This window comes from Komagataeibacter sp. SM21, assembly GCF_041402665.1.
GTDB lineage: Bacteria > Pseudomonadota > Alphaproteobacteria > Acetobacterales > Acetobacteraceae > Komagataeibacter > Komagataeibacter saccharivorans.
Genome location: NZ_JBGLOV010000020.1, coordinates 1 through 41,718, shown reverse-complemented (window position 1 = coordinate 41,718; position 41,718 = coordinate 1). Strand labels below are relative to the sequence as shown.

Below are 41,718 nucleotides of genomic sequence, written 5' to 3'. Positions count from 1 at the left end.
TCAGCCGGGCAAGCCGCTCTTCAACGTCAAAAAATCCCGCCTGCTTCATGATCCATACTCCAATCAACGCAAGGAAAATGGAATCACAGAGCAGACCTCAATACCAGAGGGTTTTTCGAACCCTCCATCTGGCATTCAATGAGCTATCTGGCAGGCTTTCAAAGCCCATTCGGGCATAAAAAGGCGCATTCCAGGGAAGTTCTCGAAAAGTCGTAAGAGTCACGCTCTCCATCTGGTGCCCTTTTGCCCAGATGCAGGCAGTGTGGAGCAGGGCTTTTCCAATTCCACGACCCTGTTCCTTCCTGAAAACCGACATCTCAAGAATATGAAGATCCTTTTCGCAAATGCGGGCGCTAAGGAAGCCTGTCGGATGATCCTTTTCGTCTGTGGCAACCCAGCATGTTCCAGCCCTTATGCACGCAAGATGTGTTTCTTCTGGCAGGACAGCATCATCAGCGATCCAGCTTAATGGTGGTATCTGCCGGAAAATTTGTGCGGCTGATCTTTCAATGCCTGGAAGGAAAGAGGCATCTTCAGCACATGCAGTGCGAATGACAAAAGCCACCTGTTTTTTCCTTTTGTGAGGAAACATTATCTCCCATCCTGCTCAGGCAGGTCCAGGGACATGGGCCAGTTGGCAAGCCCCTCGCGTCGATTGACCTCGATAAAGGAAGGTCTTTGCGTTACGCGCTCGATATAGGCACTGAGGTTGGGCCATGTTGTGGCCGGACGAGGCATGTTGCGTGCCCATCGCATCAGCATGATGGCCAGAAAATCTGCTGTACTGAGCCGGTCGCCGACAAGATGGGACTGGCTGGATGATAGTCGCCTGTCGAGCTGATCCCACGCGGTTTCGATCCTTCGACGCGCAAGAGAACGGACAGCATCCGCCCCGATCGGTTCCCCATCCGTATCGGCATAAAACCAGTCGCGCATCGCAGGAAGCAGTGTGTTGGCAAGCTGGATCATGATTTCAAGCCAGGTTGCCCTGTCCGCAGAACCGGGAGCCGGCATCAATGCCGCCTCGGGATGGCGTTCGGCCAGAAGCATCAGCAGCGCGGCCGACTCACCATGCGCACTACCATCCACGACAAGGGTTGGCACCCGACCCGCCGGGTTTAGACGACGATATGCGGCGGTCTGCTGCCCGCCCGATGTAAGATCGACCAGAACCGTTTCGAACGGTGCACCGATCTCTATGAGCATCCAATGCACCGCCATGCTCGCCGTGCCTGGAGAATAGTATAGTCTGTATGACACCGTGCTCTATCCTTTACCCAATGTAACAGGGGAGGGCGCTGAGGGTCATTTGCTTACCGGAAATACGCGAACGGTTTTGAATTCCCCACACCCGAGAGGGGCCTTCATCGGAGACGATAAAGACACCTCGGCATTATTCCTTAAAGCGGATATGGTAATTGACAATGGATTGATGGCGTCCGGCCCGGCTTGTCGTTTCATGGTCATATGATAGCGTACGGCCTGTCCTAAAATTTCAGGAAAGCAGGATAATGGAGAACAGGCAGGCGCTTTCCGTGAAAGAAAAGATGGCCTACGGGTGTGGTGATGCTGCCTCCAACATGATGTGGGGCATGACGTCATCCTATCTGATGTATTATTATACAGATATATACGGTCTGCCGCTGATTGCCGTATCGTGGATACTGCTGGTGGCGCGTGTTGTTGATGCCTTCTGCGATCCCGTTATCGGCTATGTTGTTGACCGTCTGGGCGGCCTGATCGTGCCGCGCCTGATCCGGGTCCTTGCCATTCCTTTTGGCATAACAGGCTTCGTGTGTTTTCTGGCCCTGCCGCTTTCGCCTGGGGGAAAGGTCCTGTGGGCGGGAGTGACCTATATTGTATTCGGTGCGATCTATTCATGCATCAACACGCCCTATGGTGCACTGGCCGTCATGATCAGCCGCTCCGCCACGCAGCGGGTTGGCCTGAATGCATTCCGCATGATGGGCTGTCAGGCCGGATCGCTGCTTGTGGCGCTGCTGACCATTCCCGCCATCACCTGGCTGGGTGGCGGCGAAAGTGCGGCGCAGCACCGGTATGGCATGGCCGTCTACGCGCTGGCGCTGTCGGTTCTGTGCAGTGTTTTATGGCTGTGCGTGGCGCGCGGCTGCACCGTGCGGCACCCGCCTGCGCCCGTGCGACAGGGCCTGACGGTAACGCTGCGCCATCTATGTGGAAACCGGCAGTGGGTGCTGAGCAACCTGCTCGCATTCTTCTATTTCGTGGGACACGCGGCCCTGTTCGGCTTTGCCCTGTATTATTCCAGGGTCGTTCTTGGCGGCACGGAGCAACTGGGTGCCAATATCATTACCTTCATCACCGTCCTGCTGTTTGCGGCCGTGCCTGCGTGCCTTCCGCTTGCCAGACGTCTGGGGACCGTCCGCAGCGGGATCATATGCCTGATCGCACAGGGAGCAGCCTATCTGGCAATGGCTGTGGCGGGTGCGTCCATGACAGGTTTTTTCCTGTCCGTAGCACTTCTGGCACTGGCTCAGGGCGTGATGTCCCCGCTGTATTACACCCTGCTGGCACAGGCTGTGGATGATGGTGATCCACGTACGTCGACCGGATCAGCGGGGCTGGCATATTCGATCAATACATGGGTTACGAAACTGGCGATGGGCCTGACCGGCTTCGTTCTGGCGCAGTTCCTGTCACAGGGTCATTACGTTGAGAATGGAGTGACGCAGCCACCGGAACTGTCAGCGTGGATTACGGCGGGCTTTGTGTGGCTGCCGCTGGGGGCGGTGTGTATGCAGGTCTTCTGCCTTCTGGCATGGCCTGCCAAGGATTGAACATCCTGCCCGCGCTGTAATCGGATGGGCAAGGCATCTTGCCAGATTTCCGATGTCTCCCCCTGCGATTGCATACGCAGGGGGAGACATACAGCATATTACGGCATGCTGATCGCCTGACGGCCGGTCTATGCCGGAATATGTACCAGTTTCTTGTTGATGAATTCTTCTATGCCCAGCGAAGACAGTTCGCGGCCATAGCCCGAGTTCTTCACGCCACCAAATGGCAGGCCGGGCGCAGTCCAGGTCGAGCGGTTGATGAAGACCATGCCCGTTTCAATCTGCGCGGCCACACGCCTGCCGCGTTCGATATCGGTCGTGATGACGGACCCGCCAAGACCGTATGGAGAATCATTGGCCAGGTCGATGGCCGACTGTTCATCCGGCACCCGGAAAATCATGGCTACGGGTGCGAAGAATTCCTGATGGAAGGCCGGATTGTCCCTGTTGATATTATCAAGGATGGTCGCCTGCAGGAAATAGCCGGGTCGGTCAATGCGCCTGCCGCCGGTCACCACATGCGCACCGTGCGCCACGGCGGCTTCGATCTGGCCCAGCACCAGTTTCAGCGCGCTTCCCGCTTCCGCCGCCACGGCCTTGCCTGCGCGTTCACTGCCGGTCAGCGCCACACCGCGCACGCGCGGGTCGGCCACGACGGTTGCCGACTGTTCATTAGTAATGAATACGTTTGAATATGTCCCCTCGGGCGCACCTGCATCGGCAAACAGTTCCTCAAACATGACCGCACATTGCGGCACGCCGGGAGCATGCTTAACGATCAGTACATTGCCCGCCATAAGGTTCGGCCCGGCAACGCGGGCAAGCTGGTAATACGGGAAATTCCACGGTTCGATACAGAATACGATGCCAATGGGCTGGCTGAGGACCGTGGCCTTGCCATCATCCACTTTCAGGTCAATGGGAGCGAGGAATTTCTCAGCATTGTCGGCATAATAATCAAGGATATCGGCGCTCAGATCCACTTCGGCCTGTGCCTCGCGGAACAGCTTGCCCATTTCCACGGTAATGGGGGTTGCGAAGGCATCGCGGTTATGGCGCATGATTTCAGCGGCTTTATGCAGGATCGCGGCACGCTGGGCATAGGTTTTGCGACGCCAGTTGTTTTTGTAGGTATTGTCTGCCTTGGCGACAATACTGGCAAGTTGGGCATCCGAATGCAGGTCGAATGTCTTGAGTGTTTCTTCCGTATACGGATTTATGGACTGGTACAGCATGGTGAACAGTGGCCTCCCATTTATTTTGTCAGCCAGCTATCAGCCACCCCGACGTTCAGGGCATGATCGGCCCGCAGGCATGTGATGGTGTATCGGGATGGTGGGCTATCGGCTGTGTTTGTCTATATACGGATATATATAGACAATGACGCATGACAAAGGGATTCCCGCTCAAGATCGCGTGAAAACTCCTTTTCTGACAGTCTGTTATGCGCTGCTTTCCGGGCTTGTGCCTCACCGGGATCGCCATTGCGACGTAGCCGGGACCATTGATACTGCCTGTGCGCGACGTCACGCAGGGCGGTCTGACCATCACACACGGCATGAAGCTTTGAGTTCAGTCCGCCTTTTGTGCGTCCGATATGGCCGGGAAAAGCCCCTTTTCAAGCAGGGACGCCGCTGTCCTGTGCGCTTTGAGGTGTGTCGCATCAATCATCAGATGCGTCGAACGACCAGCCTGTTCTGTCAGCGTGACGAAGATCCGGTCAAAAGGCACCCAGACGGCTCCACCGGATAAAACGATTATATAAGGTCTTGCGAGGGTCGTATTCTTTCGGGGTATCTTTCCACTGAAGGCCGTTACGGATCACATAAACGATCCCGCTCAGAACCCGCCGGTCATTCACGCGCGACACGCCATGCGCCAGAGGAAAATACGGCGCAATCTCCTCCATCTGGCTCACGGATAGCAAGAACATATCACTCGCAGGCCCGTCCCTCCCGTATGCCTGTGGATCACGGAACACAGCTCAATTCAACAAAATCAATAGGTCCTGATCCCGACGTTTTCCGCATTGATCAGCAGCCACTCATACCAACTGTATTATTCTGGCAACACATTGTGACTATATCCACTCATGCATATGTCTGGGTATGGATATATATAGACAAGCCTGTCTCCGGGATGAAAAAAGAGCGCGTCTTATGTTCTTTGTTCATATCTCGGATGCACCAGATCTATGCAGCGTCGTTTCCATACCTTTTTCATCACTGGCACATCTGGTGCCTTTCTGCTGACCACTACGGCGCTGGCCGCACCGTCCGTTTCCGCGCAGTTGGACAAGACTGGCAAGCCCGTTGCCGTAAAGACGACATCCGGTGGTACATCGGCCACCGGGGCGCAGGCTACTAAAACACCGCCTGCCGGAACATCGTCTACAGCCGCTCCCATCGCCGGGATACTGGATGGTTCCAATGGCGAAACGGTAACCGTCTATGGCCACCATGCGGCAGACGGTACTGGTGCCAAATATATGAACAAGACCGTGTATCTGGGGCCGCTGGGCAACCGTGATACGCTGGATACGCCGTATTCCGTCATGGGCGTCACGCATGACGTGGTGGTGAACCAGCAACTGCGTAACATCAATGATATGGCGCAGTACCTGCCGTCAGTGCAGCTGGAAATCCGCGGTGACCCCAATACGTCACGCCCGCAGTCCCGTGGGTTTGAGGCCGATGTGATCTCCAATTCCCGCCTTGATGGGCTGAACGTGGTTTCCACCACGCCTTATCCGGCGGAATGGGTTGATAACCTTCAGGTTCTCAATGGTCTGGCCGGGGCGATGTATGGACCCGAAAACCCGGCGGGTGTCTTTGAATACACACTCAAGCGCCCGACCAACCGGCGTACCGAACGGCTTTCGGTTGGCGTGGATTCCATCGGTACGCCTACGGTCAATGGCGATATTTCAGGCCGGATCGGTCGCAATGGCTGGTTTGGCTACCGCCTGAACATGCTGCACGCCAATGGTTCAGCTTATGCGCCCGGAAGCTGGATACGGCGTGAGATGGTCAGCGCCGATTTCGATATCCATATCGATTCCAAGACGGTTATCGAACTCGACGCCAGCCATTATACATATGACGAACGTGGCATGGCCCCCGGCTTTGGCATTTCCGCTGGCACGGCTGCCAATCCCACCGGCATTGGCGGGCAACTGCCCGAAGCCCCGGATCTGGGTCGGCGCATGGCGCCTGACTGGAGCGGGTACAATATGGAAACCAATACCTTCCTGGCGAAGATCAAGCACCAGATCAACAAGGACTGGAGCTTTACGCTGGGCGGACTGTATCAGGACGCCATGCGCCAGTCCTTCGGGATCAGCGATACGTTGAGCGCAACCCAAGGGTATGAAGGTTTCTACAGCTCAAAAGCTACCGCTACCACCACGGCGGATGATTTCCGCGTTGGCAGTAACATGGCGTATTTCAACGGTCGGGTTCATACCGGTCCCCTTACGCATGATCTTGTTATCGGCACCAATGGCTACATGATGGGCAATTATAATCCCACAACTGCGCTGACACCGGCGCAGAGCCTTGGAACATACAATATGTATGGGGCAGCGCCCACCAACGGTACGCAGCCTTATTACAGTGGCCGTTATAAATCGAGCAGCATTACCAGCCAGTCCTTTATCGTGGGTGACACGATGCGGATCAACAAGCACTGGTCGGTCATGGGTACGCTGGCATGGAGCTGGATCGACCAGAAGGGCGCGCTCAACGCCACGAGCCCGCTCAAGAGAACCTTCCAGGCCAACGCGACGTTCAGCCCGACCGCCAGCATCATGTACAAGCCTACCCAGAACCAGACCCTGTATTTCACATATGGGCGGTCGGCTGAAGCAGGCCCGGTCACACCAAACAGCAAATACTATACCAACACCAACATTGCGCTGCCTGTTGCCCATTCGGAAGAATACGAAGTCGGCTATAAACTGCGGTATCAGAAAATGCAGTTCAACGTGGCCGGGTTCCGCATGACCTCGCCTTACGCAATGTATATTCCGGCGGCGAATGGCACCTGTTCAGGCGGCACGACCTGCCAGACCTATGAATATGGCGGAACGCAGCGCAACTATGGTGTGGAAGCCCAGATTTCGGGCGAGGTTCTGCCCAACCTGTCCGTTCTGGCCGGCATGACCTGGCTGGATGCGGAACTGGTCAACAGCAGGACTGCCGCCTACAACAACAAGGAAATTGTGGGGGCAGCGCCGTTGCAGGCCAACCTGCTTCTGGATTATCGCCTTCCGGCATCAATGGGCACCTTCGCCTCGGGCTGGGCGTTCAATGCCAGTGTTCATTACATGGGCAATCGTGCGGCGAACATCACCAACACGTTGCATACCGGTTCTTACACCACGCTGGATCTGGGTACGCGCTACGCCTTCCACGTTGCCAGGTTCCCGTGGGTTGCACGCTTTGGCGTAAGCAACGCCACGAACGAACGCTACTGGGCATCTGTCTATACCGGTGCGCCCAGCGGCACGTCCGGCGCGGCCTCGACCCTGTATGCGGGACTGCCGCGCGTCTATCACTTCACGCTCTCGCTAGAGTTCTGATTTGATTATGGGGGGAGGGATGACAGGCGGAAGGTCTGTCAATCTGTTGGATTGAAGGACGCAGCGTAATTCACAGGCACTCGTGGAAGATGTGTCTGTGAATGAATGTGTTTTGGATGTTTAAGAGCCAGATGGAAGGGCATACGGTATTTTCGTCTGGCTCGCGGAGTGCTGCACCGGCCCCCCAACCGGAACAGTGGCGGGGTGTACGGTGCTGGCATCTCAGGTGCCGCTCGATACCATCTCCCAGTTCAGACCAAAGCGGCCAAGATATTTGCGCAAGCGGTCAGCGTCGTTCTGGCTGGTCTTTTCCTTCCGCGAGAGGGCAAACAGTCGCCGCCCTGCCGCGGATAGCGATGATGACTCCCGGCACGCCCGTACCACAGCAGCGAGTTGCGCCCGGTCGAACTCGTCCACATTGGTCGGGTCGGGCAGTACTTCAGCCAGTAATGCCATGTCACCATCCCGTCGCATCGCAGCCCACTGTTGCGTCAGCGCCAGGATTTCCGCCTCGACCATAGGCAGGGTTATGCGCCCACGTTCCGCAAGGGTGCAGAGCCTGCGGGCTGAAGCCGACAGATCCCGGTAATTGCCCGACCATGGCATGGCCGGGTCACGGGCAAAGCGCAGATAGCGTGCCCTGGCATCCACATTGAAGCCGATCTTGCACCCCAGACTTCGCTCTGCTTTTTCCAGTTCATATGCCAGTTCGACTTCCATATCCTCCCGCCGTTCACGTAGCGGTGGAAGATGGAATACCCATAACGCCAGTCGCGCCAGCAGATCAGGGCGCAAGATACCCTGCTGCGACAGTATGGACAGATCCCGGCTGGTTGTGGCGATCAGATGAAAACGGCAGCTCTGCGCGGTATCAGACCCCACCGGATAGTAACTGCCGCGTTCCAGCGCATCGAGCAGAAGTGCCTGCTCGGCGTGGGGTAGCAGATCAATGTCATCAAGGAACAGCACTCCACCCTCTGCCTCGCTCAGGAAGCCTGCCCGCTCGGTGCCCGCAAGCCCCACGACGTTGCGCCGCTGGCCAAACAGGGCGGCCATGGCGTGCTGCCCCTGCAGTCCGGCGCAGTTTACATGGACCAGACGCCCCTTTACCCGGCGGCGCTGCAGTTTCAGTTCATGGATGCGCTGCGCCAGCGTGGTCTTGCCAACGCCAGCTTCCCCCACCAGCAGGATCGGTTCATCCGAACGGGTCACGACCTGCTCCAGTCGTTCTATTACGTTATGGAAGGCGGCATTTCTGGTCGGGATACCGCCACGCAGCATGTAGGAATGCTCACGCGCCGCCGTCTCGAAGCGGCGTTGCAGTGCATTGTAGCGGGCGAGATCAAGATCAATGATGTCAATCGTGCCGTCGGGTGCAGCCTTTCCCTCTGGTGGGCCACTCTGCAGCAGGCGGGCGGGGATGTGACGGCTTTCCGTCAGCAGAAACCAGCAGATCTGGGCGACATGCGTGCCTGTTGTCAGGTGGACGTAATAGTGCTCCCGATCCTCGTCAAAGCCGTAGGATTCCGCAAAATCATACAGCTTTCCGTAAACTTCCTGAAAATCCCATGGATTTTTCAGTTCCATGTCCACCAGCCGCACCTCGGTTCGCGGTGATAGTGCCGTGATATCGCGCGCCACCTTTTCGGCCAATCGCAGATTAAGGTGGTCATGGAGCAGTTCCAGCCGATCAACAGGAAAATCGGGGTGGGCACAGATCTGCACCGACGGTCGCCACGAGCGGCGACGCCCCTGGTCAAGGATGGTACCGAGGAAGCCAATGACAACATTACGCATGGATTTATATAATATGATAAAAGGATATAAATCCATATAATACTGGCCGATGAAGCCGTGACGAAACGCGCATAATTGTGTTTTATAACAACGACTTATAATGAAATGTCGTTTTTCTTTTTCTTCACGTTCGCATCCGGCAGAAAGGGGGGGTAACGAAGAAAGGAACAGAGTCATGGCAAACCGGTCCGTGTTTGCATCGCTGCGGGACATGTTCATGCCGCGGACCAATGCGCGTAATGCGGCAGGTGCGCCCGCCTATGATCTCGTTCCGGCGCACAGGCTCGCCCAGCTTGCCATGACAGGGACCTTTGGTGGGGGCTTTTATCAGGACGCACAGGAACAGATGCGCATTCTGGTTGAACTTGCCGAAACAGTAAGCCCGGATTTCCTTGCCCGCGCGGCCATCCATGTTCGGGAAAGGGGACATATGAAGGATACGCCGGCCCTGCTGCTGGCTGTTCTGTCCAGACGCGACCCGGTGCTGTTTACCCGTGCGTTCCCGAAGGTGGTGCGATCCGGCCGGATGCTGCGTACCTTTGTGCAGATCATGCGTTCCGGTCAGACCGGGCGTAAATCCCTGGGGTCCCGTCCCAAGGCCATGGTGCGGGACTGGCTGAATGATGCCACTGACGAGCAGCTTCTGGCGGCCTCGGTAGGGAACGCTCCGTCATTGGCCGATATCATCCGTATGGTCCATCCACGTCCGGGTAACCCGCAACGTGAGGCCTTCTACGCATGGCTGATTGGCAAACCTGCCGATCCATCAGCTCTGCCTTCCGTGGTGCAGGATCTGCTGGCCTTCCGTTCCGGCATATCAGATCGGGTGCCCGCCGTGCCGTTCCAGTTGCTGGACAGCCTGACGCTCTCGTCCCGGCAGTGGGGCACGGTTGCCCTTACGGCTTCATGGCAGACCCTGCGGCAGGGGCTGAACATGCTGACCCGTAACGGTGCCTTTGACGATCCGACGGTCGTGGACCATGTGGCGGCGGTGTTGCGCGATCCCGAACGGATCAGGACGGCGAAAGCCATGCCCTATCAGTTGCTCGCTACCTTTCAGGCACTCGGGCCGGAGGTGCCTGCGGCCCTGAGGGAGGCCCTGCATGACACGATGGAACGCGCGGTAGGCAATGTACCCCATCTGGGCGGGCGTGTGGTGATATGCCCTGATGTATCAGTTTCCATGCGCGCGCCCGTTACGGGTTACAGGCGTGGTGCCACTACGGCGGTGCAGTGCATTGATGTCGCGGCTCTCGTAGCGGCGGCGATCAAGCGCGGCAACCCTTCCGCCCGTATCCTGCCCTTTGATGAGCGGGTGTTCGATATCGCCCTGGAGCCCCGCGATACGATCCTGACCAACGCCCGCCGTCTTGCCAAACTGGGCGGAGGGGGCACGAATTGCGCGGCCCCGCTGGCATGGCTCAATGCCCGGTACGAGACGGTGGACCTTGTTGTATTCGTCTCGGACAATGAGTCATGGGGAGGCGCATATCCTGATGAAACACCCACGGGCATGATGCGGGAGTGGACAAGACTGAAAGCCCGCAATCCTGCGGCGCGTCTGGTCTGCATCGACATCCAGCCCTATGGCACCACACAGGCGAGCGAACGGAAGGATATATTGAATATTGGCGGTTTTTCAGATATGATCTTTGAACAGATGGCCCAATTCATGTCGGGCCAAATGGAAGCAGCACATTGGGTAGGGCAGATCATGGCCCAGCCATTGTAAAAAAGACCGGCGAATGCCGGGGGGACTACAGTCACAAGGCCACTCCTACGGGAACCCTTCCCTCTTCGTCTCCCCATCCCCTTGTCGCCGGAACTTTTTCATCCCCTTTGATTACAGGGGGCAGTCCTTTGGCACCTTTGGCGTACGGGCTTAAGTGACACTCCGGCGTGTCCGCAGGTAGTAATGGGGTCTCTGTTATTCCTGATCTTTAAGGGCTTTTTCTTCTTCCTGCCGGGTGGCAAACGGCACTTCCTGCTTGTCATCGAGTTCGTTCATGCTGCCACCGGAATTGCCGAGGTTTTCTTCCAGCCATGCCTGTTCGACCGGCTGACCGTTCGGGTCCAGCGGGACAGGGGAGTCGACCGGTATCTGTCCGGCATCAGGATTGAGTTCCATCCCGATCAGTTCTGATGCTGATTCCTTGTACGCATCTGGCCCACAGGCGGGCTTTCCGTCGGCAGCCCACATTTCCCGGGCCTTTGCGGCAATGCGGGCTTCTGTTTTGGCGGAGGTTTCCAGCGGGTTTTCCATTTGTATCCTCGCAAATCTACAGGGGGCCTGTCGGAAGCAAAAAAGCTGTCCGACAGGCCGGAATCAACAGGTGGTACAGATCAGAAGGCGGTTGCCCTTCCTATTCCACGGCGACAGCAGCTTCGCTTGTCAGCATACGGAACGTAAAGCTCTCCTGCAGATAAAGTTCTACCGTTTCAGCAGTATGTCCCAGATAACCGATTGAAAAATCCTGCCCGATATCAAGGGCGAGATCGCCACCACGCATGGAGACCACGAAAGCCCCTTCAATGGCGGGCGCCCAGATCAGTTTGCCGTCGATCAGGCTTTCGATGTGCTTGCGAACGGGATAACCGTCGTCATCCCCGCCGCTGACAGCCTGATAGGCCTGCGCGCCCAGGACAATGGAATAGGGGCCATTGACACCGGCAAGGCGCAGGGCATTCAGCGCATCGGCAATGACGTGCGGGTAATCCTTTGCCGATGCAGGAAGTTTCAGGCGCGCGTTTGATGTCGCCTGACGGATGCCCGAAATGCCGGCCGCAGCGTATCCGTTGAAAATGGCCCTGTCTTCGGCAAAGGCGATTTTCTGCGCCGCATCCTTGACCGGCTGCCAGTCGGAATCGAGGGAGCCGCGTTCCACCGCGTCGATTTCGTCGCGTGACAGGGTAAAGGGGACCCGCAGCTCCACCAGCGGCAGGACCTCGCGCTGCAATGCCCGCACGCCCTCATCCAGCGCCGCAATCTGTTTGCCGCGCCCCGTGCCGATACCGGCAAGGGTCGTGCCCTTCGGCTCCGATGCGTCAACAACACGACGTCCGGCCAGATGGCGGCGGATGGTGCGCGTGGCTTCTTCCTCGATCTCGGACCATGCCGCGCTGGAAATGGGGGCGAGATGTCTGTGCAGGTTATTCATGTCAGATTTCCTCTTTCAATGATCCGATTCCAAGGGAACCGCCATGGGGCAGGGATGTGTCTGGCGGGGTGGTGGGTTCGGGCGAAGCGTCCGGTTCGTCCGTATTCCTGTCCGGCGCGCTATCGAGAAAGTCGCTTGCGGGAATGAAAAACAGCGTTCCGGTAACCGCCGTGCTGACATCCAGAATCCTGTCGTAATTGCCCGGCGGTTTCCCAACGAACATGTTCTGCAGCATCTGTTCGGTTCGCGCGGGGGAGCACGCATACCCGATGAAGTATGTGCCGAATTCCCCCTTGCCAATCTCGCCAAACGGCATGTTGTCGCGCAGGATCTGTAGCTGTTGCCCGTTTTCCTCAATATTGGTCAATACGTTATGGGCATAGCTGGGCTTGGCTTCATCCGCCAGTTCTATGTCCGATACTTTCCTGCGGCCGATGATGTGTTCCTGCACCTCGGTCGGGATGGCATCCCATTTTTTCAGGTCATGCAGGTATTTCTGCACGATGACATAACTGCCGCCCGCAAAGGTGGGATCTTCATCCGCGATTATTGTTGAATCAAGTGCAGCCTGCCCGGACGGATTTTCGGTCCCATCGACGAAACCGAGCAGATCGCGTTCGTCGAAATACTTGAAGCCATGCACCTCATCCGCCACCGTCGCGGCACCTTCCAGCCGGGATACGATTGCGGTGGCCAGTTCAAAGCACAGATCCATCCGTGTGGCGCGGATATGGAACAGCAGGTCGCCCGGTGTGGCGGGGGCATGATGCACGCCGTTTATTTCCATGAACGGATGCAGGTCTTTCGGGCGCGGCAGACCGAACAGCCGGTCCCACGCATCCGATCCAATGCCCGTAACGCAGCTTAACCGGCCATCGGGAATCCTGAACCCCACACCCCGCACGAGGGAGGAGAGATCCCCCAGCAGGTTTCGTATCTGGATATTGGTCGATGTGTCCCCGTTCAGGGTCATGACGAGGAATACCGCCGCCTGGGTCAGCTTCGTATCAACGGGTTGAGGTATGGCCAACGGACTGAAACTCCCTGCGGTGACGCACACATGACGATAATGGATTGCCAGCATAGGCTTATGGCAGATTGTGACAAGACGCGGCGCAAGGTAAAATAACCAGATCAATCACAAAAAGATCATCGTTATAACTTTAATGCATAATCATATGACTGACAGTTCTGGATGGCCTGCTATCCGACTGCCTCAACCCTCCCATTTCCCATGCAGGAATGAGCGCATGCCGGAGGCTGTTTCGTCGGCTATGACATACATGATCAAACGCATGTCCTTTGCACGCATGGGTCATGCGGGGCGGCATCCACGGCGGGGTGCCTTGAAGAATCTGGCCGGTTTCATTCTACAGGCCAACGGAAGCGAAGGCAGAAACTGAACACAATGGAGGCAGGGTAAATCCCTGATCTCCGTCGCCCGGAAATGGATGGCTTGCATCCGGAGGGAAAATGCCAGTGCTTCGTGCCGGATTTCAGAAAATGCACATCCCGTGTCATTGTTTAAGGGAAGAAAGACGTCACATCGGGCATGCGCGACGGGACCTGTAAAACGGGTTTGATAAAGTACGGTTATTGTCTGGGGGGAATGTGTTTTTAAAGCAGCTTTATTACCTTCGTGAGATCGACAGGCTTCGCAGCTTTTCAAAGGCCGCGGATGTGTGCAACGTCTCGCAGCCCGCGCTTTCGCGTGCGATCCGGCAACTGGAACATGAACTCGGGGTCACTATTGTTGATCGCAGGAAGAAGGTCTTCGGTCTGACGGCGGAAGGCGTGCGTGTCATGAAACGGGCAAATGACATCCTGCGTAACGTTGCGGAGATGCGTAATGAAATTTCCCTGTCGAAAGAGGATATTGCCGGAGCCATCAAGATTGGCGTAATCCCGACTGCGGTGCATATCGTCCCCGTCCTGATGGACGCGATAAAGGAAAAGATCGGGGACTTTTCCTGTGATGTCTCTGTTCTGCCCAATGCGGAAATAATCGGGAAACTGGCCAGTAAACAACTGGATATCGGGATCATGTATTATGATCAGTGTCCGCAGGCGCAGGCCTTCATGGTAAGGGCGCTTTATACGGAACAGCAGGTTCTTGCAGGAACGTCGGCTTACGTTTTTCCTTGTCAGGATGAAATCAGTTGGGAAGAAGCCGCCACATTTCCGCTTGCGCTACTGAGCAAGGGCATGCGTTGTCGGCAACTGGTGGATATTGGATTCCAGACAGCGGGGGTGGTCCCCATCATTCGGCTGGAAACCGCGTCACTTGAACTGATCCATGCCCGGATAATGTCTGGCGCGCTGGCAACCATACTGCCGCTTTCTTCCTTTCCCCTGCGCGTGCCCCCAACCGGACTGCTGCAGATGCGGCGGCTTGCCGGTTTTTCACCGGGGTCAATCGGTCTGGTAAGGCTGAGCGAACATCCGCCTTCGGATTTTGTGGCACAGGTCTGGAAAGTCGGTCTGGAAACAGATTTCCGCCAGCAGATTGACAATCTGTGCTGGTCACGCCCGAATTGATGCGCTGGTCGACCCGGATCGGGACATATCGTTCGGGCGCACTGTAGCAATGGCGCCAGAGGCTATGTTCATGGTTGCGCGAAAAGATAACACGTTCGGGATGCCACACTCTGCGCCCCGGCTTACGCGTTGTGCGCCACGATGTTCTGCGCGACAGGAAGGGGGGCCTGCAGGATTTCCAGCAACCGGTTGATCAGGCGGCGTCGCGGGGCGTTGCGCTGGGACAGGAAACCGAGGTTCCGGCACGGAGCAGGCGCAGGAAGCGCGATTTTTTTCAGATGCACCCCATCAGGCCAGGGCAGCGCCCAGTCCGGTACAAGGGATACGCCAGTGCCCTGATTGACGATGATGGCGATGGCATCAAGGGAATCCAGTTCCAGACGTTCATGGGGCCATATCCCGTTACGGCGTAGATATTCGTCAGCCAACCGCCCGCCCCACTGGTTACGGTCATAACGGATGAACGGATTATGCCGCAGGATCGCATGCGGGTCCGTATCGCTGACACTTTCCGAAGTGATGACAACCAATGGTTCGGAACGCAGCGTCTGCCATACACAGGTTGCTGAAATATCGAACGGCGGCTCAACAATAAAGGCCGCGTCAATAATCCCGTCCAGAACGGCATTGTGTAGCACGGATGATGAACCCGGCGTGATGTGCAGTTCGACGCCGGGGTAGCATTCGAAAAACCGTTTGAGGTAAGGCGGCAGCAACCCGTTTGCCGCACTGGATATTGCGCCCAGCTTCAGTTTGCCCACCGGGGTATCGCTGGTGGCGATGGTGCGCAGTTCCTGAATGCTGGTTATGACAGCGCGGCTCTGTTCAAGGATGGCCAGCCCGTTTTCGGTCGGGTGGACGGAACGTCCTTCGCGCTGGACCAGTGCGCAGCCGATTTCATCTTCCAGCGTGCGGATACGTTGCGCCACGGTGGCGGGTGTCAGGCGCAACTGTCGCGCCGCGCCAGCGATGGATCCCTGTTCAACCACAATCAGGAAACTTTCGAGGAAGCGGGTATCCATGGATTGATTCTCTATTACTGTATCAGAAAAATATCGGAAGGTTGCGTCTGTCCAGCGTGCTGCAAAGTATTGGCTGGTATTTACATCTGCCCGCAGGCGGCCTGTTGCTTATGTTTTTCGGGATTGCAGCAGGGGTTCCATCTGCCGGATGAGCGTCGCATGCGGGGATGCGTGCTGCCACAGGATGCCGATATGACGCAGGAGTGGGGGCGTGGACACGGGCACCTTCCGGATTTTCAGCCCTTCGGGCCAGGGCGGCAGCCAGTCCGGCACCAGCGATACGCCAACCTTCTCGCTTACCATCAGGGCAATGGCTTCAAGGGAATCCAGTTCAAGCTGCTGGGTCGGGAAAATCCGGTTTTCGCGCAGGAACGCATCCGCCACCCTGCCGCCCCACTGGGTCCGGTCATAGCGAAGGAACATGTTTTCCTTCAGGATCTTTAACGGGTTCGTTTCCGTGCAGCTTTCGGGCACCAGCACGATCAGCGGTTCCGACAGCAGCCTTTTCCAGCCGCAGGTTTTCGGAATGGAAAAGGGCGGTTCCACAATCAGCGCCCCGTCAAGCTGACCTTCAACCACATCATGATACAGCTTTATGGATTGTCCCGGTGTCACGTGCAGGTCGATTTTGGGGTAATCCACAAAGAACTGTCGCAGCATGAAAGGCAGGATGCCGGTCATCGCGGTCGAGATCGCGCCGATTTTCAGTTCACCCGCGAACTCGTTATGTGTTGCGATGGCCTTCAGGTCTTCCACGCCGCGTATAAGCAGGCGGCTTTTTTCAATAATGCCCAGCCCCGCCGCCGTTGGCGTGACGCTGCGTCCCGCGCGGACCAGAAGCGGCTGCCTGATTTCATCTTCCAGCGCCTTGATGCGTTGGGCAACCGCAGCGGGGGTCAGTCCCAGATGGCGTGCCGCATCCGCTATGGAACCCCGTTCCACTATGGCAAGAAAGCTTTCCAGAAAACGCGTATCCATGGGCGGTATCTTTCCTTCCGGTAGCGGGCGCACGCCCTGAGTTATGGGAACAGGCGGCGTCAGTCCTGCAAGCTGGCCTGAACGGGCGGATGCGTATCGGGGGGAATGGGGCACGTATAGGGCTGTTCAGCAAGGCGGGCGGCATGGTCTTCGCGTGCCTGCGCCAACAGTTCGGGTGACAGGAAAAGCTGTGTTGCCGTAAGCGCCATCGCCCGGGCGACATGGATCATTCCCGTATGCGCGATGGATGATTTGCCCTGCGCCGTCATCTGCCATGAATGGAGCGGCGTGCCGATGGCGCAGGTGGCCCCCAGCGCCTGCACGGTCGGGACTGTCCAACTGACATCGCCGACATCTGTTGAACCGAGGGAAAATATCCCATCGGATGGCAGGATGAAATCGGTCAGGGCAATATCGCGGCGGCGGCGACCAATCTGGCGAAAGGCTGCGTCAATTTCATCAGACGAAAGGGTTGCCTGAATTTCCCTGGCAAAAACATTGTCCGCTTCGCTGAAACGGGGCGGTCCGATTTCCATGAAGCTTTCATGCAGGATTTTTTCCAGCGGCGGGCAGGGCAGAAGATTGGCCACGCCCGCAGTCACATGGCTGGTAACGGTTGTGCCCGTCATCAGGGCGGCGCCCTCGGCTACCTGCTTTACCCGTTCGGTCAGGGGGGACAGGTCCGCCAGTGCTTCCGTCCGCACGGAATAGCGCACCACGGCCCGGGACTGGACAACATTGGGCGCACTGCCGCCTGCATCGACATAGGCATAATGGATACGCGACGTGGGCAGCATGTGTTCGCGCAGGTAATTCACGCCAACATTCATGAGTTCAACCGCATCAAGGGCCGAACGGCCCAGATGCGGGCTGGCTGCGGCATGCGCGGAACGACCACTGAAGGTGAAGTCCATGCGCATGTTTGCAAGGGACGAAGGCGGTAATACACCGCAAAAGGCGGTCGGATGCCACGAAATGGCGGCATCCACATCCTTGAAGGCCCCGGCCCGGACCATGAAGCCCTTGCCCGCCCCGCCTTCTTCCGCCGGGCAGCCGTAATATCGCACCCGCCCCGGCATCCCGCTGGCACGCAGCCACCGCGCAACGGCTGCGGCGGCAAGAAGCGATGCCGCCCCCAGCAGGTTATGCCCGCATCCATGGCCGTTGGCAGATGTCGTGACAGGGCGACAGATACCAGCCTGTGCCGCAAGGCCGGGCAGGGCGTCATATTCACCCAGAAAGGCGATAACGGAGCCTGCTGTTCCGCTTTCACCCATTACGGCGGTGGGAATGCCAGCGACATGCGGTGTCACGGTAAATCCCTGTTCGTGCAGCATCGCGGTATGCAGTCCGCAGGAGCGCCGTTCCTCGTAACAGAGTTCAGGCGTATCCCACACGGCATCCCCCAGCGCGATGGCGGCGGGGGCGAGCGCATCCACATGAGTGCCGATATCTTCGAGGTTACGCATTTCCATGGGGCATGATCCGCAGAAGGGGAAAGGAGAGCTGCCTGCGCAGCCTGAATGTTACTTTATAATAATGTAAATCAGGTGGATGGCCATGCGAGCTTATGCGACATTGGGGCTGAAAAGAAGGTTTTTATGATGGTTTGGGAGGGAAGAAAAAGGGTCTGATTATTGATATTTAGCAGATTTTTGCGGGTTGCAGGGTATATGAAAATGTTATTGCATAGTTTTAATATCTTTTGAACCAAGAACTAATAGCTATTTGTCGCTGAAAAGTTATGTTCTGAATATGCAACATAGTGGTTCCGATCTGGTCGCCCCGGTCGGTGATATGGAGCAGGAGTTCAGAATGTTTGCGGTCCAGCATATGCGACACAAATCCGTCATGGGGCATGCCTTTCGCAGTTTCCTGATGTTGTCCGTCTATACGGGTGGCCTGCCCGCGGGTGTCGCGCTGGCTGCAACCGTAACGGATGAAAAACAGCGCAGGACGCCAGTCGTTGCGCATCATGCCGCATCAACCCCGCAGGCCCATGACCACCATGCGGCCCCCGAAGTGATCAGTGTTACCCGCACGCGCCGCCCCTTCAGCGCGGACCAGCACAGGGCGGGCAATACCACCAACCTGACCGCCGAAGAACTTGTGACGCATCACGTCACGACCGTCGAGGATATCCAGAATCTGGTGCCCAACCTGACCATCCAGACGGAGGGCGGTTCCAACGTGCCGGATTATTACCTGCGCGGTATCGGCATGCAGGATTATACCCAGAACAACATGTCATCCGTCATGACGTATTTTGATGGCGTGCCCTACACCATCACGGCCATGAGTTCGGGGCAGATGTTCGATGTGGCGTCAGTTGGCGTGGACCCCGGCCCGGTCGGTTTCGAGCATGGCATAGCCGATACCGGCGGCGAAGTCCGGATCACCACCAATGATCCGACCAAAACCCTGCATTATGGCGTGTCAGAGGATATCGCCAGCTACGCACGCAGCAAGACCAACTTCTACGTATCGGGGCCCATCACGAAGCGGCTGCAGTTCCGCATCGCGGGGCAGATGCTCGAAGGTGGCGCGTTCCGTTACAACCGCGTCAATGGGGAATCGCTGGGGCGCGCCAATGAAGGCGCGCTGCGTGCCAAGCTGGCCTGGCAGCCGGATGACAAAACGAACATCAAGCTGACGGGTAACTGGTCGCAGGATTCATCCGAAGCGGATGCGGGCTTCATTCTTGGCGATAACAGCAACATCCTGCCGCGCGATCGCGATATCTATGCCACGGGGTGGAGCCTGAATCCGCAATACGCCAAGATTCTGGGGATCTCGCCCAACAGCAAGCCGTCCTATAACGACATGCAGTGGGGCATCAACCTGGATATGGAGCGGGATCTGGGCTGGGCCAGACTGACCACCATATCGTCCTTCCAGCAGCAGCAGCGCCACGAATACATCGACCGCGATGCGGAAGCGTACCGTTCGGGTGACAGTTACCTGACGGGCAGCACGAATGTGTTCTCACAGGAAATACGCCTGTCGGGCCGGGTGCTGGATGACCGTCTGCAGTGGGTGACGGGCATGTATTACAACCGTGTGCGCGCATCGGGCGAAAACTGGTTCGACTATACTGACCGTTCGGGAAAGTACTATTTCCAGAACAGTGCGCACGTTCAGCCGCAGCAGGATTTCGCGCAGTTCGTGAACCTGACCTACAGCCTGACGCACAAGCTGCGCCTTACCTTCGGGCTGGAACACCAGACCGACGACCGCCAGTTCCTGGATGATGCCGTCTACCGCTACAATCCCGTGACGCTGGCCCGGACCTACAGTCAGGTCTTTGGCAATCATGGCACACTGACAAACCAGTTTTCGGGCAAGGTCGGGATCAACTATCAGGTCCAGCCCAACGTAATGCTGTATGCCGATATCCGTCGTGGCGTGAAGCCCGGTGGCTTTACGGCCAATACGACGCTGACCGAACAGCAGGCCGCAGGCTTCAAGCCCGAATGGCTGATGGCTTATGAAGTGGGCTTCAAGAGCGAATTCTTCAATCACCGCCTGCGCATCAATGGTGCTGCGTTCTGGGATTCCTATCATGACCAGCAGTATTTCTCGTATATTCTGGTTCCCAACTGGGGTACGGTCGGTTCCTATGTAAACGTGCCGCGTTCGCATATTTTCGGCACGGAACTGTCGATCAGCGCCCATCCCGTCCGTGGCCTGACACTGTCGCAGAATGTTGGCTACCAGCGCGGCACCTATGATGATTTCCAGGTGCTGAATGTTCAGGCGGTCAGCGCCTATTATGCGCGCACCGGCACGTGGAAGTCCTTTACGGACAGCTATAACGGCGCGGATATGGGTATTCCCAAGCTGACCCTGAACGGAACCGTTTCCTACGAAACGCGGCCTGTATTCGGCAAATATACCGTCACGATGGAAGGCGATTATTCCTACCGTGGCGCGCAGGATACCGTGCCGCGTGGCACCGGGGCCTATCTGCTGCCGTCCTACTTCCTGATGAACGGCAGCGTGACGTTCAAGCCGGTCAGGGGGCCGTGGTCGGTCACGGCCTATGCCACGAACATTCTCAACCGTGACTACATTGTCAGCCGCACGCTGGCGACAACGGTGAACATGGGTATTTCCGGACAGCCGCGCTTTGTCGGCGGGCGTTTCGCCTACAATTTCTGACCGGAATACTTCTGCATCATTTGAAACAGGTCCTCTGTCCGCGCCCCGGTGCGGACAGGCGGCACGATGGGGTGGGACAATGAAAGATATCCAGACAAGACTGTATCATCGTCTCAACTGGCGCATCATGTCGTGGATTATCGTGATCTACCTGATGGACAGCATAGACCGGACAAACCTGGGCTTTGCCCGGACCCATATCTCGCACGATGTGGGGCTGGATGCGACGCAGTTCGGATTTGCCGCCGGTATTTTCTTTATCGGTCTGGTGCTGTTCGAAATTCCCATAAGCCTGTGGGCGTCGAAGGTCGGCGCACCGCGGACATTTGCCCGTATCATGGTGCTGTGGGGCATGACCTCGGCGGCGACCGGCTTTATCCATAGCCGCGAGAGTTTCTATATCCTGCGCTTCCTGCTGGGGGTATTTGAAGCCGGTTTTGCGCCCACCTGCACTTATTATCTGGCGCGCTGGTATCCTGAAAACCGGATGTCGGGCGTCATTTTCTGGCACCAGCTTTCCCTGCCGCTGGCCGGAATCCTGATTGGTCCCGTATCGGGATGGCTGCTGTCGCATTTCGATCAGGTCGGCGGTCTGGCGGGCTGGCGGTGGATGTTCGTGATGGAAGGGCTGCCTTCCGTCCTGCTGGGCATCGTCATCGTGTTTGTCCTGCCCCGCACGCCGATGGATGCAAAATGGCTTTCCGCGGGGGAACGCCAGATCATCGAAGGCTGGAGTGTCCGGCGTAACGTGCGGCATGTCGCCTTTTCCGCCGTGATCCGCGATCCGGCGATCTATCTTCTGTCGCTGGGGTTCTTCGCCCTGATGGCAGGCATGTACATGCTCAATTTCTGGCTGCCATCCCTCATTCATGAAGCCGGGGTGCATTCGGCCATGGCGGTGGGGCTGTATTCGTCCTTTCCGTATGTCGTGTCCGTCGCCTCCATGGCGTACTGGAGCGCGCGTTCTGACAGGAAGAAGGAACGCAGTTTTCACTGCTATGCCCCGGCCCTGCTGGCCAGTGCGTGCTTTGTGCTGACAACGGTCGTGCCGAATGTCTTTGCGCTCCAGCTTGTCATTCTGGCCGGTGCGACGGCGGGCATCTATGCCTCCTACGTCGTGTTCTGGGCGCTGGCCGCCAATGTATTCCAGGGCAGTGCCGCGACCGGCGGTTTCGCCCTGATCAACGCCATCGGGCTGTGGGGCGGTTTTATCAGCCCCATGGCCGTGGGCAAGCTGACCACCCTTACGGGAACCCTGTCCGCCGGCATGGTGTGCATGGGGATTACGGTCGCCCTTGGTGCGGCCATCCTGTGGTCTGTCACCCGGACCCTTACGCGGGGCGATGTCCGCTCTGACATGCCTGCCGAAATTGTCTAATTCCTGCTGAAAGAAACAGAAATGAAAGTCTGCCTTACGGGTGACAGCATCGTGCTGCGACGGTTGAATACGGATGTGGACCCGGTATGCGCGCCACTGTTCGACATGATCCGTGAATGTGACGCCTCGTTCACCAATCTTGAGATCATGCCCAGTGATTATCAGGGTGATCCGGCGCTGGATCATGGCGGGTCGCATTTCAGTGCGCATCCGTGGATTCTGGATGAACTGCGCACCGCCGGTTTCGACCTGTTCGCGGCGGCGACCAACCACTGTCTTGATTACAGTATTTCCGGCCTGCGGATTGCAATTGAAGAACTCAGGAAACGCGAACTCCTGTATGCCGGTGTCGGACTGACACTGGAGGAGGCGCGTCGCCCCGCCTATTACAGCCATACCAGGGGTACGGTTTCGATGCTGTCGTGCTGCTCCACTTTTGCGCGCGGGCAGGAGGCTGCCGATCAGACGCGCAGCATGCAGGGGCGCCCCGGTCTCAATCCGCTGCATTTCACCACCACCTATCAGGTGCGGCCTGAAGAACTGGCCATGCTGCGCAGCGTTTCCACCGGTCTTGGTCTGGAAAAGATCAAGGAAGAACAGATCAAGCTGGGCTTTGGCTATCCCGCGCCCGAAGGCACGCTGACACTGGATGGCACCCGTTTTGTCGAAGGGCCGCAGACGCGCATCCTGACCACGCCCAATACCCGCGATGTGGAAGAAATCGGACGCTGGGTGCGCGAGGCGCGTGTCGTTTCCGATGTGGTGATCGTAAGCGTGCATACCCACGAAGTGGGTTATGACGAACACGGGAATATAAGCTGGGAAAAGCCGGGCGCGTTTCTGGAAACCTTTGCACGTGAAGTCATCGATCAGGGGGCTGATATCGTGGTGTGCCACGGCCAGCATCTGCTCAAGGGGATGGAGCTGTACAAGGGAAAGCCGATTTTCTACAGCCTTGGCAACTTTATTGGCCAGAATGAACTGGTCGATATGCTGCCTGAAGATTCCTATACCTTCTACAAGGTGGATACCGACGTGACACCGCATCAGGTGTACAAGACCCGGACCCTTAACGATACGAAGGGCTTTCCTGCCGATCGGCGTTTCTGGGAAACGCTGCTGCCCGTGTGTGAATTCGATGGGGACGGCAATCTTGCGTCCATGGAAATCCATCCCGTCTCCCTCGGGCTGGGGCGCTCCGCCCACCGTCGCGGGCTGCCGTTCCTGGCAACGGGGGATGAGGCGCAGCACATCCTCACCCGTTTCGAGGATCTGTGTCGTCCTTACGGCACCCGTTTCCGCCGCGAAGGGGAAAAGCTGGTTCTGGAACGGAGCTGAAAATCTTCTGCGTCGATAAGGCGGAAACAGAAACATTTTCTTGCGTGTGAAGTCATATATTCATGTTATTGCGCCAAAAAACCGCATGATATGAATGCGTTATTTGTAACTTTGTGGTGTATTCATGGCTAATCCCTTCCATATTGCCTTCCCTGTCGATGATCTGGATGCCGCCCGGGCGTTTTACGGAACCGTTCTGGGGTGCCCGGAAGGGCGCAGCACGGATACGTGGATCGATTTCGACCTGTATGGCCATCAGGTTGTAACGCACCTGATCCCCGATGCCTGCCATTCCGCCGCAGGAAAAGGCAGCGGGGCGGTGGACGGGCATAATGTGCCCATCCCGCATTTTGGTGTCGTGCTGGACATGGATGACTGGAAAGCACTGGCCGACCGGCTGCGTGCCCACGACATCGCATTCGGCATGGAGCCGACCATCCGTTTCGCCGGTCTGCCCGGTGAACAGGCCACCATGTTTTTCTGCGACCCTGCGGGCAATGCGCTCGAGTTTAAGGCGTTCGCGGACATGACCCAGCTTTTCACCAAGCAGTAAGGACCCCGTTATGGCCAGTTCCCTCATGTCCACCCAATGTCCCGCGCCGGTTCTGGACGCCGCTCTGGGGCAGCGGGTCTTCGCACGACTGCACGAAATCGGTTTTGACGGACGGGGCATGACGCGCCCGTCGTATGGGGAAGGGGAGAACCGCGCCCACGCCCTGTTCGAAAGCGTGGCATGGGAACATGGCCTTGAGGTCCGCCGGGACTGGGCTGCGAACCTGTTCATCACCATTCCGGGCCAGAACCGCAGCCTGCCCGCCGTCATGACCGGCTCCCACGCGGATACCGTTCCGTGCGGTGGTAATTTTGATGGCGCGGCGGGTGCCGTGGCGGGGCTGCTGGTGCTGTGTGCATGGGCAAGGGCTGGCTACCGGCCTGAGCGGGACACGACGCTTATTGTCACCCGGGCGGAGGAGAGTGTCTGGTTTCCCATTTCCTATCTGGGCAGCCGGACGGCCTTTGGCCTGCTTGACCCCGCGTTGCTGGATACACCACGCAGCGATGACGGGACCAGCCTGCGTGAACACATGCTTGCCTGTGGCGCTCAGCCCGAACTGTGCGGCAGGGCGTCCGTGCTGAATGCGGCGGATATCGACTGTTTTGTAGAACTGCATATCGAACAGGGTCCGGTTCTGCTGGAAGCGGATGTTCCGGTGGGGATCGTGACCGGTATATGCGGCAGCACGCGCTATCGTTCCGCCGTCATTCATGGGCAGTACGCCCATTCTGGCGCCACGCCGCGGCGCTTCCGTTCCGATGCCGTCATGGCCGGGGCCAGCATGATGATGGCCCTGCATGAGGCATGGCGGCAGGTTGAGGCGGAAGGGGAAGAAATGACCCTGACCTTCGGCGTGTGCCAGACCGATCCCGCGCAGGCCAATTTCGCCGCCGTGCCGGGCAGGCTGGAGCTGGTCATCGACATCCGTTCGCGTAATGAGGACCTGCTTGAACGGATGAACGGACTGGTTATCGAACAGGCCCGGCGTGTCGAGAGCGACTTTAACGTAACCGTCGATCTGGGACCGCGCACGCGCAGCACCCCGGCCATCATGGATGCGGGGTTGCAGGCTGAAGCGGAAAAACTTGCCGCCAGCATGAACATCCCGGTCGTGTCGATGGCCAGCGGCGCGGGACATGACGCCGCAACATTCGCGGGGCAGGGCATTCCCACGGAAATGCTGTTCGTGCGCAATGAAAACGGCAGCCATAACCCGGACGAAAGCATGGAGTTCGATGACTTCCTGTATGGCGTAAGGCTGCTGGAACACCTGTTGCGTCAGCGCGCCAGCAGGCCCTGAAACGGGGGACGGGCGGTGCCCTATGGCACCGGTCCCGTAATATGCACTGGCACCCTGATTTTATACCCGACGTGGAAATGGCATCATGAGCACCTGCTTCATAACGCAACCCATTCACCCCGAAGCGGTGCGGTTCCTGCATGAACAGGGACTCCAGACGCGTTTTGCCACCATGCCCACGATGGAAGCCGTCATTGCGGAGGTGGGAGATGCCGAGGCGGTCATAACCCGTGACCTTGGTTTCAGCGCCGAAGCGGTGGCGGCGGCCCCGGCGCTGCGTATCATCGCATGCCATGGTTCGGGCACCAACAGGATAGCAGTGGCGGCAGCAGCCAGGCGGGGTATTCCCGTCACCCGCGCGGTCGATGCGAACAGCCGCTCCGTTGCTGAAATGACCATCGCCCTCATGCTGGCGGGTGCGCGGCGGATATGCCCAGCCGATGCGGCCGTCCGGCAGGGAAACTGGGGTTTCCGTTACGAAGGGGCGGGAACGGAACTGCATCGCAAGACCCTGGCCCTGGTCGGGTTCGGGGCGATTGCCCGTCATGTCGCGCAGATTGCGGGCCACGGTCTGGGCATGAAGGTCGTGGCGTGGTCCCCCAGCGTGCCCGATGATGTTTTTGCAGCCCATGACGTGGTGCGCGTTGCGTGTATCGAGGACCTGCTGGTGCAGGCGGATGTGCTTTCCCTGCACCGTCCGGCATCAGCTTCCGGCCAGCCACTTCTGGACGCGAAGCATCTGGAATTGCTTCCCGGTCATGCCATTATTGTCAATACAAGCCGGGGCAGCGCCATTGATACGCGCGCACTGACTGAAATGCTGAAGGCGGGGCGGCTGGGGGCAGCGGCCCTTGATGTCCTGCCGCAGGAACCTCCGCTGCCAGATGAAGCGGCCCTTTCCTGCCCGGGCATGACCCTCACCCCCCATATGGGTGCGACGACGGAAGAAGCCCTGATCCGCATGGCCATGATGTGCGCGCACCAGATCATGGACTGTCTGGGCGGCAGGGTGCCAGCCCATATCGTCTCACCGCCTGCGTAAATCTCAAACGACTTCCCTGCGCCCGGTCAGAACCAGCTTCGTATACCGAAGCTGAAACGAAGCGATCCGGTATCCCCATGCTGGTCATGTACGATCCGGCGGGCCTGCGTAAGATAACCGTCATAGGTAACGGCCACGTAAGGCGCGAATTTCCGCCATATCTCGTAACGCAGGCGTAGCCCGGCATCGACATCGGACAGACCGGCGCCGACCTGACGGGCTGGATCGGACTTGGTGTACAGGTTGAATTCCGCCTGTGGCTGCAGGATCAGGCGATTGGTCAGCAGGAAGTCGTATGACCCTTCGATACGGGTTGCAAACCGGCCCCGGTCACTGACATAGGCGGTGGCCTGAAATTCGAATTCATACAGTGCCAGTCCCTGCACGCCCAGTGCGCCCCATGTGCGTGTCGGGCCATCATCAATATCGGCGCGCACTCCGGTCTGCACATTGAAATAGGGGGAAATGGCCCGGCTGTAGAGCAGTTCATGGTCGCCATCGCCCAGCCTGCCGCGTTCCAGCGTGCCTTCGGATTTCAGCCATACCCTGTTGTAATCCGTGCCGTACCACGCTTCCCCATCCCAGCGGAAATCCGACCCGCCAGGGGTGTAACGTCCTTCGAATTCATCAAGAATGCCATGGAAATAGCTGGCCTGATCCATTACCGGCTTCATCCCGCCCAGATAGACAACCGGGGTGGATGTTGCAGCATCGGCGGCATGGTAGGTCGTGCTGGTAACAGCCTGCGCCAGCGCGGGTATGGGCAGGACCGAAAGCATGAAGGTCACGGCGCGCAGGATATGGTTCATGACACGATGACCGTGCGGAACATGCCCATCTCCATATGCAGCATGAGGTGGCAGTGATAGGCCCACATGCCCGGCACATCCGCCGTGACCAGATAACTCAGCCGCGATCCCGGCTGGGAAATGATGGTGTGTTTGTAGGGGCGGTATTCGTCCTGACCGTTTTCCAGTTCGCTCCATAATCCGTGCAGATGGATGGGGTGCTCCATCATCGTGTCGTTGATGAGGGTAAAGCGCACGCGCTCACCCAGCTTCAGGCGGATCGGACCTGATTCAGAAAACTTCCGTCCGTTGAACCCCCATATATAGCGTTCCATGTTGCCGGTCAGGTGCATGATGATTTCGCGCGACGGGGGGCGTGGATCGGTTCCCGGTCGTGTGGCGCGAAGCTGCGTGTAATTCAGGACGCGACGCCCGTTATGTTCCAGCCCGTCACCGGGGCTGGCCAGACGGTCTGCCGGCATTCTGGCGACGTTCTGGTTTTCCACGTTCAGGGGCGGCGGTCCGGGGTCATCCACCTCCATGTGCGGGGCGTTCATATGGTCCATGGATGACATGTCCATGCCGTCCATATCGGCCATGTCGTCGTCTTTTTTCATGTCGGACATGTCCATGCCTTTCATGGAACCGCCGGGCTTCATGTCCCCCATGCCCATATCGATCATGGTGCGGACAGGGCGCGGGTCCATTGGTGGCACGGTGCCACGCATGCCCGGCTGCGGGGCCAGCGTGCCGCGCGCGTAGCCCGTGCGGTCCTCGCTCTGGGCAAAGATCGTGTAGGCACGGCTGTCTTTTGGCTGGACAATGACATCATACGTCTCGGCCACGCCAATACGGAATTCATCGACCGGCACGGGTTCGACCGCATTGCCATCCGCCTGCACCACCAGCATTTCCAGACCCGGTATGCGCACATCGAAGAAGGTCATGGACGAACTGTTGATAAAACGCAGGCGCACCCGTTCACCGGGACGGAACAGGCCGCTCCAGTTCATGTCCGGCGCATGGCCGTTCAGCAGGTAGGTGTAGATGATGCCGGTCACATCTGAAATGTCGGTCGCGGCCATGCGCATGCGTGACCACGCAAGGCGGTCCTTCAGCGCAGCCATGGCGCTTCCCGCGGCACGGGCCTCCCGCGGGAAGGACGCGGCCGTGCGCTGGCGGAACACGTAATAGTCATCCTGCATTTTCAGATTGCTCATGATGTCCGTCGGCGGGACATCAGTCCATTCTGACAGCACGATGACATAATCGCGGGTGCAGGCATGTGGGTCCGGCTGCACGGGATCAATCACGATCGCCCCATACAGGCCCTGCGCTTCCTGCATGCCGGAATGGCTGTGGTACCAGTAGGTGCCGCTTTGTCTTACGGGAAAGCGGTAGGTGAAGGTTTCCCCCGGCGGGATGCCGGTAAAGCTCAGTCCCGGTACGCCATCCATGTTGGCGGGCAGGCGGATACCATGCCAGTGTAGGGAGGTATCTTCATCGCGTAATGTGTTGGTGACGTTGATGGCGACCGTATCGCCCTCCCGCCAGCGCAGGATGGGAGCGGGCACGCTGCCACCGATGCACGGGGCATGCAGGACCTTGCGATCGATTTCAATACGGTTGCGGCCAACACTCAGGTTCCACGTCGCGCATGATGTAGCCGGGGGTATGCCGGCTGCCATCGTGCCTGCGTGTGACGGGCGGGGAAGGGCGGATACAAGCCCCCCTGCGCCAAGACCCGTGACAAAACGGCGTCGTGTCAGGCCGCCCCGCTTGCGGGACGGAATATGCATAGGGATAAATCCAGAATAAAGCTGTCAGGCGCTGCCATCCCGTCCGGGCGGCAGGACATGAAACGCGCCATATGGCGTTTAGCTGTTCTGGATTCTGGGTGGTCGCAGGGGCGGCAGCCAGTCGCCACCTGCGCGGTGCGTCTGTCTGTGGAATGCAAAATCCGGCCTGCCGGTTCCGGTTAGACCGGCAGGGCGCAGCAAGGCGGCAGGCGATGACAGATCGGGCGCACAGACATGCACATGGCAGCACGGATCTTTATGATGCGCATGTTCTGTAGCAGGCGACGGCTGTTGATGGGAAAGGCAGTGTGTTTCCATCATCCCCGGGCAGTTGCCCGTTGCGGGATGCGCCTGGGCGGAAACGGGGACAGCACTGCCCAGCAGCCCCGCCAGCATAAGCAGGCAGGCCGCAATACCAATCCATATCCGGCCATGTGTCCTGACCATTCAGGGCTCCCGCGCACAGATGAACCATGTGCCTTTTGACCCCTGTTATACCCATGGGGGGCATGAGGAAAAGGGTTTTCTTGCCGTCCTTTCGGTAACGGGAGCGTGAAAAATGGTCTTGACGCATGGTTTTCCGAGCGGCCCGACTGTCCTGCCTGTATTGCGGCATGTTCCATGCTTGCCAAACCCGCACGACCGGAACAGGCTGTGACAGGGCGACTTTGCGGTGCGGGCCGGCAGCAGGGCGGGGAATGAAAGTGTCTTTTAAAAGGAATGTTCCCTCCATCAGCGCGCTTGTCACATTTGAGGCAGCAAGCCGCCTGCGCAGCTTTACCGCTGCCGCGCGTGAACTCGGTGTCAGTCAGGCCGCCGTCAGTCGGCAGGTCCGCCTGCTGGAGACCGATTTTGGCGTCCAGCTTTTCCATCGCGCCCATCGCGCGGTGGAACCGACGCAGGCCGGGGCACGACTGGGTCGGACGCTCAGCACTGCCTTCGATACGATTAGTCAGGACATAGACGCCATCCGCTCCCCCCGCGATGGGAATACGCTCAGCGTGGGTGGGTCGCTGGCCTTTACACAGTTCTGGCTCATGTCCCGCCTGCCGGAATTCCGTGAGCGTTATCCGGGAATCAGGATACGCGTCGTCTCGCAGGATGAACCCTTTGATTTGCGCACGGATGAAGTCGATGTCATGGTCAGGTTCGGCGTGCCGCCACTGACGGGCGGACGGAGTGTCAGCAGCGTGGGGGATATGGTCTTTCCCGTCTGCGCGCCGGGTTTCATCAGGGCAGAGGAGACGCGCGGCCTGCATGACCTGCCCCTGATCGGGAGTGATGCGCCGGACCCGACATGGATGCAGTGGGGGCAGTGGTTCCGCCATGTCGGTCTGGACGGGCCGCCGCCGGGTGTGGCCCTGCACTGCAATCACTATACCGATGCGATCCTTGCCGCGATGGCGGGTCAGGGGGTGGCACTGGGCTGGGAACTGCTGGTCGCGGACCTTCTGCGTTCGGGCAAGCTGGTGCGGTTGGGGGAACTGGCTGTGTCCTCGCCCGCCCATTACACGATCATGCTGCCTGAACACCGTGATACCCATCCGGTGGTGCATGATTTCGCGCACTGGCTGGCGGGCAGGCTGGACGCCGTGCCACTGCCCTGACTTTCCATAAATACAGGTTATGGATCGCGGGATTTTTTATGCCGTTGACGCAAAAGGTGGGGACACGCAGGCTCGTTACGATATCGTATCTCCATCAGGGACCAGATACCCATGCAAGGCCAGCAGACATCCATCCCCGCCCTCCTGCGTTCACGCAAGCCCGGCTTTACGCTTCCGGCGGACCTGTACTGCCGGTCAGATGTGTTCGATGCCGATATGGACGTGTTTTTTCACCGGCACTGGATATTTGTCGGTCTGGAATGCGACGTGCCGGAACCGGGTGATATCTACAGTGTCGATTTTGGCCCGACCAGTATCGTTCTGGTGCGTGGCGATGATGAACAGGTACGGGCGTTTTATAATGTCTGTCGCCACCGGGGCGCGCGTATAGCCCCGCCGGGGCGTGATGTCGTGGGCAAGCTGGTCTGCCCCTATCACCAGTGGGTTTATGACCTGTCGGGCAATCTGGTGCATGCGCGTGATATGGGGGATGATTTTGACCATGCCTGCCATGGGCTGCGCCGCGTCAACCTGCGCAATATCGGGGGACTGCTGTTCGCCTGCCTGTCCGATGATGCGCCGTCCGATATTGCCGATCTTGAAACGACAATGCTGCCACGGCTGGCGCCATACGATCTGGCCCATGCGAAAGTCGCCTTCGAAGCCGATATCATCGAGGAGGGGAACTGGAAGCTGGTCATTGAAAACAACCGCGAATGCTATCACTGTGCTGCAAACCACCCCGAACTGTGTACGTCTTTCATCGCGCTTGATTTCGGTTACGACCCGGCAGGGCTGGAGGGCGCGGAGCGTGCGCAAGCGGACGCGCATGAAGCGCTTTACACAACCCGCATGACGGAATGGGAAGCGCAGGGCTTTCCGTCCCGTGCGGTGGAGCATGTAGCGGGCCATGTCACCAATTTTCGCACCCAGCGCCTGATGATGGCGGGGCCGGGTGAATCACAGACCCCCGATGGCCGTGCGGCATGCAGTCGTCTGCTTGGACATATGACGCGCAAGGATCTGGGGGATGTGCATCTGTGGACGCATAATTCATGGCATCACTTCATGGGGGACCATGCACTGTCCGTCATTGTGATCCCCCTGTCACCGGACCGGACGCTGGTGCGCACCAAATGGCTGGTCCATCAGGATGCGGTTGAAGGCGTGGATTATGACGTGGAAAACCTGACCGCCGTATGGAAGGCCACAAACGTGCAGGATGCGGAACTGGTCGGTCTGGCGCAGCAGGGGGTAAGCAATTACGGCTACCAGCCCGGTCCGTATTCCCGTTTTACCGAACAGCAGCTTGATACGTTCATGACATGGTACGTCGATCGCATGCAGGCCAATGGTTACTGATTACCTGTTGATGGAGTAATCTTGAAGTAGAAGGGTAATGTAACGGTCTTTCAGGGCTGCTGCATTGCCCTGTCAGTCCGCTTTCAGCCGGTGGCGCATGGTGTTTGCCGCCGGCTGGAAGTTTCATATCGGAACTGTTGCATCTTCGTTTTAATCGTATAACATCTACCGTAAGGCATAAAGGCCGGTATGATTTTATAATATATGGTCCATTCCCCGATCATCTGCCGCTTCCTGCAGGTCGCGGTCCGGTAAGGGACAGGTCATTGCGTTACCGAACCGATATGGAAGGTGCAGACATGAAGCTGAAAGACAAGGTCGCGGTTATTACCGGTGGCGCACAGGGACTGGGCCGCGCCTGCGCGGAACGCTTTATCGCGGACGGCGCAAAAGTCGTCATCGGGGATATCGCCGGTTCCGAAATGGCGCAGACGCAGGAAGACCTGGGTGGTGCCGATGTTATCCGGGCCGTCGAATGCGATGTCAGCAGGCGCGAAGAAATCGAACGTCTGATAGCCTGCGCCGTCGATGCCTTCGGTCGGGTGGACATCATGCTCAATAATGCAGGCATCGCCCGCGCACAGGATTTCCTTGATATTACCGAGGCCGATTACAACACGGTCATGGACATCAATCTGAAGGGGGCGTTTTTCGGCGCACAGATCGCAGCGCGCCAGATGATCGCACAGGGTGAGGGCGGGGTCATCATCAACATGTCCTCGGTCAACGCGCATCTGGCCATTCCCACCCTTGCGACCTATGCCATGTCCAAGGGCGGGATGAAGCAGTTGACCTCCGTCGCGGCGGTTGCGCTGGCACCACATAACATACGTGTCGTAGCCATCGGGCCGGGCACGATCCTGACGGAACTGGCGGCCAAGGCCGTATTCAGCAGCGATGCAGCGCGCCGTTCCGTCATGTCGCGCACGCCCGCCGGTCGGTGTGGCCTGCCGTCGGAGGTCGCATCCGTAGCCTCCTTCCTTGCCAGCGATGACGCATCCTACATCACCGGGCAGACCATCTATCCTGATGGTGGGCGGATGGTCCTTAACTATACAGTGCCCGTCGCCGACGCCTGACAGGCGTCTATCGGTTCATATCGCCAGTCAGGGCCATGCAGGGTGGAGGGCTATATGTCGACGGATAAAGAGCGGGTACTGATTGCCGGTGGTGCCATCATGGGCAGCTTCGCCGCCTATTATCTGCGCAGGCTGGGTTTCGAGGGCGATATTACCGTTATCGAAGCCGATCCGACCTATGTCAGGTCCTCTACCGCATTATCGGCTGCCTCCATCCGCACGCAGTTTGGCTGTCCCATCAATATCCATATGAGCCTGTTCGGGGCGGACCTGTTCAGGAATATCACAAAGGAATTCGGTCCCGATGCCGATATCGGGTTTGTGGAACGTGGCTATCTGATTATCGGGTCGGAAGCGCAGAAAGCGGCACGAAGCGCCGGTGTGGCGATGCAGAATGCCGAAGGGGCACAGGTTGTCGCCCTGAACCCCGATATGGCCCAAAAACAGTTTCCGTGGCTGAACGTAAGCGATATTGGCATTGCCACCTACGGTCTTGCCAATGAGGGCTGGTTCGACGCCTGGTCCCTGCTGCAACTGGTGCGCTCGGCTGCCCGTCGCCTCGGTGTAACCTATGTCACGGGGCGGGTCGATGCGGTTATGGTCCACGGCGCGCGGGCAACAGGCGTCAGAATGGATGATGGCACGGTCCTGCCTGGGCAGTGGTGCATCAATGCCACGGGGGCGACGGCAGCCCATATCGTTCGTGATGTATTGCCGCCTTTACCTGTTGAACCCCGAAAAAGGACGGCCTTTTCAATAAAGGCGCCTTTGGCGGCCGATAATTTTCCAATGCTGTTTGATGATTCCGGCGCATGGATCAGGCCGGAAGGGCAGGGCTTTATAGCCGGAATTGCACCGGATACGGCGGCGGACCCGGATGCGACGGGTGATTTTGAGCCGTCCTATGACCTGCTGGAAGATATACTCTGGCCAGCCCTTGCCCATCGTGTTCCCGCCCTTGAAAACCTGCGGATGGAACGGGCATGGGCCGGGCATTATGAAGTCAATACGCTGGATCATAACGCTATTATCGGACCGCATGATGAAATCGGTAATCTGTTTTTCATGAACGGGTTTTCCGGTCATGGCGTCATGCACGCCCCCGCCGCCGGGCGTGGTATCGCGGAGTGTATTCTGTGGGGGAAATATCAGACACTTGATCTGTCTCCGTTGGGAATGAAACGCATCCGTTCCGGCACCGCCCTGCATGAAACGGTTGTGTATTGAGGCGTCACCAGACGTGAAGGTGCCGGATTAACCATTATACCGGATATGGAATAGAAACTTTCCCGATTATTATATTTCCATTAGTATATGCAGTGATCCTTCATTTGCCCCCTTATCAATAACCATATCGCTTTATTATGTACATCTATCCGACATCGCATTCATGGTGGGGATGGAGCGGGTCGCTGCGGGCTATCATGGCGCATCCGTTCAGGTATGATGGTGCCAGTGGCGAAGCAGTATGGGGTAAATCATATGGCAAAGAAAAAACGGCAGGCAAAAAAAGCCGCAGCAGCCTGCGTGCAGTGCGATGTGCAGCCCGAAACCAAAAAAGTCGAACAGCCCCATAAAAAAGCGCTGGTCAATCGTGTACGCCGGATTGAAGGTCAGGTCGGCGGCGTTCTGAACATGATTGAGGAAGACCGCTATTGCGTCGATATCCTTACGCAGATATCGGCAGTGAAATCGGCGTTGGACGGGGTCGCGGTCAAGATACTTTCAAACCACGCCCAGGGGTGTGTGCGCAAGGCCGTAATGGAAGACGGGGGCGAGGATGTTATTGGTGAACTACTCGGGATCATACGGAAACTGATCCGCTAAGGTTCGGGACGCCTGGATCTGAAGGCGTATATCTGTTTCAGGCTCCACATGGATGGTCGTCGGGTGTTGAAGCATCATGTTGGTTAAGCGCAATGGCCTGCGCTGGCGTGATGCACCACAGATCGCATGAACCTAAAGCTGCATGCTGTGATGGACATGAATGGGATGTCCCCCGAATTTCTGATCAGACTGCTACTGTCATTTTTCTGGACAACTTTCAAAAAGTGCGACGGCTGCTGCCAGACAATGGTTATGACGCCAACTGGTTCCGGGATACGCCGGAAGTCCGAAGGATCAAGCCATATATTCGGGATAACAAACCCGAAAAAATCCATCCGGTACAGACCCGGAAACCGGATTGGATAATGTCGGGCAGGTCAAAACTGACAGCCAGTTTCCCTTACGTTGTGGCGGATCTCCAGCCCTTTTCTTCTGCGCAATCTGCTTCGTTGCTATCGTTATGTTCTGGCCATGTGTCCTGAGTCTCACGACCCGTAGGAGCGGTAGAAACTGCAGCTAAATCCGGCACTGTGGTTCGTTTGTAATATTTTGCCCCATGCGCATGCCAGAGCATCAGTTGCCGCCAGGTTTCAGGATAAACATCCTCGTGAAATGACGTCCTGGCATTCTTGAAAATACCGGTAGGGGGTATAAAATCAAAGACCGGCGCGTAAGGAGAGAAACAGTGTCACAGACCTTCAGTTTCCCCGTTGGCGGCATGTCCTGTACCGCCTGCGCCGCGCGTATCGAGAAGATTCTAAATCGTCAGGAGGGGGTGACGGCAGGCGTCAATTTTGCTGCCGCACGGGTGCAGGTGCAACTGGATAGCCCTGCCGCGTCCATTTCCAATATTGTCGCCGCCGTACGCAAGGCCGGTTTTACGGTGCCGGAAAGAAGTGTGGACCTGTCCCTTACGGGCATGAGCTGTACCACCTGTGCCGCCCGTATCGAGAAGATACTGAACCGGCTTCCCCTGGTGCAGGCGAGCGTGAATTTTGCGGCGGAACGGGCTCATGTTGTTTTTATTCCCGGTCTCGTGCAGCCTGAAACCTTCATCGCCCGCATTGAAAAAGCCGGTTTCGGGGCGAAGCTGCTTGAAAACGGCATGGAACGGGATGAAGCCGCCCTGCGGGCAAAAGCATGGCGTGCCGAGCGTAATCAGTTTGCGCTTACCCTTGTCCTGTCGCTGCCTTTTTTTGTGGAAATGGTAGCAATGGCCTTTGGCTCCATGCACATGATGCCCGGCTGGCTACAGTTTGTTCTGGCGACGCCGGTGCAGTTCTACTGCGCGCGCCACCTGTATCAGCGTGCGTGGAATGCCGTTCGGGGTGGTTCGGCCAATATGGATGTGCTGGTCGTTCTGGGCACCAGTATTGCTTATTTCTTTAGTGCCATAGTTACGGCATTCCATCTGCACCAGCCGATTTATTTTGAAGCCAGCGTTTCCATCATCACGCTGATTTCGCTTGGAAAGCTTCTGGAAACCCGCGCTCGTAACCAGACCAGCGCAGGTATCGAAAGCCTGCTGCGACTGCAGCCCCAGATAGCACATGTGGAAAATGGGGATGCGGTGGTGGACCGTCCGGTTGCGGATGTAAGGACCAACGATATTTTCGTTGTCCGCCCCGGTGAAAGCATTCCTGTCGATGGTGTGGTTGTCAGCGGGATGTCGGATGTCAATGAAGCCATGCTGACGGGGGAAAGCGTGCCCGTGCTGAAAAAGACCGCGGATGAGGTCTTCGGCGGCACCCTGAACACCAATGGCGCATTAAGGATAAAGGCGACGGGCGTGGGCGCGGATACCGCCCTTGCCCATATCGTCCGGATGGTGGAGCAGGCGCAGGGCTCAAAAGCCAGCGTGCAGCGTCTGGCGGACAGGGTATCAGGTATTTTCGTGCCCACGGTCGTCATGCTTGCGCTGCTGACATTCGTTGTCGGATGGCTGCTGACTGGTAATGCGACATGGAGCCTTGTTTCATCAGTTTCCGTTCTGGTTATTGCCTGTCCCTGTTCGCTGGGGCTTGCGACACCTACCGCAATCATGGTCGGCACAGGGCTGGGGGCACGTTCAGGTATCCTGTTTCGTAACGCCAATGCGCTGGAGCGGGCGGAAAAGCTTACGACCATCATCATGGACAAAACGGGCACCCTTACCGAAGGCAGACCAACGGTCAGTGATGCGGAAGCGGCCGCCGGGGTGGAGACTGCTGGCTTCCTGTCCATCGCCTATGCGCTGGAGAAGGATTCCGAGCACCCACTGGCGCGCGCTATTGTGGAATATGCCCTGGCGGCAGGTGCGGGCGAACGGACGGTGACGGGATTTCAGGCCATTCCGGGCATGGGAGTCAGTGGGCAGGTGGATAACAGGCTGGTCCGCCTTGGTGCCCCCCGTTTCCTGACCGAAGCAGGTATTACGCTGGACGATACCGTAATCGACCGCATGGAGCGTGAAGGGAAAACTGTAATCGCCGTTGCGGCGGATAGTCGTCCGCTTGGCTATGTCGGTCTGTCCGACCGCCTGCGCCCGGATGCGGTTGCAACTGTGGCGGCGCTGCATAAAGCAGGGATCAGGGTCGTAATGCTGACGGGCGATAACCAGCGTGCGGCAGCGGTTGTGGCCGCGCAGGTGGGGGTGGACGCATATCAGGCGGGCGTGCTGCCCCAGAACAAGGCGCAGGCTGTGGAAAAATACCGTGCCGCAGGGCAGGTGGTCGGTATGGTGGGGGACGGTATTAACGATGCGCCCGCCCTGGCTGCGGCCGATGTGGGTTTTGCTATTGGGGCTGGTGCGGCCATTGCTCTGGACACGGCGGATGTCGTGCTGATGAAAAGTGAACTGACCAGCGTGCTGGACGCCATTTCCCTGTCCCGCGCCACGTTGGCCAAGATACGGCAGAACCTGTTTTTTGCTTTCATATACAATATTCTAGGCCTGCCGTTGGCTGCATTCGGCATGCTCAACCCCATTGTGGCGGGGGCTGCCATGGCCATGAGTTCCGTATCGGTCGTCAGTAATTCGCTGTTGCTCAACCGGTGGAAACCGCAGTCGAATATGCACCGCTGATACCATGGGCGGCGCTGCCCATAGTATCAGCCCGGTTCATAAGCACTACAGTAGCATGCAGGCACCCTGCCGTTACGGTTTGCGGAATTTCAGCGTCATGCGGTCGCTTTCGCCTATTGCATCATAGGCTGTCCGCTGTGGCGCTGTGGCAGCATCGCTTTTTCGCGTGGGCGGAAGCGACCATACACCGAAGGGATAATCTTTCGTATCCTTGGGGTTCGCATTGATTTCGGAACTGGCCTCAAGCATCAGCCCTGCCTTTGTCGCTGCGTGCACAATGGTTGCGACGGCAACATAGCCGTCCGAAGCATCCGGTTTCTGGGCACGGGGATCGGCGCGATGGTCTTCGACGGCAAAGATACCGTTGGCTTTCAGGACTGCGGCAACAGCGTGCATCGCTTCTGCGGTATAGCCATGTCTGATCCAGTTATGGATTTCCCGTGCACTGATGACCATGTCCGCCGTATCAGGTGCGCCTAAAGGTGCCTTGCCGGGACTGAATGGCGCCATCTCGATATGGCCAAACCGCGCACTGTCGGCAAACGTCCGGGCAAAACTGTCGCGTGCCTGCTTTCCCGCATCAGGACCGGTATCCGGCAGTCCGGCGATATAGCGTCCACCCGTGCGGGCCAGATAGGGAGCAAGGATATAGGTCCAGTATCCGCCTGCCGGTTGCAGGTCGATGACCGTCATGCCCGGTTTCAGACCCCAGAACAGCAGGGACTGATATGGGTGACGCCATGGGTCACGATGCACCTGTTCGGCTGGCCGGTAAGGCGCTGCGATACAGTCGCGCAGAACGGCATCGTCATATGTCGTCGCGGCATGGGCGAAGCGCGCGCCAGATCCGACCAGCGGCATGGCTGCCGCGCCTGCGATCAGGAATGTACGCCGGTTGATGAGTCCCGTAAGGGAGTTACTGGTTGTGTCAGTCATGTCCGCCATCTCTGCTCTCTTTCGATACGCATCAGCGCGTAGCGGTAATGCAGCATGGGCGGTGGGAAGCGGCAAGGCGGGATCACGCTATCGCGTCCGCATTATGGTGATCCTTTCGTCAGCCGATGCTGCTGTGGGGCACGGTATGCCAAAAGGGGAAAATCATAAAAATTCGTTTTTTGAACGCAATCAGTGTCGTGGCTGGAAAATCCCGGCCATGTTTTTATAAAAATTATATTTGTTTTCAGTTAATTATTAAGATTTTCCGGGTTGCTTCCTGCAAAATAAACATGACAGTACGGGTTGTTGACACATGTGTACGGTGGGGATAAGTCAAATAGACAGATACATCTGTCTGGAGCCTGGCCCATGTCGACCGATCCGCTTCTTCAGCCATACAAGTTAAAGCATCTGACCCTGCGCAACAGGATCATGATTACTTCCCATGAACCGGCGTATCCCGAAGATGGCATGCCGAAGGACCGCTACCGCCTCTATCATGTCGAACGCGCGAAGGCCGGCGTCGCCCTGACCATGACCGCAGGCTCAGCCGCCGTGTCACGTGACAGCCCGCCCGTTTTCAACAACATCCTTGCCTATAAGGATGAGGTCGTACCGTGGATGAAGAAGCTGACCGACGAATGCCATGAACATGGCGCGGCGGTGATGATCCAGCTTACGCATCTGGGCCGACGCACACGGTGGGACAAGGGGGACTGGCTGCCCGTCGTTGCGCCGTCCCACAGCCGCGAAGCGGCTCACCGCGCCTTTCCCAAACAAATCGAGGACTGGGACATCTCGCGCATCATCCGCGATTTTGCCGATGCTGCCGAACGCATGCAGGCCGCCGGTGTCGATGGTATCGAACTGGAGACGTACGGTCATCTGCTGGACCAGTTCATATCGCCCCTGACCAATACGCTGGAAGCCCCATATGGTGGTCCTGAACTCGATAACCGCATGCGTATGCTCATGGAAGTGGTGCAGGGCATGCGCCAGCGCGTGGGGAACGAATTCATTATCGGTATCCGCTACACGGTGGATGAGGACCTGCCCGGTGGCGTGGACAAGGCGGAAGGGATCGAAATTGGCCGTCGCCTGAAAGCCAGCGGTCTGGTCGATTTCCAGAATATCATTCGCGGGCATATCGATACCGATCCCGGCCTGACGGATGTCATTCCCATTCAGGGCATGAAGAATTCGCCCTATCTTGATCTGGCGGGCGAAGTCCGTGCGGCGACCGATTTCCCCACTTTCCATGCCGCCAAGATTCCCGATGTCGCGACCGCGCGCTACGCCATTGCCGCAGGCAAGGTGGATATGGTGGGCATGACGCGCGCGCACATGACCGATCCGCACATCGTGCGCAAGATCATGGCCCGGCAGGAAGATACCATCCGCCCGTGTGTGGGGGCCAATTACTGTCTCGACCGTATCTATCAGGGCGGGGCGGCCTTCTGTATCCACAACGCCGCGACGGGGCGTGAGGAAACGATGCCGCACGATATCGCCCCCGCGCCACAGCGGCGCAAGGTGGTGATAGTGGGGGCCGGCCCGGCCGGGATGGAAGCCGCCCGTGTCGCTGGTGCGCGCGGGCACGATGTGGTGGTGTTCGAGGCTGCCGAAAATCCCGGTGGCCAGATCCGCCTGACCGCGCAAAGTCCACGGCGGCATGAGATGATCAGCATCATCGACTGGCGCATGGCGCAGTGTGAATCCATGGGGGTCGCGTTCCGCTTTGGTACATGGGCGGAAGAGGAAACCATCATCGCGGAAAAGCCCGATGTGGTGATTATCGCGACCGGGGGGCTGCCGCATACGGAAGTACTGTCCACCGGTAATGATCTGGTGGTCTCGTCATGGGATATTATTTCAGGTGATGTAAAGCCCGGCAGCAATGTTCTGGTTTTTGACGATGCCGGGGACCATGCGGGCTTGCAGGCGGCGGAGGTGATTGCCGCTACGGGCGCGCATGTCGAAATCATGACCCCCGACCGCAGTTTTGCGCCGGAAGTCATGGCCATGAATCTGGTGCCCTACATGCGCAGCCTGCAGAAGCTGGATACGACCTTTACCGTAACCTATCGGCTGGACTCCGTGCGGCGTGACGGGAATGGCCTGATTGCCACGGTAGGCAGCGATTACGGTGGCGTATCGCAGGAACGGCATGTGGATCAGGTTGTCATCAATCACGGCACCATTCCGCTGGATGAACTGTATTTCGCGCTCAAGCCGCAATCCACCAACCTTGGCGCCGTGGATTACGACCGGCTGATTGATGGCCAGCCGCAGCAGGATGTTGCCAATCCTGACGGGACCTTCGCCCTCTATCGCATCGGGGACGCGGTCGCCGCGCGGAATACGCATGCCGCGATTTACGATGCGCTGCGTCTGGTCAAGGATATCTGATCCCTGGGCGGGTGGGGCATGCCCCACCCCACCGGGAACGCAATGCCGGTTATAAGTATCCGTTGTGGTCAAGCGGCTTTTGGCATCCAAAGCCGATCTTTGTGAAGCAGGGCGTTTGCGAGGACGATGAGCTTTCGCATGATTGCGGTAATGGCGATCTTGGCGTGTTTTCCCTTTACGA

General features: G+C 58.0%; 31 protein-coding genes and 2 pseudogenes. 18 read left to right on the top strand and 15 right to left on the bottom strand.

Features of this window, described 5'->3' with window-relative positions:
- Nucleotides 1–97: 97 nt before the first annotated feature.
- Both ACBR42_RS14775 and ACBR42_RS14770 read right to left on the bottom strand, forming a co-directional pair.
- Nucleotides 98–592, bottom strand: coding sequence for a GNAT family N-acetyltransferase (locus ACBR42_RS14775; protein WP_371208511.1), 495 nt, complete (start codon nucleotides 590–592; stop codon nucleotides 98–100).
- Complete coding sequence (locus tag ACBR42_RS14770; protein WP_371208510.1) at nucleotides 592–1,260, bottom strand: glutathione S-transferase family protein; 669 nt, start codon at nucleotides 1,258–1,260, stop codon at nucleotides 592–594. The genes ACBR42_RS14775 and ACBR42_RS14770 overlap by 1 nt, the downstream gene beginning before the upstream one ends.
- 251 nt (nucleotides 1,261–1,511) lie before the next feature.
- Between ACBR42_RS14770 and ACBR42_RS14765 the strand changes: the two genes are divergently transcribed.
- Nucleotides 1,512–2,816: an MFS transporter gene (locus tag ACBR42_RS14765; protein WP_371208509.1), complete on the top strand. Its 1,305-nt coding sequence runs from the start codon at nucleotides 1,512–1,514 to the stop codon at nucleotides 2,814–2,816.
- Between the two features lie 128 nt (nucleotides 2,817–2,944).
- Here the strand turns inward: ACBR42_RS14765 and ACBR42_RS14760 are convergent, their stop codons facing one another.
- Both ACBR42_RS14760 and ACBR42_RS14755 read right to left on the bottom strand, forming a co-directional pair.
- Nucleotides 2,945–4,051, bottom strand: coding sequence for an aldehyde dehydrogenase family protein (locus ACBR42_RS14760; RefSeq protein ID WP_371208508.1), 1,107 nt, complete (start codon nucleotides 4,049–4,051; stop codon nucleotides 2,945–2,947).
- A 305-nt stretch (nucleotides 4,052–4,356) separates the two neighbouring features.
- Nucleotides 4,357–4,749, bottom strand: a pseudogene (locus ACBR42_RS14755) (IS5 family transposase); the annotation flags it as partial.
- A 261-nt stretch (nucleotides 4,750–5,010) separates the two neighbouring features.
- Between ACBR42_RS14755 and ACBR42_RS14750 the strand changes: the two are divergent.
- The gene (locus tag ACBR42_RS14750; RefSeq protein ID WP_371208507.1) at nucleotides 5,011–7,398 is read left to right on the top strand and encodes a TonB-dependent siderophore receptor; all 2,388 of its coding nucleotides are present in this window, start codon (nucleotides 5,011–5,013) and stop codon (nucleotides 7,396–7,398) included.
- Nucleotides 7,399–7,620: 222 nt separating this feature from the next.
- On the opposite strand, the gene ACBR42_RS14745 is transcribed toward ACBR42_RS14750, so the two are convergent.
- Nucleotides 7,621–9,195 (bottom strand): RNA repair transcriptional activator RtcR family protein, encoded by a 1,575-nt coding sequence (locus ACBR42_RS14745; protein ID WP_371208506.1) that lies wholly within the window; start codon nucleotides 9,193–9,195, stop codon nucleotides 7,621–7,623.
- A gap of 175 nt (nucleotides 9,196–9,370) precedes the next feature.
- Here ACBR42_RS14745 and ACBR42_RS14740 point away from each other — a divergent pair, with 175 nt between their 5' ends.
- Nucleotides 9,371–10,927, top strand: a complete 1,557-nt coding sequence (locus tag ACBR42_RS14740) for an RNA-binding protein (protein WP_371208505.1) — start codon at nucleotides 9,371–9,373, stop codon at nucleotides 10,925–10,927.
- A 195-nt stretch (nucleotides 10,928–11,122) separates the two neighbouring features.
- On the opposite strand, the gene ACBR42_RS14735 is transcribed toward ACBR42_RS14740, so the two are convergent.
- The 3 genes from ACBR42_RS14735 to ACBR42_RS14725 all read right to left on the bottom strand — a co-directional run bounded on the left by ACBR42_RS14735 (nucleotide 11,123) and on the right by ACBR42_RS14725 (nucleotide 13,383).
- The gene (locus ACBR42_RS14735) at nucleotides 11,123–11,458 is read right to left on the bottom strand and encodes a hypothetical protein (RefSeq protein WP_102323061.1); all 336 of its coding nucleotides are present in this window, start codon (nucleotides 11,456–11,458) and stop codon (nucleotides 11,123–11,125) included.
- Nucleotides 11,459–11,558: 100 nt separating this feature from the next.
- A complete protein-coding gene (locus ACBR42_RS14730) occupies nucleotides 11,559–12,353 on the bottom strand; it encodes a family 1 encapsulin nanocompartment shell protein (RefSeq protein ID WP_371208504.1) in 795 nt (264 codons plus the stop codon).
- Nucleotide 12,354: 1 nt separating this feature from the next.
- Nucleotides 12,355–13,383 carry a Dyp-type peroxidase gene (locus ACBR42_RS14725; protein WP_102323063.1) on the bottom strand — a complete coding sequence of 343 codons (1,029 nt, stop codon included), beginning with the start codon at nucleotides 13,381–13,383 and terminating at the stop codon, nucleotides 12,355–12,357.
- A gap of 581 nt (nucleotides 13,384–13,964) precedes the next feature.
- On the opposite strand from ACBR42_RS14725, the gene ACBR42_RS14720 reads away from it, so the two are divergent.
- The gene (locus ACBR42_RS14720) at nucleotides 13,965–14,891 is read left to right on the top strand and encodes a LysR family transcriptional regulator (RefSeq protein WP_371208503.1); all 927 of its coding nucleotides are present in this window, start codon (nucleotides 13,965–13,967) and stop codon (nucleotides 14,889–14,891) included.
- Nucleotides 14,892–15,013: 122 nt separating this feature from the next.
- On the opposite strand, the gene ACBR42_RS14715 is transcribed toward ACBR42_RS14720, so the two are convergent.
- From ACBR42_RS14715 to ACBR42_RS14705, 3 genes are all read right to left on the bottom strand, one after another.
- Complete coding sequence (locus tag ACBR42_RS14715; protein WP_371208502.1) at nucleotides 15,014–15,913, bottom strand: LysR substrate-binding domain-containing protein; 900 nt, start codon at nucleotides 15,911–15,913, stop codon at nucleotides 15,014–15,016.
- 108 nt (nucleotides 15,914–16,021) lie between these two features.
- Nucleotides 16,022–16,891, bottom strand: a complete 870-nt coding sequence (locus ACBR42_RS14710; RefSeq protein ID WP_102323066.1) for a LysR family transcriptional regulator — start codon at nucleotides 16,889–16,891, stop codon at nucleotides 16,022–16,024.
- Between the two features lie 59 nt (nucleotides 16,892–16,950).
- Nucleotides 16,951–18,366, bottom strand: coding sequence for an amidohydrolase (locus ACBR42_RS14705; RefSeq protein WP_371208501.1), 1,416 nt, complete (start codon nucleotides 18,364–18,366; stop codon nucleotides 16,951–16,953).
- 358 nt (nucleotides 18,367–18,724) lie between these two features.
- Between ACBR42_RS14705 and ACBR42_RS14700 the strand changes: the two genes are divergently transcribed.
- The 6 genes from ACBR42_RS14700 (at nucleotide 18,725) to ACBR42_RS14675 (ending at nucleotide 26,666) form a co-directional block, all read left to right on the top strand.
- On the top strand, nucleotides 18,725–21,052 hold the full coding sequence (locus ACBR42_RS14700; RefSeq protein ID WP_165927296.1) for a TonB-dependent receptor: 2,328 nt from the start codon (nucleotides 18,725–18,727) through the stop codon (nucleotides 21,050–21,052).
- Between the two features lie 79 nt (nucleotides 21,053–21,131).
- Complete coding sequence (locus tag ACBR42_RS14695) at nucleotides 21,132–22,430, top strand: MFS transporter (protein ID WP_371208500.1); 1,299 nt, start codon at nucleotides 21,132–21,134, stop codon at nucleotides 22,428–22,430.
- Between the two features lie 21 nt (nucleotides 22,431–22,451).
- Nucleotides 22,452–23,768 carry a CapA family protein gene (locus ACBR42_RS14690; protein ID WP_118962893.1) on the top strand — a complete coding sequence of 439 codons (1,317 nt, stop codon included), beginning with the start codon at nucleotides 22,452–22,454 and terminating at the stop codon, nucleotides 23,766–23,768.
- A 124-nt stretch (nucleotides 23,769–23,892) separates the two neighbouring features.
- Nucleotides 23,893–24,321 carry a VOC family protein gene (locus ACBR42_RS14685; RefSeq protein WP_102323070.1) on the top strand — a complete coding sequence of 143 codons (429 nt, stop codon included), beginning with the start codon at nucleotides 23,893–23,895 and terminating at the stop codon, nucleotides 24,319–24,321.
- A gap of 10 nt (nucleotides 24,322–24,331) precedes the next feature.
- Nucleotides 24,332–25,624 (top strand): Zn-dependent hydrolase, encoded by a 1,293-nt coding sequence (locus tag ACBR42_RS14680; protein WP_216825249.1) that lies wholly within the window; start codon nucleotides 24,332–24,334, stop codon nucleotides 25,622–25,624.
- Between the two features lie 85 nt (nucleotides 25,625–25,709).
- Nucleotides 25,710–26,666, top strand: a complete 957-nt coding sequence (locus ACBR42_RS14675; protein ID WP_371208499.1) for an NAD(P)-dependent oxidoreductase — start codon at nucleotides 25,710–25,712, stop codon at nucleotides 26,664–26,666.
- A 26-nt stretch (nucleotides 26,667–26,692) separates the two neighbouring features.
- On the opposite strand, the gene ACBR42_RS14670 is transcribed toward ACBR42_RS14675, so the two are convergent.
- Both ACBR42_RS14670 and ACBR42_RS14665 read right to left on the bottom strand, forming a co-directional pair.
- Nucleotides 26,693–27,475, bottom strand: a complete 783-nt coding sequence (locus ACBR42_RS14670) for a copper resistance protein B (RefSeq protein WP_371208498.1) — start codon at nucleotides 27,473–27,475, stop codon at nucleotides 26,693–26,695.
- Nucleotides 27,472–29,253 (bottom strand): copper resistance system multicopper oxidase, encoded by a 1,782-nt coding sequence (locus ACBR42_RS14665; RefSeq protein ID WP_102323073.1) that lies wholly within the window; start codon nucleotides 29,251–29,253, stop codon nucleotides 27,472–27,474. The genes ACBR42_RS14670 and ACBR42_RS14665 overlap by 4 nt, the downstream gene beginning before the upstream one ends.
- Before the next feature lie 704 nt (nucleotides 29,254–29,957).
- Between ACBR42_RS14665 and ACBR42_RS14660 the strand changes: the two genes are divergently transcribed.
- The 6 genes from ACBR42_RS14660 (at nucleotide 29,958) to ACBR42_RS14635 (ending at nucleotide 38,192) form a co-directional block, all read left to right on the top strand.
- On the top strand, nucleotides 29,958–30,860 hold the full coding sequence (locus tag ACBR42_RS14660) for a LysR substrate-binding domain-containing protein (RefSeq protein WP_371208497.1): 903 nt from the start codon (nucleotides 29,958–29,960) through the stop codon (nucleotides 30,858–30,860).
- A 111-nt stretch (nucleotides 30,861–30,971) separates the two neighbouring features.
- The gene (locus ACBR42_RS14655) at nucleotides 30,972–32,222 is read left to right on the top strand and encodes an SRPBCC family protein (protein WP_371208496.1); all 1,251 of its coding nucleotides are present in this window, start codon (nucleotides 30,972–30,974) and stop codon (nucleotides 32,220–32,222) included.
- Between the two features lie 299 nt (nucleotides 32,223–32,521).
- Nucleotides 32,522–33,301, top strand: a complete 780-nt coding sequence (locus ACBR42_RS14650) for an SDR family NAD(P)-dependent oxidoreductase (protein ID WP_118963618.1) — start codon at nucleotides 32,522–32,524, stop codon at nucleotides 33,299–33,301.
- A 54-nt stretch (nucleotides 33,302–33,355) separates the two neighbouring features.
- Nucleotides 33,356–34,528, top strand: coding sequence for an NAD(P)/FAD-dependent oxidoreductase (locus tag ACBR42_RS14645; RefSeq protein ID WP_371208495.1), 1,173 nt, complete (start codon nucleotides 33,356–33,358; stop codon nucleotides 34,526–34,528).
- 255 nt (nucleotides 34,529–34,783) lie between these two features.
- A complete protein-coding gene (locus ACBR42_RS14640) occupies nucleotides 34,784–35,128 on the top strand; it encodes a metal-sensitive transcriptional regulator (protein WP_110546757.1) in 345 nt (114 codons plus the stop codon).
- Nucleotides 35,129–35,813: 685 nt separating this feature from the next.
- Entirely contained in the window at nucleotides 35,814–38,192 is a 2,379-nt protein-coding gene (locus tag ACBR42_RS14635; protein ID WP_371208494.1) for a heavy metal translocating P-type ATPase, read from the top strand.
- A gap of 72 nt (nucleotides 38,193–38,264) precedes the next feature.
- On the opposite strand, the gene ACBR42_RS14630 is transcribed toward ACBR42_RS14635, so the two are convergent.
- Entirely contained in the window at nucleotides 38,265–39,128 is an 864-nt protein-coding gene (locus ACBR42_RS14630) for a class I SAM-dependent methyltransferase (protein ID WP_371208493.1), read from the bottom strand.
- On the opposite strand from ACBR42_RS14630, the gene ACBR42_RS14625 reads away from it, so the two are divergent.
- Together ACBR42_RS14625 and ACBR42_RS14620 are read left to right on the top strand one after the other, a co-directional pair.
- Nucleotides 39,127–39,357 (top strand): hypothetical protein, encoded by a 231-nt coding sequence (locus tag ACBR42_RS14625; RefSeq protein WP_371208492.1) that lies wholly within the window; start codon nucleotides 39,127–39,129, stop codon nucleotides 39,355–39,357. The two genes, ACBR42_RS14630 and ACBR42_RS14625, sit on opposite strands and share 2 nt — an antisense overlap.
- 140 nt (nucleotides 39,358–39,497) lie before the next feature.
- Entirely contained in the window at nucleotides 39,498–41,537 is a 2,040-nt protein-coding gene (locus tag ACBR42_RS14620; RefSeq protein ID WP_371208491.1) for an FAD-dependent oxidoreductase, read from the top strand.
- A 68-nt stretch (nucleotides 41,538–41,605) separates the two neighbouring features.
- Here ACBR42_RS14620 and ACBR42_RS17225 read toward each other — a convergent pair.
- Nucleotides 41,606–41,718: pseudogene (locus ACBR42_RS17225) on the bottom strand (IS110 family transposase); the annotation flags it as partial.

What these genes read in the sequence shown, in the direction of transcription:
- ACBR42_RS14640 (WP_110546757.1), top strand. Translation starts at nt 34,784, where the DNA reads ATGGCAAAGAAAAAACGGCAGGCAAAAAAAGCCGCAGCAGCCTGCGTG.
- ACBR42_RS14650 (WP_118963618.1), top strand. Translation starts at nt 32,522, where the DNA reads ATGAAGCTGAAAGACAAGGTCGCGGTTATTACCGGTGGCGCACAGGGA.
- ACBR42_RS14775 (WP_371208511.1), bottom strand. Translation starts at nt 592, where the DNA reads ATGTTTCCTCACAAAAGGAAAAAACAGGTGGCTTTTGTCATTCGCACT.
- ACBR42_RS14740 (WP_371208505.1), top strand. Translation starts at nt 9,371, where the DNA reads ATGGCAAACCGGTCCGTGTTTGCATCGCTGCGGGACATGTTCATGCCG.
- ACBR42_RS14685 (WP_102323070.1), top strand. Translation starts at nt 23,893, where the DNA reads ATGGCTAATCCCTTCCATATTGCCTTCCCTGTCGATGATCTGGATGCC.
- ACBR42_RS14735 (WP_102323061.1), bottom strand. Translation starts at nt 11,458, where the DNA reads ATGGAAAACCCGCTGGAAACCTCCGCCAAAACAGAAGCCCGCATTGCC.
- ACBR42_RS14625 (WP_371208492.1), top strand. Translation starts at nt 39,127, where the DNA reads ATGTCCGCCATCTCTGCTCTCTTTCGATACGCATCAGCGCGTAGCGGT.
- ACBR42_RS14730 (WP_371208504.1), bottom strand. Translation starts at nt 12,353, where the DNA reads ATGAATAACCTGCACAGACATCTCGCCCCCATTTCCAGCGCGGCATGG.
- ACBR42_RS14705 (WP_371208501.1), bottom strand. Translation starts at nt 18,366, where the DNA reads ATGGAAATGCGTAACCTCGAAGATATCGGCACTCATGTGGATGCGCTC.
- ACBR42_RS14630 (WP_371208493.1), bottom strand. Translation starts at nt 39,128, where the DNA reads ATGACTGACACAACCAGTAACTCCCTTACGGGACTCATCAACCGGCGT.
- ACBR42_RS14675 (WP_371208499.1), top strand. Translation starts at nt 25,710, where the DNA reads ATGAGCACCTGCTTCATAACGCAACCCATTCACCCCGAAGCGGTGCGG.
- ACBR42_RS14745 (WP_371208506.1), bottom strand. Translation starts at nt 9,195, where the DNA reads ATGCGTAATGTTGTCATTGGCTTCCTCGGTACCATCCTTGACCAGGGG.
- ACBR42_RS14665 (WP_102323073.1), bottom strand. Translation starts at nt 29,253, where the DNA reads ATGCATATTCCGTCCCGCAAGCGGGGCGGCCTGACACGACGCCGTTTT.
- ACBR42_RS14680 (WP_216825249.1), top strand. Translation starts at nt 24,332, where the DNA reads ATGGCCAGTTCCCTCATGTCCACCCAATGTCCCGCGCCGGTTCTGGAC.
- ACBR42_RS14690 (WP_118962893.1), top strand. Translation starts at nt 22,452, where the DNA reads ATGAAAGTCTGCCTTACGGGTGACAGCATCGTGCTGCGACGGTTGAAT.
- ACBR42_RS14620 (WP_371208491.1), top strand. Translation starts at nt 39,498, where the DNA reads ATGTCGACCGATCCGCTTCTTCAGCCATACAAGTTAAAGCATCTGACC.
- ACBR42_RS14760 (WP_371208508.1), bottom strand. Translation starts at nt 4,051, where the DNA reads ATGCTGTACCAGTCCATAAATCCGTATACGGAAGAAACACTCAAGACA.
- ACBR42_RS14710 (WP_102323066.1), bottom strand. Translation starts at nt 16,891, where the DNA reads ATGGATACGCGTTTTCTGGAAAGCTTTCTTGCCATAGTGGAACGGGGT.
- ACBR42_RS14715 (WP_371208502.1), bottom strand. Translation starts at nt 15,913, where the DNA reads ATGGATACCCGCTTCCTCGAAAGTTTCCTGATTGTGGTTGAACAGGGA.
- ACBR42_RS14695 (WP_371208500.1), top strand. Translation starts at nt 21,132, where the DNA reads ATGAAAGATATCCAGACAAGACTGTATCATCGTCTCAACTGGCGCATC.
- ACBR42_RS14645 (WP_371208495.1), top strand. Translation starts at nt 33,356, where the DNA reads ATGTCGACGGATAAAGAGCGGGTACTGATTGCCGGTGGTGCCATCATG.
- ACBR42_RS14765 (WP_371208509.1), top strand. Translation starts at nt 1,512, where the DNA reads ATGGAGAACAGGCAGGCGCTTTCCGTGAAAGAAAAGATGGCCTACGGG.
- ACBR42_RS14700 (WP_165927296.1), top strand. Translation starts at nt 18,725, where the DNA reads ATGCGACACAAATCCGTCATGGGGCATGCCTTTCGCAGTTTCCTGATG.
- ACBR42_RS14750 (WP_371208507.1), top strand. Translation starts at nt 5,011, where the DNA reads ATGCAGCGTCGTTTCCATACCTTTTTCATCACTGGCACATCTGGTGCC.
- ACBR42_RS14655 (WP_371208496.1), top strand. Translation starts at nt 30,972, where the DNA reads ATGCAAGGCCAGCAGACATCCATCCCCGCCCTCCTGCGTTCACGCAAG.
- ACBR42_RS14670 (WP_371208498.1), bottom strand. Translation starts at nt 27,475, where the DNA reads ATGAACCATATCCTGCGCGCCGTGACCTTCATGCTTTCGGTCCTGCCC.